At 37.8% G+C, this 57671-nt stretch carries 50 protein-coding genes and 1 riboswitch (2 of these 51 running past the window's edge); of the genes, 13 read left to right on the forward strand and 37 right to left on the reverse strand.

What is annotated here, in order from left to right; genetic code table 11:
* The 3 genes in view from prfH to OK18_RS06730 are tightly spaced (at most 27 nt apart) and all read right to left on the reverse strand, a layout consistent with a single transcriptional unit that may run on beyond the window.
* On the reverse strand, window positions 1-429 hold the 5' portion of the coding sequence (gene prfH / locus OK18_RS06720; protein ID WP_053327521.1) for a peptide chain release factor H. 270 nt of this gene lie to the left of the window's left edge; the window shows 429 of its 699 coding nt (coding positions 1-429); its start codon is at window positions 427-429; its stop codon lies beyond the left edge, outside the window.
* A gap of 2 nt (window positions 430-431) precedes the next feature.
* Window positions 432-977 carry a nucleotidyltransferase family protein gene (locus tag OK18_RS06725; RefSeq protein ID WP_050021875.1) on the reverse strand — a complete coding sequence of 182 codons (546 nt, stop codon included), beginning with the start codon at window positions 975-977 and terminating at the stop codon, window positions 432-434.
* Between the two features lie 27 nt (window positions 978-1004).
* Window positions 1005-2396 carry an RtcB family protein gene (locus tag OK18_RS06730; RefSeq protein ID WP_053329307.1) on the reverse strand — a complete coding sequence of 464 codons (1392 nt, stop codon included), beginning with the start codon at window positions 2394-2396 and terminating at the stop codon, window positions 1005-1007.
* A 671-nt stretch (window positions 2397-3067) separates the two neighbouring features.
* On the opposite strand from OK18_RS06730, the gene OK18_RS06735 reads away from it, so the two are divergent.
* On the forward strand, window positions 3068-3928 hold the full coding sequence (locus tag OK18_RS06735) for a hypothetical protein (protein ID WP_050021874.1): 861 nt from the start codon (window positions 3068-3070) through the stop codon (window positions 3926-3928).
* Window positions 3929-3977: 49 nt separating this feature from the next.
* Here OK18_RS06735 and scpA read toward each other — a convergent pair whose 3' ends face one another.
* From scpA to OK18_RS06780, 9 genes are all read right to left on the reverse strand, one after another.
* On the reverse strand, window positions 3978-6110 hold the full coding sequence (gene scpA / locus OK18_RS06740; protein ID WP_050021873.1) for a methylmalonyl-CoA mutase: 2133 nt from the start codon (window positions 6108-6110) through the stop codon (window positions 3978-3980).
* A gap of 194 nt (window positions 6111-6304) precedes the next feature.
* Window positions 6305-8407 (reverse strand): prolyl oligopeptidase family serine peptidase, encoded by a 2103-nt coding sequence (locus OK18_RS06745; RefSeq protein WP_053327522.1) that lies wholly within the window; start codon window positions 8405-8407, stop codon window positions 6305-6307.
* Window positions 8408-8485: 78 nt separating this feature from the next.
* Entirely contained in the window at window positions 8486-9163 is a 678-nt protein-coding gene (locus tag OK18_RS06750; RefSeq protein WP_053327523.1) for a hypothetical protein, read from the reverse strand.
* Window positions 9164-9246: 83 nt separating this feature from the next.
* A complete protein-coding gene (gene prfA, locus OK18_RS06755) occupies window positions 9247-10332 on the reverse strand; it encodes a peptide chain release factor 1 (protein WP_050021870.1) in 1086 nt (361 codons plus the stop codon).
* A gap of 114 nt (window positions 10333-10446) precedes the next feature.
* A complete protein-coding gene (locus tag OK18_RS06760; RefSeq protein ID WP_053327524.1) occupies window positions 10447-11775 on the reverse strand; it encodes an APC family permease in 1329 nt (442 codons plus the stop codon).
* 7 nt (window positions 11776-11782) lie between these two features.
* A complete protein-coding gene (locus OK18_RS06765) occupies window positions 11783-14206 on the reverse strand; it encodes a TonB-dependent receptor plug domain-containing protein (protein ID WP_053327525.1) in 2424 nt (807 codons plus the stop codon).
* 89 nt (window positions 14207-14295) lie between these two features.
* Window positions 14296-14400, reverse strand: a riboswitch (SAM riboswitch).
* A 94-nt stretch (window positions 14401-14494) separates the two neighbouring features.
* On the reverse strand, window positions 14495-17329 hold the full coding sequence (locus tag OK18_RS06770) for an alpha-amylase family glycosyl hydrolase (protein WP_053329308.1): 2835 nt from the start codon (window positions 17327-17329) through the stop codon (window positions 14495-14497).
* Between the two features lie 554 nt (window positions 17330-17883).
* Window positions 17884-18168, reverse strand: a complete 285-nt coding sequence (locus OK18_RS06775) for a hypothetical protein (protein ID WP_174441949.1) — start codon at window positions 18166-18168, stop codon at window positions 17884-17886.
* A 103-nt stretch (window positions 18169-18271) separates the two neighbouring features.
* Entirely contained in the window at window positions 18272-19879 is a 1608-nt protein-coding gene (locus OK18_RS06780; RefSeq protein WP_050021868.1) for a fumarate hydratase, read from the reverse strand.
* A 305-nt stretch (window positions 19880-20184) separates the two neighbouring features.
* Between OK18_RS06780 and fumC the strand changes: the two genes are divergently transcribed.
* Window positions 20185-21579 carry a class II fumarate hydratase gene (fumC, locus tag OK18_RS06785; RefSeq protein WP_053327526.1) on the forward strand — a complete coding sequence of 465 codons (1395 nt, stop codon included), beginning with the start codon at window positions 20185-20187 and terminating at the stop codon, window positions 21577-21579.
* 105 nt (window positions 21580-21684) lie between these two features.
* Here the strand turns inward: fumC and OK18_RS06790 are convergent, their stop codons facing one another.
* From OK18_RS06790 to OK18_RS06815, 6 genes are all read right to left on the reverse strand, one after another.
* A complete protein-coding gene (locus OK18_RS06790) occupies window positions 21685-22407 on the reverse strand; it encodes an ABC transporter ATP-binding protein (protein WP_053327527.1) in 723 nt (240 codons plus the stop codon).
* A 3-nt stretch (window positions 22408-22410) separates the two neighbouring features.
* On the reverse strand, window positions 22411-23877 hold the full coding sequence (locus tag OK18_RS06795) for a DUF5687 family protein (RefSeq protein WP_053327528.1): 1467 nt from the start codon (window positions 23875-23877) through the stop codon (window positions 22411-22413).
* A 191-nt stretch (window positions 23878-24068) separates the two neighbouring features.
* Entirely contained in the window at window positions 24069-24623 is a 555-nt protein-coding gene (locus tag OK18_RS06800) for a DUF6705 family protein (protein ID WP_156173235.1), read from the reverse strand.
* 58 nt (window positions 24624-24681) lie between these two features.
* Complete coding sequence (locus OK18_RS06805) at window positions 24682-25236, reverse strand: DUF6705 family protein (protein WP_156173236.1); 555 nt, start codon at window positions 25234-25236, stop codon at window positions 24682-24684.
* Between the two features lie 146 nt (window positions 25237-25382).
* Window positions 25383-25937 carry a DUF6705 family protein gene (locus tag OK18_RS06810; protein WP_053327531.1) on the reverse strand — a complete coding sequence of 185 codons (555 nt, stop codon included), beginning with the start codon at window positions 25935-25937 and terminating at the stop codon, window positions 25383-25385.
* A 15-nt stretch (window positions 25938-25952) separates the two neighbouring features.
* On the reverse strand, window positions 25953-27263 hold the full coding sequence (locus OK18_RS06815; protein WP_053327532.1) for a hypothetical protein: 1311 nt from the start codon (window positions 27261-27263) through the stop codon (window positions 25953-25955).
* Window positions 27264-27383: 120 nt separating this feature from the next.
* Here OK18_RS06815 and OK18_RS06820 point away from each other — a divergent pair, with 120 nt between their 5' ends.
* Window positions 27384-27773, forward strand: a complete 390-nt coding sequence (locus tag OK18_RS06820) for a helix-turn-helix transcriptional regulator (RefSeq protein ID WP_053327533.1) — start codon at window positions 27384-27386, stop codon at window positions 27771-27773.
* A 71-nt stretch (window positions 27774-27844) separates the two neighbouring features.
* Here OK18_RS06820 and OK18_RS06825 read toward each other — a convergent pair whose 3' ends face one another.
* The 6 genes from OK18_RS06825 to OK18_RS06850 all read right to left on the reverse strand — a co-directional run bounded on the left by OK18_RS06825 (window position 27845) and on the right by OK18_RS06850 (window position 34019).
* On the reverse strand, window positions 27845-29494 hold the full coding sequence (locus OK18_RS06825) for a DNA repair protein RecN (RefSeq protein WP_053327534.1): 1650 nt from the start codon (window positions 29492-29494) through the stop codon (window positions 27845-27847).
* A gap of 77 nt (window positions 29495-29571) precedes the next feature.
* On the reverse strand, window positions 29572-30477 hold the full coding sequence (porD, locus tag OK18_RS06830; protein WP_050021865.1) for a type IX secretion system protein PorD: 906 nt from the start codon (window positions 30475-30477) through the stop codon (window positions 29572-29574).
* Window positions 30478-30599: 122 nt separating this feature from the next.
* A complete protein-coding gene (gene coaBC / locus OK18_RS06835; protein ID WP_050021864.1) occupies window positions 30600-31805 on the reverse strand; it encodes a bifunctional phosphopantothenoylcysteine decarboxylase/phosphopantothenate--cysteine ligase CoaBC in 1206 nt (401 codons plus the stop codon).
* 120 nt (window positions 31806-31925) lie between these two features.
* Window positions 31926-32249, reverse strand: coding sequence for a DNA-directed RNA polymerase subunit omega (locus OK18_RS06840; RefSeq protein WP_053327535.1), 324 nt, complete (start codon window positions 32247-32249; stop codon window positions 31926-31928).
* Between the two features lie 41 nt (window positions 32250-32290).
* Window positions 32291-33286 (reverse strand): outer membrane protein assembly factor BamD, encoded by a 996-nt coding sequence (locus OK18_RS06845; RefSeq protein WP_053327536.1) that lies wholly within the window; start codon window positions 33284-33286, stop codon window positions 32291-32293.
* A gap of 103 nt (window positions 33287-33389) precedes the next feature.
* Window positions 33390-34019 (reverse strand): TetR/AcrR family transcriptional regulator, encoded by a 630-nt coding sequence (locus OK18_RS06850; RefSeq protein ID WP_053327537.1) that lies wholly within the window; start codon window positions 34017-34019, stop codon window positions 33390-33392.
* Between the two features lie 96 nt (window positions 34020-34115).
* On the opposite strand from OK18_RS06850, the gene OK18_RS06855 reads away from it, so the two are divergent.
* From OK18_RS06855 to OK18_RS06870, 4 genes are all read left to right on the forward strand, one after another.
* Window positions 34116-34742, forward strand: coding sequence for a TatD family hydrolase (locus OK18_RS06855; protein ID WP_053327538.1), 627 nt, complete (start codon window positions 34116-34118; stop codon window positions 34740-34742).
* A complete protein-coding gene (locus OK18_RS06860) occupies window positions 34735-35460 on the forward strand; it encodes a tRNA threonylcarbamoyladenosine dehydratase (RefSeq protein ID WP_050021863.1) in 726 nt (241 codons plus the stop codon). The genes OK18_RS06855 and OK18_RS06860 overlap by 8 nt, the downstream gene beginning before the upstream one ends.
* Complete coding sequence (gene rnpA / locus OK18_RS06865; RefSeq protein WP_053327539.1) at window positions 35460-35831, forward strand: ribonuclease P protein component; 372 nt, start codon at window positions 35460-35462, stop codon at window positions 35829-35831. Before OK18_RS06860 ends, rnpA begins: the two co-directional genes overlap by 1 nt.
* A gap of 257 nt (window positions 35832-36088) precedes the next feature.
* The gene (locus OK18_RS06870) at window positions 36089-36694 is read left to right on the forward strand and encodes a DUF4126 domain-containing protein (RefSeq protein WP_050021861.1); all 606 of its coding nucleotides are present in this window, start codon (window positions 36089-36091) and stop codon (window positions 36692-36694) included.
* 16 nt (window positions 36695-36710) lie between these two features.
* Here OK18_RS06870 and OK18_RS06875 read toward each other — a convergent pair whose 3' ends face one another.
* The 12 genes from OK18_RS06875 to OK18_RS06930 all read right to left on the reverse strand — a co-directional run bounded on the left by OK18_RS06875 (window position 36711) and on the right by OK18_RS06930 (window position 51151).
* Window positions 36711-38717, reverse strand: a complete 2007-nt coding sequence (locus OK18_RS06875) for a hypothetical protein (protein ID WP_053327540.1) — start codon at window positions 38715-38717, stop codon at window positions 36711-36713.
* A gap of 1 nt (window position 38718) precedes the next feature.
* Window positions 38719-39270, reverse strand: a complete 552-nt coding sequence (locus tag OK18_RS06880; protein ID WP_053329309.1) for an LptE family protein — start codon at window positions 39268-39270, stop codon at window positions 38719-38721.
* The gene (locus tag OK18_RS06885) at window positions 39260-39964 is read right to left on the reverse strand and encodes a DUF4013 domain-containing protein (RefSeq protein ID WP_053327541.1); all 705 of its coding nucleotides are present in this window, start codon (window positions 39962-39964) and stop codon (window positions 39260-39262) included. Before OK18_RS06885 ends, OK18_RS06880 begins: the two co-directional genes overlap by 11 nt.
* Before the next feature lie 12 nt (window positions 39965-39976).
* Entirely contained in the window at window positions 39977-41266 is a 1290-nt protein-coding gene (locus OK18_RS06890; protein WP_050021857.1) for a sigma-54 interaction domain-containing protein, read from the reverse strand.
* Between the two features lie 32 nt (window positions 41267-41298).
* The gene (locus tag OK18_RS06895) at window positions 41299-42096 is read right to left on the reverse strand and encodes a tetratricopeptide repeat protein (RefSeq protein ID WP_050021856.1); all 798 of its coding nucleotides are present in this window, start codon (window positions 42094-42096) and stop codon (window positions 41299-41301) included.
* A complete protein-coding gene (locus OK18_RS06900; protein ID WP_050021855.1) occupies window positions 42068-42583 on the reverse strand; it encodes a hypothetical protein in 516 nt (171 codons plus the stop codon). Before OK18_RS06900 ends, OK18_RS06895 begins: the two co-directional genes overlap by 29 nt.
* A gap of 9 nt (window positions 42584-42592) precedes the next feature.
* Window positions 42593-44029 carry a tRNA (N6-isopentenyl adenosine(37)-C2)-methylthiotransferase MiaB gene (gene miaB, locus OK18_RS06905; protein ID WP_053329310.1) on the reverse strand — a complete coding sequence of 479 codons (1437 nt, stop codon included), beginning with the start codon at window positions 44027-44029 and terminating at the stop codon, window positions 42593-42595.
* Between the two features lie 170 nt (window positions 44030-44199).
* Window positions 44200-44679 (reverse strand): hypothetical protein, encoded by a 480-nt coding sequence (locus OK18_RS06910; RefSeq protein WP_053327543.1) that lies wholly within the window; start codon window positions 44677-44679, stop codon window positions 44200-44202.
* 119 nt (window positions 44680-44798) lie between these two features.
* On the reverse strand, window positions 44799-46532 hold the full coding sequence (locus tag OK18_RS06915) for a thiamine pyrophosphate-dependent enzyme (protein WP_053329311.1): 1734 nt from the start codon (window positions 46530-46532) through the stop codon (window positions 44799-44801).
* Window positions 46533-46801: 269 nt separating this feature from the next.
* Window positions 46802-48001: a diaminopimelate decarboxylase gene (gene lysA, locus OK18_RS06920; RefSeq protein ID WP_174441950.1), complete on the reverse strand. Its 1200-nt coding sequence runs from the start codon at window positions 47999-48001 to the stop codon at window positions 46802-46804.
* Between the two features lie 237 nt (window positions 48002-48238).
* Complete coding sequence (locus OK18_RS06925; RefSeq protein ID WP_050021853.1) at window positions 48239-49462, reverse strand: 3'-5' exonuclease; 1224 nt, start codon at window positions 49460-49462, stop codon at window positions 48239-48241.
* A gap of 162 nt (window positions 49463-49624) precedes the next feature.
* On the reverse strand, window positions 49625-51151 hold the full coding sequence (locus tag OK18_RS06930) for a helicase HerA-like domain-containing protein (protein WP_053327544.1): 1527 nt from the start codon (window positions 51149-51151) through the stop codon (window positions 49625-49627).
* Between the two features lie 135 nt (window positions 51152-51286).
* Between OK18_RS06930 and OK18_RS06935 the strand changes: the two genes are divergently transcribed.
* The 4 genes from OK18_RS06935 to OK18_RS06950 all read left to right on the forward strand — a co-directional run bounded on the left by OK18_RS06935 (window position 51287) and on the right by OK18_RS06950 (window position 54661).
* On the forward strand, window positions 51287-52363 hold the full coding sequence (locus tag OK18_RS06935) for a hypothetical protein (protein WP_053327545.1): 1077 nt from the start codon (window positions 51287-51289) through the stop codon (window positions 52361-52363).
* A 196-nt stretch (window positions 52364-52559) separates the two neighbouring features.
* On the forward strand, window positions 52560-53969 hold the full coding sequence (locus tag OK18_RS06940) for an MBL fold metallo-hydrolase (RefSeq protein ID WP_050021851.1): 1410 nt from the start codon (window positions 52560-52562) through the stop codon (window positions 53967-53969).
* A 1-nt stretch (window position 53970) separates the two neighbouring features.
* A complete protein-coding gene (locus OK18_RS06945; RefSeq protein WP_050021850.1) occupies window positions 53971-54345 on the forward strand; it encodes a rhodanese-like domain-containing protein in 375 nt (124 codons plus the stop codon).
* 16 nt (window positions 54346-54361) lie between these two features.
* The gene (locus OK18_RS06950; protein WP_050021849.1) at window positions 54362-54661 is read left to right on the forward strand and encodes a thioredoxin family protein; all 300 of its coding nucleotides are present in this window, start codon (window positions 54362-54364) and stop codon (window positions 54659-54661) included.
* 53 nt (window positions 54662-54714) lie between these two features.
* Here the strand turns inward: OK18_RS06950 and OK18_RS06955 are convergent, their stop codons facing one another.
* On the reverse strand, window positions 54715-55467 hold the full coding sequence (locus OK18_RS06955) for a nitrilase-related carbon-nitrogen hydrolase (protein WP_050021848.1): 753 nt from the start codon (window positions 55465-55467) through the stop codon (window positions 54715-54717).
* A gap of 216 nt (window positions 55468-55683) precedes the next feature.
* Here OK18_RS06955 and OK18_RS06960 point away from each other — a divergent pair, with 216 nt between their 5' ends.
* Both OK18_RS06960 and rseP read left to right on the forward strand, forming a co-directional pair.
* A complete protein-coding gene (locus tag OK18_RS06960; protein WP_053327546.1) occupies window positions 55684-56124 on the forward strand; it encodes a DUF6646 family protein in 441 nt (146 codons plus the stop codon).
* 106 nt (window positions 56125-56230) lie between these two features.
* Window positions 56231-57671, forward strand: partial view of an RIP metalloprotease RseP gene (rseP, locus tag OK18_RS06965; RefSeq protein WP_053327547.1) — the 5' portion only. It continues 50 nt past the right edge of the window; 1441 of the gene's 1491 nt are visible here — the first part of the coding sequence; it begins with the start codon at window positions 56231-56233; its stop codon lies beyond the right edge, outside the window.

Genomic DNA, 57671 nt, shown 5'->3' on the forward strand with positions numbered 1-57671 from the left:
CAGGCCTGTAGGAAGGTGTGTGGCACGGACTGCCGTATTTACTTTGTTCACATTCTGTCCTCCACTTCCCTGACTTCTTGTTGTCTGAAACCGGATATCTTTTTCATCAAACCGAACAGCATCTTCTATTTTCAGCTCAAAAATTCCTATAAACCAGTTACTTCTCTTATGCAGCTTTCTGAACATACTTTTCCCTGTCCAGCAAATACTTCCTACCCAGCTTTTAAGAAATTCAGCTGTATCTTTTCCTTTTAAAAGCAAGGTTATGGATTTCAATGCCAGGTTTTCATCACCGTTTTCACGGTGAATGATTTCATATTCTATTTTATTTTGTTTTACTTCTTCTAAAAAGGTTTTCAAAACCTTGGCGACCACCCACTGACATTCCAGGGGGCCTCTTCCGGAAGTGATCTGTATTAATTTTTCCATTACTATTGGGGTATTTTGCTCAATAAGGGATTTCCTACCGGATCTATACCCTTTTGTAATAATTCTTTTGCAGCCATTACTGCCCAACATTTGTCGCTGGAATGAATATTTCTGTAAAATGAAAGCAGAATATCCGGCCTTACCACAGTAAACCCATTGGCTTCAATAGTCTCGAGATCATTTCTTTCAAAGAAATCAATAGTAATCCTGTGAAATTTTCCTTCTTCCAGTTCCACTGTTTTCTCATACCTCCTGAAGTTTTCGTCACCCGGAAGGTGGTCATAGCGGGTCCAGACTTTCCGGAATCCTTGCTGCTGAAGGATCATAACCGTTTCAGCTACATTTTCTTTCTTTACAAAAACATCAATATCTTTATGATCATGAGCATGTTTATACTCGGTATGTCCGGGCTCTGACATACAATGCCATGCCCAGCCTCCTGATATAATAACTTTCTCTTTTAATTGTTCTAAAATTTCAAGCCCGGACCGGATTCTGAATTCCGGCCAGACTTCTCCATATCTCTTTGTATTATGAGGTGCTCCCATTGTTTTGTTTTCTTTAATTGAGACTGACTACCTGTCCATTCTCACAATTCTTGGCTGAAATGTTCCCAATATATCCACCAATTCACTTTGGGCATTCATGACTTCGTAAATATCTTTATAAGCCATTGGTGCTTCCTCAGCGTTTCCGCCTATCAGTGTAACATTTTTCAGCTTTAATTCTTTTTTGATATCATTCTGGGTGAAAAGGCTTCTGCATTCTCCTCTTGAATGGGACCTTCCGGCACCATGTGAAGCAGATTTAAGAGAATCCGGGTTTCCTTTTCCACGGACGATAAATCCTTTAGCGGTCATAGACCCCGGGATCATTCCCAGTTCATTTTCATCAGCCGGAGTTGCTCCTTTTCTGTGAACAATCACTTCTTTTCCGTTGTGAACTTCTTTCCATGCAAAATTGTGATGATTTTCAATTCTTGCTTTCACTCTTCCTCCTACAGCTTTTATTAATCTCCTGTGAATATCATTATGGCACGCTGATGCATAATCTCCTGCGAGCGTCATTGCCGTCCAGTATTCTAACCCCATATGGGAACTTAAATCCAGCCAGGCAAACTGCTGAGCTTCTTTGGGAAGGGGACACTGATCTGCCGCTACCCTGGAATAATACTGGGCAATTTCTGCCCCTAATCCTCTTGAGCCACTATGCGACAAAATACCCAGGTACTTTCCTGCAGGCAGCCCTATCTGTTCATCGACTTCCGTGATTTCCACTTCCCCGAATTCTACAAAATGGTTTCCGCCGCCTGATGTTCCCATCTGTTTAACAGCTTTTCCTTTTAGTCTTCTTAAAATCGGGATCAGATCAAATGTATCCCTCTCAAAAATTTCATGATCTACATGAGATTTATGGGTTTCATACATCCCGAATTTGGTGTGTTCAGCAAGGGCTTTTTCATATTTATCTCTCGCTCCGTCCAGATATGAAACAGGCGTATCCAGAATACTCAGGCTCATTCTACAGCCAATATCCATTCCTACTCCGTACGGAATCACTGCATTTTCTACAGCGAGAACACCTCCAATCGGAAGACCATAGCCACTGTGGGCATCTGGCATTAAAGCTCCCTGAACTGATATTGGAAGTTTCAGTGCTGTGTACAGCTGGTTTTTTGCCTCTTCCGAAATAGTATTTCCAAAAACCTGAAAAGAAGCACGCTGTGCATTTAGCATTCTTTTTTCCGTTTTCTTCGATGAAAGCAGTGTTTCTGCAATCTGGCCAAAAGTCAGATCTTTTTCAAAGTTTTCCGGGTTCAGCAAAATTTCTTTCAAAAGCGATTTCACATACTGGATATTTTTGGTGGCAAAATTTCTCTTCATCACTTCCAAGGCGACATTGACGCTTTGGTTATTTGGATATCCGAGTTTTAATATATCTTTTCCTTTTAGTTTTAAATTTCCCATTGTTTCCTTTTTTACATTATTTGGGCTTCTACGTCCTGAAAGCTTTCTGCAATCTCTCGCAGATATGGTGCAGGTAACGCATAAATGCATGTATACCTGTACGGCAATATTCTTATTGCTTCAAGAAATATTGCTTGAAAATCCACGGAATATTTATTTTATAATCAAAATTCATTATTCCGTTGATATTTTCTTGTTTATTACATCTTTTTAATCGTTCTTTCTGCTTCTGCCTTTCATACGAAGCAGAATGATCATTTTTCAGATATAGGGTATATACAAATTCAATATTCCGGATGTATTACTTTTCATTCAACTAAAACATTAGTTGAATGAATTAATAATGATGAAATCCATGAATTTTTGAATTGTAAAATTCTATGATCTGATCCTTTATGACACTAAAGATTCGGGAAACTTAGTTTGAAATATTGCGCAATAAAAAACCCGAAATCTCTACGACTTCGGGTGTTGATATTTCATTGTACTGTTATTCTATGAGTGTACCAAACCACGAAGCCTTACCACCATAAGGGGTAATCCAACTGTAGAATTCTGTTTTGTTCTGAACATTGCTTCGTTGTTTTTAAATGGTTAAACTTTGATTTACAGGTGCAAATATAGAATTATTTTTTCAATCTCCAATTCTTTTTAAATCTTATTTTTGTACTATGAAGAGTATACATAAAATTTTATTGGGCTTACTTCCACTGATTTTTGTTGGATGTAAGAAAGAAACTCCGGCAAAAGAAGAAGAAAAAATAAAGGTAACGGAAAAGGGCTGTTTTTCACCTTATTTTATGAAAAAGATTCTTAATTTACAGGAAATGAAGAGTCAGGCCAGAGTCCTTGATTCATTGACGAAAGGAAAGGGAAGCATTGGCTTTGTGGTAGACAGCTCAAAGGCTCACAATATCTGGAACTATTCTATTTCTGCGGGCTATAACGGCCCGGATCGTTTTGAAACCTATCATGTCTTCCATGCGTCAAGTGATCAGTGTAATACCTTAAAAATCCAGGAACCTGTTTCCGGAGAATATATTTCTATAGAGGAATGGAGAAAACGTAAAAGCGAGCCTTCTAAAATGGAATCTCTTCTGAAGCCCGGAAATTATAGTTTACCTCTTAAAAGCCTGCCACAAGCAGAAGTAAAATTCCAGAAAACAGATTTTTTGATAAAGGGTTCTCAGGAATACAGCTGCGGCAATCCTATATTCCGGTATTTCCCTTTAACCCGTTATAAAAATATTGAACTAATTCTTGTACCGATGGATTGCGGAGATTTTGAATACCGGTACTATCTCCTTACGGTACATGAAAACAAAATAGCCGGAGAGGCTTATGTGGAAGGCGTGTGGTTTGATCCCGGAAAAGATGACCAACTGGAAGAAGTCAGCAGCTATGAGATCAGTAAAAACGGTAAGATCACGGTAAAAACGGACCATACTTCCGATGGAAAGACTCAAAAAACCACCTATACGAATTATCAGATCATGGATGACGGTAAAATAAAGCACCTGTCTGACATATAAAATAAAGGCTGTTTCTTTTGGGAACAGCCTTTATTTGTATTTTTAAATTTTAAAGTCCGGATGACTGGGCTAACATTTTTTCTAAAATTTCTACGGCACATTTAGGTAGATTGGTTCCTGGGCCAAAGATAAAGTCCGCCCCGTTGGCATACAGGAACTCATAATCCTGTTGCGGAATTACACCTCCCACCACAATAGCAACGTCGTCTGCACCCAGCTTTTTAAGCTCTTCCACTACTTGTGGCACCAATGTTTTATGTCCTGCTGCCAGGGAGGATACTCCCAAGATGTGAATATCGTTTTCAACGGCCTGTTTAGCCACTTCTTCAGGAGTCTGAAATAAGGGAGCCACATCAACATCGAATCCCATATCTGCAAAGGCAGTAGCAACCACTTTAGCGCCTCTGTCATGACCATCCTGCCCCATTTTCGCCACCATCAGCCTTGGGCGGCGGCCTTCTTCTTCTTCAAATTTCTGAGTAAGGTGAAGGGCTTTTTCAAAATATTCGTTTTTACCGGCATTCATAGCGTATACACCAGAAATTGTTTTAATATTGGCCTTATATCTTCCAAAAGTTTCTTCCATGGCATCACTCATTTCGCCAAGGGTTACTCTTCTTCTTGCTGCTTCGATGCATAATGCAAGAAGATTTCCTTTTCCTGTTTTAGCACTTTCACGGATCTCACCAAGGATCTGCTCAACCGCTTCTGTATTCCTTTCAGCTTTGATTTTATTAAGTCTTTCAATCTGCTTTCTGCGAACTTCTGTATTGTCGATATCCAGAATTTCTATGGCATCCTGTTGTAATGATGTTTTGAATGAATTGACTCCAATGATGAATTCTTCTCCGCTATCAATTTTAGCCTGTTTTTTCGCTGCAGCCTCTTCAATCCTCATTTTAGGAATTCCGGCTTCTATGGCTTTGGTCATACCTCCTTCCTGCTCTACCTCATCAATATACCTCATCGCCTCTTCAATCATCTGCTGGGTAAGACTTTCTACCAGATTACTTCCACCCATCGGATCTACTACATCACAGATTCCGCTTTCCTGCTGAAGAATAATCTGGGTGTTTCTGGCAATTTTTGCTGAATAATCTGTAGGAAGCGCAATTGCTTCATCCAGCGCATTGGTATGTAAAGACTGTGTTCCTCCCAATGCCGAAGATAATGCCTCGATAGCAGTTCTGGTAATATTATTGAAAGGCTCCTGTTCTGTAAGGGACCAGCCTGAAGTTTGCGAATGGGTTCTTAATGCTAATGATTTTGCATTCTGAGGGTTAAACTGCTTTAAAAGATTGGCCCAGATATATCTTGCGGCACGCATTTTTGCAATTTCCATGAAGTGGTTCATGCCGATGGCCCAGAAGAAAGACAATCTGGGTGCAAAATCATCCACATTCATTCCGGCTTTAATCCCTGTTCTCACATATTCCAGGCCATCTGCAAGGGTATATGCCATTTCCAGTACCGGAGTGGCTCCTGCTTCCTGCATATGGTATCCTGAAATGGAAATTGAGTTGAATTTCGGGATATTCTGAGAAGTATATTCAAAAATATCCGCAATGATTTTCATAGAAGGTGCAGGCGGATAGATATAAGTATTTCTTACCATAAACTCTTTCAGAATATCATTCTGAATGGTACCTGAAAGCAATTCCTGTTTTACCCCCTGTTCTTCTGCGGCTACGATATAAAAAGACAAAATCGGGAGTACGGCTCCATTCATGGTCATGGAAACAGAAATCTGGTCCAGCGGGATTTCGTTGAATAAAATCTTCATATCTTCAACGGAATCTATGGCAACTCCGGCTTTTCCTACATCTCCTACCACCCTTGCATGATCAGAGTCATATCCTCTGTGAGTGGCAAGGTCAAAGGCTACGGAAAGCCCTTTTTGCCCTGCTGCAAGGTTTCTCCTGTAGAACGCATTGGATTCTTCAGCGGTAGAAAAACCTGCATATTGACGGATTGTCCAGGGTTTTTGAACATACATTGTGGAATACGGCCCTCTCAGATAAGGTTCAATCCCCGGAGAAGTTTGTGTTAATGACTGATCTTTAACATCTTTTTTCTCATAAGAGGATTTAAGTTCCAATCCGTCTTTCTCAAAAGTATAGATTTCCCTTTCCTGAGGTAATACACTAAAATCCGGTTTTTTCACAGAAATTGTTTTTCGCATTCCAATAATTTTTGTCTCCGTAAAGTTAATTTTTTTGAACGAAACATGAAACTCCTGTTAACATCCGGAAATTCTGGCTATTAAACGAGAAAAGACCGGGCAATCTTCCGGTCTTTATGATTATATATTCTATGCCTCGTTTTTATAAACCTGGCAAGACATTCATTATATAGGATAGTATCCTGGTTTAAATATTAAAGTTTTATTCCCATTTCATACAAAGCAAATGATATAAGATCTGCATTTTCACTGATCACCTGATCTGTTGATCTTCCGGCACCATGTCCTGCATTCTTTTCAATTCTCAGCAAAACAGGGTTTTTGCAAGCCTGTTTTTCCTGAAGTTCTGCTCCAAATTTGAACGAATGGGCAGGAACTACTCTGTCATCATGATCACTGGTAATAATCATTGTAGATGGATAGCATGTTCCGGCTTTTACATTATGTACCGGAGAGTAAGATTTAAGGTATTCGAACATTTCTTTACTGTCTTCAGCTGTTCCGTAGTCATATGACCAGCCCGCTCCGGCTGTAAATTTATTGTATCTCAGCATATCCAGAACTCCTACTCTAGGGAAGGCCACTCTGGCAAGATCCGGACGCATTGTCATGGTTGCCCCTACCAATAGTCCTCCATTTGATCTTCCTGAAAGTGCCATATATTCTTTTGATGTATATCCTTTATTCTGAAGATATTCTCCGGCAGCAATGAAGTCCTCAAAAACATTTTTCTTCTGCTGCTTGGTTCCTGCATCATGCCATTTTTTACCGTATTCACCTCCACCACGGATATTCGGAACGGCATAGATTCCTCCATTTTCCATCCAAATGGCGTTGACTACAGAGAAAGAAGGCTGTAAGCTGATGTTAAAACCTCCATATGAATATAAAATAGTCGGGTTCTTACCATCCAGTTTAGTTCCTTTTTTATAATTAATCATCATAGGCACTTTCGTACCGTCTTTTGAGGTATAAAATACCTGCTCCGAAATATAATCATCAGGATTAAATTTCACTTTTGGCTTCTGGTATACTTCAGATTTACCGGAATCTACATTGAATTTATAGGTTGTTCCCGGTGTAATATAATTACTGAAAGAATAGTAAACATCCTTTTCTTTTTCTTTTCCTCCGAAACCGGAAATATTACCTTTCCCGGGAAGTGTTATTTCTCTGACCAGTTTTCCTGTTTTATCGAACTGTTTTACCTGGTCAATTGCATCAATCATATAAGTAGCAAAGAAATATCCTCCTCCGGAAGAGATTCCCAATACATTTTCTGTCTGCGGAATCACATCTTTCCAGGTTTCAGGGGCCGGATTACTTATCGTTGTTTTTACAAGACGCATATTCGGTGCATCTTTATCCGTGAAGATGAAAAGCTCATCTCCCTGTGTATCTACAATTCCTGCATTGATATCAAATCCTTTGGTAATCTGAACGAAATCTCCACCTTTTTTTAAATCTTTTATATATAATTCATTTCCATTGGTAGCATTGGCTGCGGAAATGATCAGGTATCTCTGATCTTCGGAGACCTCTGCACTCAGATATCTCCTCGGCGTTTTCTCGCCTCCGAAAATAAGTTTGTCCTCAGACTGTTTTGTTCCCAGTTTATGGAAATATACCTTATGTTTATCCGTCATTCCGGAAAGCACGGTTCCTTCTTTCGGTTTATCATAGCTTGAGTAATAAAACCCTTCGTCTCCCTGCCATGAAATTCCACTGAATTTTATATCCAATAAAGTATCGTCAATTTGTTTTCTGGTAACGGCATCAATAATGATAATTTTGTTCCAGTCGCTTCCTCCTTCAGAGATGGAATAGGCGGCAAGATTACCTTTTTTGTTGAAGGAGAGGTTGGAAAGCGATGTAGTTCCTTTTTCTGAAAATTTATTAGGATCTAAAAAAACTTCTGTAACCTTTGTTTTGTTGTGGGTTCTATACAAAACAGACTGTGCCTGAAGACCATCATTTTTATAATAGTAAGTGTAATCTCCTTCTTTGAAAGGGGCAGAAATTTTTTCGTAATTCCATATTTCTTTCAATTGGTTTTTAATTTTGTCCCTGAAGGGAATTTTCGAAAGATAATTCTGGCTGTAGGCCACTTCTTCATCTACCCATTTTTTTGTAGCTTCGGAATCGTTTTCCAAATCCCTGAACGGGTCGGATACTGTGGTCCCGAAATAAGTATCTGTCTGATTTCCTTTTAATGCTTTAGGATAATTCATTTTCTGAGAATAAAAAGATGCTGAAAAAAGAACTCCAGCCGTTAATAACATCGGTTTAAAATTCATAGTAAACGGTTTTCTCAAAAATACATAAAGTATGTGACATAAAAAAAGCCCCGGAAATCCGAAGCTTTAGTTATTGTATTATTCTTTTGATCCGAAACTGTCGAAGTAAAAATCGGTCAGGTTGGAAACAATCTCATCAGGACTTCCGTTCCAATAGTATATTTTCCCGCCTTCTTTCAGTTCATATAAACTAAACTGCTGATCGGTAGTTACTGTTTTATCTGCATTTTTAAACTCCTGGGCAGCCTGGGTAAGATACTGCTTAAGCACCTCAGGTTTTACTTTTTTGGTATCTCCTGTAGGCCCGGAAGTTAATTTTGAAGGAACTTTAAAGCTTACGGAATAAGTGACCTCAGCAATTTTCTCATTTTCAACATATTCGTTCGGAACTACTTTTACATTCTTAATCGTCAGTTTTCCCTGTTTGAAATTATTGAGCATTTCTCTGAAATAATCTTCTGCTTCCTTTTTACACGCTGAAGCTGTTGCTTTAGGAAAAGCCGCTAGGAAGTTATCCACACTGGTTTTCAGCATTTCTTCTGAAGTTTCTTTAAAATTAACCTGATAAGCATTCTGCCCTTCTACTGTAGGTCTCAGGTAGTCATTAAGTTTACCCAGCGCTGTTTCATCGTTGTTCACAAAGGTGCCAAAGAACATTTCAAATGCTTCCGCAGGTTTTTTTACCTCTGCCTGAGCCGAAAGATGTTGTCCTGCCATAGCCAACAACAGAAACAAAATAATTTTGTAGTTTTTCATAGTTTAATATTTAAGATTTTAATTAAGTAATCTAAAAAGAAAAGCCTCCGAAAATTCAGAGGCTATATTGTATTTTAAAACTTTTAGTAGTTTTCTTCTTCGCCCTTCATTTTCTCTGCATTTTCCGCCATGATTACCGCATCTATCATTTCAGAAATGTCTCCGTTCATATATGCATCCAGATTATACATGGATTTGTTGATTCTATGATCTGTTACCCTTCCTTGCGGATAATTGTACGTTTTGATTTTTGCAGAACGGTCTCCCGTAGAAACCATTGTTTTTCTTTGAGCAGCAATATCTCCCTGTACTTCCTGCAATTTGATATCATATAATTTGGCACGAAGCATTTCCATTGCCAATTCGCGGTTAGCCAGCTGGGAACGGGCCTGCTGACAAACAACTACCAGCCCTGAAGGCTTGTGTGTCAGCTGAACTTTAGTTTCAACCTTGTTTACGTTCTGACCACCGGCACCTCCTGAACGGGAAGTCTGCATTTCAATATCAGCAGGATTGATTTCTACGTCTACTTCTTCAGCTTCAGGTAAAACCGCAACCGTAATGGCAGAGGTATGTACCCTTCCCTGGGATTCAGTTTCCGGCACACGCTGTACACGGTGTACACCTGATTCAAATTTCATGATTCCGTACACCCCTTCTCCTTCTACCTTCATGATCAGTTCCTTGTAACCTTTTGCAGCTTCGTTGGAATCTGTCACTTCATGTCTCCATCCTTTTGCTTTAAAGTACATGGTATACATCCTGTAGATATCTTCTACAAAAATTGCAGCTTCATCACCTCCTGTTCCCGCACGTAATTCCACGATAACGTTTTTATCATCTGCAGGATCTTTAGGAATCAACAATACTTTAAGTTCTTCTTCCAATCCCGGAATTCTGGATTGTGCTTCTAATTTTTCTTCTTTAGCAAGATCTACCAAGTCTCTATCTGAACCATCAGCAATAATTTCATCAGATTCTGCAATAGAATCCAAAGCTCCTTTGTACTGATCGTACACCCTAACAATTTTCCCTAAGTCACTATATTCTTTGTTCAAAGAAGAATATCTTTTTTGATCTGAAATGACATCAGGCTGTATAATAAGGTCTGCAACCTCATTATATCTTTGTTTTATAGCTTCTAATTTTGGAATTAATGATTTCGACATTGTAGAAATTTTGTGGGTGCAAAGATACGGATTATTAATTCAAAATTAAAATCACAAATGAGCATAAATTTTTGAACACTAGAGGAAACGGCAAAAAGCAGATTTACCCTTTACTTAATTTTCTTCAGGGGCATTCCCTTCGTCTTTCTTGCTTCCTGAGAGTCTTTTGTCAATGACATACAGAATAATCCCCACCGCTATTATTCCTAATCCTATCATACTCTCTTTAGGGTTATGGATAAAGGTGAAATAAAGGATATAAACACTGAACAGCAAAAAAACAGTCGGAAAAATATAAAAAGCATTGGATTTGAATATTGTACGGTCTCCCTTTTTAAGGAAATATACCGTGGAAATTGCCAGGCTTGCAAATAATTGAAGAATAAAAGCGGTATACACAAAGATTTCTTTAAAGCTTCCTGTCAGAATAATAATGGCAGCAATTACAGCGTGGGCAAAGATTGCCCTCACCGGAATTCCTTTTTTATTTCCCTTAGAAAGCGGTTTCCATATGTGTGTATCTCTGGCAAAGGCCTGAGTCAGTCTCGATCCCACCCATAAATAACCGCTGATGGTGGCTATCAGCTGTAATGCAATAAAAATGTTTACTATTTTCCCAAAACTGATCCCCAGCATATTAATGGCAGCTTCTCCCATGACATCCTCTTTTCCTGCCAGCTGGGTTACCGGAGCATGTTTCAGCATAATGTAATTAACCAGCAAATAACTCAACGTTACAAAAACAGTTCCTATAATCAGTGATTTGGGAAGGTTTTTTTGAACCTCCTTTATTTCTCCGGCAATATAGGAGGCCGAGTTCCAGCCGGTATAGGAGTAAGTCACAAAAACCAGAGAGGTGGCAAAAGCAGGAAGCATAATCTCCTTCTGCCAGCTATTACTGAAATTCAGGCTGTTCCCTATTTGCGGAGATCCTGAAAGACCAACTCCTACTATAACCAGTATGATAATAAAGGCTATTTTAATAAAAGTGAAAAAGTTATGAAAACGGCTCGACGTTTTTAAGCTGAATGATAAAGTAGTGGCAACCAGAAAAATGGCCATCATTGCAAAACCGTTTCCAAAAGTATAATCAAATACAGAGAGATATTTAGACATGGCCAATGCGGCTAACGCAACAGGGGAAGAGAATCCGATAATCAAAGAAATCCAGCTTATAAGATAACCAAATAAAGGATGATATGTTTCTTTAAGGTAAATAAAGTCGCCGCCATTCCCTTTAAAATGGGATCCCAATTCTGCATAGCAAAAGGCTCCGAACAAAGCCAGAATCCCACCTATTATCCATAACAGGAATATGCTGTAGGTATTGGTGATATCGGATAGCTGAAACCCCAGCGTGGTAAAAATCCCGGTTCCGATCATATTGGAAACTACAATGGCGGCGGCTGTTTTCCAGCCGATCTGATGTGAAGCTGTGCTCATCTGATAATTAAAAATTAAAATTTAGTCTTCCAAAGAAATAGCTTCCCAGAGTCCCCATCTGAACCGGCGCATATTTGAACACTCCATAATATGAGTTTTCATATATCTGGCGATCTGAAAAGACATCAAATACATTATTAGCTCCAATGGTAAAGTTGATGTTTTTTGTAATATCATATCCCACACTAAGATCTGTCACGATTTTGGGTGAAAATTCCTGAACACCTCCAAACGGATAGCCGTCTCTTATGACTTTGCCAAAATAGGTATTTCTTACGAGAAAATTGAATTTTTCTATTCCATAGTTCAACCCTAAGGATGCTTTGGTTTTTGGTGACAAAGATTCTATAATATTGATCTGGTCCGGACCAAAGAATTCATTTTGGGAAGTTCCCAAGTTTTCCGGAAAATGGAAATCTGTAATTTTTGTCTCTGTATAGTTTCCTGCCAGATTAATGTTTAAGTTTCCACCTGCTAACTTCCAATCATAGGAGATAACCACGTCTACCCCTTTGGTTTCCGTATCAACCGCATTTGTGAAAAACCTTCCACTTTCTACGCCATAATCTGCCAGTCTGGGATCTGTAATATTACTGGTAATCACAATTCTGTCTTTGACTTTAATCCAATATCCGTCTATTGTAATGAACAGTCTGTTTAATGGTTTCAGGGTAAATCCTGCACTGGCATTGACTGATGTTTCCTGTTTTAGTTTATCAAATCCTAAAATCCTGGCTGCATCACTGTCATTCCTGAAAATTCCTTTCGTCACAATTCCTGCCCCGGAAGTCGAGATATCTGCATAAGAGTTGTTAAAATACTGCTGCTGAAGAGAAGGCGCCCTGAAGCCGGTTCCTACGGCCGCTCTTACCGCATAATCCGGAACAAATTCATATCGTACAGCCAATTTTCCGTTCAGGGTATTGCCAAAGTCGGAATAATTTTCAAATCGTGCTGCCACATCAATATTCAGCTTTTTATCCAGATCATATGATACATCAGCATATACAGCCGTGGAATGTCTGTCTTTTTTCAAGGCATTCTGAGGTGAGAATCCTATAAAAGACTGGGAGCCACCTGCTCCTATTACAGTTGATCCCTGAGTTGCAATATTTCCATTGATATCGTACTGGGTGTAAGATGCTTCGTCCCCCTCTTTGATCTGGTATTGTTCAAACCTGAATTCACCACCAAATGCAATATTAAATCTGTTCAGACTTTTAGAAACATCCAGGTTAACCGTATTTTGCAGAAAACTATGTGCTCCTGCATAAAAACGGGTTGGGGATTTTACTCCCAGTGAAGCATTATTGGTATTGCTTACGTTATAATTAAAGGTATTGCTGCCAAAGGTATTGCTAAGATCAATCAACCAATTATTGATTGTATATTTTGCACCTACTGCATAAGAAACATCATACACATGGGATCCGAGGGTTGCCTGGAAGCCGTTTGGATAGATTGAAGAAACCACATTGAATGTTTCACTGGGAAGTCTTCTGAAACCAAAACCTTTTCCTTCTTTGATACTGAACCCTCCGAAGGAATAAAGTTTAAAGTTTTCATTAAAAGGATATTCTGAATTAAAAAAAAGCTGTCCCTGCCTGATCTGGGCATCTCCGATCTGAAAATTGAAATCATCGCGGATTAACCCTCTTTTTCTTATTTCCTCATCATCTGCTGCTCTGGCTGCATCCGGATCATCTGCAAACGGGTATGCAAAATTATCTCCGAAAATATCCAGATCATGATTTTGAGTTCTTGTTGTTTTCCCTCTGTGGCTTACCTGTAATGACAGATTGATATAACCGTCTTTTTTTCCTAAAGAGGCGCCGTAATTTGCTCCTGCCTGATAGGTATCCCCATCATTTCTACCGCTGAGCCCATAAGTAATGCTCGCTGTAGCGCCTTGATTCTTTTTAAGAATAATATTGATAACCCCCGCAATAGCATCTGAACCATATTGTGCTGCGGCACCGTCTCTTAAGACTTCTATCCTGTCTATGGCGATCACCGGAACCGTGCTCAGATCTGTTCCTACGGAACCGTTCCCTACGGTATTCTGGTAATTCACTAAAGAAGTCGTATGCCTTCTTTTTCCATTAACCAGTACCAGCACCTGGTCAGGCCCCATTCCCCTTAAGGTAACAGGATCAATATGTTCCGTCCCGTCCGATGCCGACTGCCTTACAGAATTGAATGATGGAATTACATAATTCAGAAGATCCTGAACAGTAACCTGGGGAGAGGCCTTCTGTATTTTTTCAATATTGATGACATCTACCGGAACGGGTGTTTCCAATTTTGTTCTTTTGGCATTCCTGTTTCCGACAATAATAATATCCTCGATTTGTTTTCCTTTTTCCTCCTGTTCCTGGGCTGTAACGATAATGGTTCCCAACAGTAACACTGCTATACTTAATTTTTTCATTTGTTCTTGCCAATTAAAATATTCCTGCGGTTCGACCCCGCAGATATACAAGACATCAAGAAATGGAATTCACATCAGAATATTGACTTCACTTATCTTCCCCTCGGGTTGGAATTAGCACCTTTACACTTCTGGAATCATGTCGGTTGCTAAGGTTTCATTGGGCCAAATCCCTCCACCTTTCTTGATAAATCTACTGCAAAAGTAGACTATTTTTTCTAATATGCAAAAGGTAAATATGCAGGTGTGCTCATTTACCTTTTATTTTTATATAATGCTGATTTCTGTTTATCTTATGATCATTTTCTGAATGGCTATCCCTGTATCCGACTTCAGATGAATAAAATAGGTCCCGGCCGGATAATGGACTTTCAATTCGTGGGTTCCGCTTTCATTCAATAATTTAAAAGATCCGATTCTCTTTCCGTTCATATCAGAAATGGTTATTTCACCATTTCTGGCTTTGCTGTAAATGAGTTTTGCAACACCATTTTTTACCGGATTATCTGCTATTTGAAGAGATAATTTGTGGGATGCGTTTATATCATCGGTTGACAGAGCTCCTGCATAATTTCCGAAGATCCTGAATTCACCCGGAAGTAATGCTATCGGAGCGGTGGTTGAGGCAATATTCAAAACCGAATTATCCATAAGGTTCTGCCATTGACCTGTATACGGAAAATATGGAACTACATTTTGCACGGAAGTGGTAAAGTTAGCCAGAACCACTACATTTTTCATTCCATTGAGGGTATTGTCATAAAGGTATATTCTTGTAATGAGGCCATCAGGATCATTCGCCAGGTTATTTGATTCTATACTGTATGTTTTTGTTGTAAAGATCCCGTTGGTATTTCTGAGATTAATGATTTTTGCCCAGGTGTCATATACCGCCTTTCTGTTCATATCTGTATCATACCCTAAAGCAAAAGCAACAGGTTTTTCATCGGTTCTGCATCCAGTACTGATGGTACCATTGGTACATCTGTTAATACTAAACTCATACCCCAGCTCTCCGAACTGCCAGATCATTTTCGGGCCCGGAATGGTAAAAAATGCAGCTCCAAAAGTTTTCATTCTCTCAAGAGCCGTATTCAGGTTTTTAACATTATAGCTTCCATTGACAGCTCCATAGGTAAGGTTTTTAAACATCAGCCTTTCTTCATCATGGCTTTCTCCATAGCCTACAGCATGCATATTGGTAAATCCATGCAATGCATGATTCATCCTGTCATAGTTGCTGTTTTCCTTATAGCCCATCGTATTTTGATTGTAAGGCTCCGTCTGTTTATTCCAAAGGAGAACGCCCTTGCCTTCCGCCACTCTGTAATTGGCCCATTGCTGTTCTTCGGCATCCGTTCCCAGATGTTCAAATATCATGTAAGAATTAGGATCAATAGCCCATTGTTTATCTGCATAATGTTTCATAATATCCACTCTGTCCTGTTGATAGGCATTGGTACAGGCTTCATCATTCTCAGAACAGTTTTGGGTGAATCCTTTCGTCAAATCCCAACGGAAACCGTCAATATGATACTCTGTCAGCCACTGCTGAAGGCATCTTTCCACATAATACTGAGTGGAAGGGCTTGAATGATTGAAATCGTTAAATACATTATATGAATGCTTCGGAACCTGGTTAAAATAAGGATTATTCTGGGCTACATCTCCATAACCGTCTCCATCCGGATCTACATTCCAAAGCCTAACCAAAGGTGAACGGCCTGTTGCATGATTCAGCGCGATATCCAGGATTACTGCAATTCCGTTTTGATGGCACAAATCCACGAATTCTTTAAATTTCTCCGGGGTTCCATAAGCCTTATCCAGGGCATAATGAAACGATGTATTATATCCCCAGGAAAGGTTACCGTCAAACTCCATAATGGGAAGCAGTTCTATCGCATTAATATTTAGACTTTTTAAATAAGAAATTTTATTAATCAGAGATTGCCAGTTTTTTTCCTGGGTAAAGTCTCTCAACAGCAATTCATAGATTACTAAATTTTCTTTGGCAGGCCTTTGAAAATTAGTCACCTGCCAGTTATAGGGAGATTGCCCGGTTGCAAACGTAGAAACTTCAAAATCCTGTCCTGCCGGAAATGCAGGCAAATTCGGATATGTTGCGGCAGAGATCGAAGGATCATCATAAGAGGATAAAATCTGTGGTGAGTAAGGATCTGCTACTTTTCTTAAATCATTTGTTCTGTATTGAAATGAATATAATTGCTGGGGAGTGAGCCCACTAAGCTCAATCCAGTAAAGATCGGGGTTTGTGGTATCTTTCTTCATTAAATAAGCATCGTCTACAGCCCAGTTATTAAAACTTCCTATTACATGTACAAAGTTTTTGTTTGGAGCATATAAAGCCAACCCTACCTTTGTCTGATCTGTTGGATGGTAATTAATTCCCTGCCTGATCCAACCGGGAATAGATTCTGAGATTACATTTCTGGGAAGCTGTAATATAAAAGAAGCTGTTTTAGTATCAGAACCTTGTATAGCCTTAAGCTCCATATTAGCATCCTGTGTAACAGTATATTGATAAGAATATGACGATGAGGCAGCTGTAGTAGAATGTACCACTGTTCCATTGGCTTTTAGCTGGAAGGTAGCATCCACATTCGTTGTGGCTGTAATATTGATAATGCTTCCTGCCGGAACAGATGTCAGGCTATTGGCTGCAGGGTTTGTCAGATTTAAACTTAATACTCCCACATTAACAAAAATATCGGGTGATGTCTGATGGGATCCACTTTTATCTTTTAATAAGAATCCGAATCTTCCGATCCCTGTTCTGCCGAAAAAAGAAGTTGGGGTGAAGCTTAGAGAATAAGTGTCTGCAACAGCATCATAGCTGAGTTTATTCAAATCGCTGGAGCTGTTCCAGCTCCCATTGGTAGGGCAATCCTGGCTATTCTGATAATTGGTGTCAAATGACCATGACCATATATAAATGGCATTATTGGAAACTCCCCAGGCAGCTTCATCAATCTGATCTCCGGGAATAGTCAGTGTAATGGCATCCGTTTCATTGAAAGGATTAGGAGTAATGGTATAATTGATCTGCCCAAAAACAAAGACTGTAATAAGCAGGGAAACAACGGAATAAAACTTTTTCATAGTATTATTTTTACCGAATATAATATTAAATTTTCTTATTTGTATTGAATGGACTCTGAAATTGCCGATGAAGTTGTTTATACATGTAAAAGAAAGGATCAAGTGCAAAAGTTGGGGGTATATAATATTTAGATCTATTTAATTTTTAAAATTCACGCAAGGGGTTTCTTTTTGATTACCCTTTATTTTAGGTAAGCTAAGAAATGAATTGATCTTTAATCGATTCTGATGAAGCGAAGACTTTGCATGCGCTTCATCAGCAGCTATGCTGCCTTTTTTGCCTACCTGAAATAGACATTATTTTTTTTAAACTTTGCGTGAAAAACGAACTCAATAATTTTGATGCTAATCAATAATGGACAGAATTTTTTATATTCAGACCCAATGTATTATGTCCAAATTTTTGAGACTGACCCAAAAGAAATCCCGAGTCTTTCCGGAATAGCTGACACTGGGAAATAAAAAAACCGCTTAACGGATTAAGCGGTTTATATATGTTGTTTTGCTTTGATATTACTTTTTCAGAATTCAGGTGAAAAAGCAATGACAATCAATTAATGATGATGTCCGTGATCGTGGATAAAAGGCCCGTTCCCTTTAGGCTGGTTATAAATAACCTCTACCCCTTCCTGCTCATAGATGTTCTTTCTTCTGATATCTTCAGGATCGAAAGGCTTCACTTTTCCGAAGTACTCTTTCAAACCTTCTGTTAACCACATTGGGATTACTAATCCGAAGAACATGAAAATACACCAGAATCCTACTAAGAACATCGTAATGAAGAATATAGTCCATAGGAACTGGTAGAACGGCCAAAATGCTGATAAAATCGTTATCATTCTCTTAAAGATTTTAGGCAAAAATAGAACTTTTTTCTTTTTTACACAAAAGATACAGGACCTATTTTTTAATTTATTTTAATTCTATATAGGTTTAAGGCTATTAGTGAGCAAGATCAGCAAAGAAATCATTTCCTTTATCATCTGTAATAATGAATGCAGGGAAGTCTCTGACTTCAATTTTCCTTACGGCTTCCATACCTAATTCCGGAAAATCTACAACATCTACAGATACAATATTGTCTTTAGCAAGAATGGCAGCCGGGCCCCCGATGGATCCCAGATAGAAACCTCCGTATTTATTGCACGCCTCCGTAACCTCTTTGCTTCTGTTTCCTTTTGCAAGCATGATCATACTTCCGCCATGGCTCTGGAATTCATCCACATACACATCCATTCTTCCTGCCGTAGTAGGCCCGAAGCTTCCTGAAGCCATTCCTTCCGGAGTTTTTGCCGGCCCTGCATAATAAATCGGGTGATTTTTGAAATATTCAGGCATGGGTTTACCACTATCAATAATTTCTTTGATTTTTGCGTGGGCAATATCTCTGGCAACAATCAGGGTTCCGTTCAGCTTTAGCCTTGTTTTGATCGGATATTTTGAAAGTTCTGCCAGAATCTCAGGCATTGGTTTATTGAGATTAATCTCAACCGCCTCTTCCAGGTGTGGCGGAGTAGCAGGCAGGAATCTTTTTGGGTCCTGCTCCAGTTGCTCAAGGAAAATACCCTCTTTGGTAATCTTTCCTTTGATATTTCTATCTGCAGAACAGGAAACGCCCATTCCTACCGGGCAGGAAGCGGCATGTCTCGGAAGTCTGATGACCCTTACATCGTGAGTCAGGTATTTACCCCCAAACTGTGCTCCGATTGCACTTTCCTGGCAGATTTTCTGAACTCTTGCTTCCCATTCAAGGTCTCTGAACGCTTGTCCTGCCTCATTTCCTTCCGTTGGAAGATTATCATAATATTTTGCCGAAGCTTTCTTTACTGCTGCAAGATTGGCCTCTGCTGAAGTACCTCCGATAACCAGTGCAAGATGGTATGGCGGGCACGCTGCTGTTCCCAGATCCGAAATTTTTTCCCTGATAAATTCTTCTAGGGATTTTTCGTTCAATAAAGATTTTGTCTTTTGATATAAGAATGTTTTATTGGCAGAACCTCCTCCTTTCGTTAAGAATAAAAACTCATAATAATCACCTTTTTTAGCATAGATATCAATCTGTGCCGGAAGATTTGATCCTGAGTTCTTCTCATCGAACATGGTTAAAGGAACAACCTGGGAATATCTCAGATTTCTTTTTTGGTATGTATTGTAGATTCCTTTACTAAGGTATTCTCCATCATCAACTCCCGTGTAAACATCTTCTCCTTTTTTACCCATAACAATGGCAGTTCCTGTATCCTGGCAGGAAGGAAGTGCTCCTTCAGCCGCTACAGCTGCATTTTGCAACAGGTTATAGGCAACGAATCTGTCATTATCAGTAGCTTCAGGATCATCAATAATTCTTCTGAGACTTTCTAAGTGTGAAGAACGCAACATGAAAGAGACGTCAGCCATCGCTTCTTCGGCCAATAGTTCCAATCCTTTTGGATCAACCGTTAAGATTTCTCTGTCTCCCAGTTTTTCAACTTTTACATAATCTGATGTAAGCTTTTTATACACCGTATCATCTTTCTGAATTGGATACGGATCCTGATATCTAAATTCCATTCAATTTTTTGTTTGCACAAAAATACGGCTTCCATTAAAAAAATATGAGTAAAATCAGTCATTAAAATCGATATTTATAATGATTATAAATTGCAGAATTCTGAGTTTATAAGTACCTTTATTCGAGCTAAATAAATCAGGCTATAAAGTATTTACCGCTTAAGGTTTTTTTAAGATTCAGATACTAACTGCTGATAAGGATACAGGTTTTTGAAATCTTCGGTCTCTTATCCATGAGCAATTGCAGAATGATTTTAACCTCTAAGTGCCGTAAATAATAAAACAGATTATAAAATTCCATCACAATGAATTACAGAATAGAAAAAGACACCATGGGAGAAGTGCAGGTCCCTGCAGACAAACTTTGGGGTGCACAGACGGAGCGTTCCAGAAATAATTTTAAAATCGGTCCTGAAGGCTCCATGCCTCACGAGATTATTGAAGCTTTTGCCTATCTGAAAAAAGCGGCGGCTTATACCAATACGGACTTGGGTGTGCTTCCTGCTGAGAAAAGGGATATGATTGCCAAAGTTTGCGATGAAATTCTGGAAGGAAAGCTTAATGATCAGTTTCCTTTGGTCATCTGGCAGACAGGTTCCGGAACTCAATCCAACATGAATGTCAATGAAGTCATTTCAAATAAGGCTCACATCAATAATGGCGGGACTTTAGGCGAAAAATCAGAAATCCATCCGAACGATGATGTCAATAAATCCCAGTCTTCCAATGACACCTATCCTACAGCCATGCATATTGCTGCTTATAAAAAAGTGGTGGAAATAACAATTCCGGCAGTAGAAAAATTAAAAAATACCTTAGCTGAAAAATCTAAGGCATTCAAAGATGTTGTAAAAATCGGAAGAACCCACCTTATGGATGCTACTCCTCTTACGCTTGGCCAGGAATTTTCAGGCTATGTGGCACAATTGGAATTCGGTCTGAGGGCTTTAAGAAATACTTTACCTCATCTTTCTGAACTGGCATTGGGAGGAACTGCCGTAGGAACCGGTCTGAATACCCCAAACGGATATGATGTAAAAGTAGCTGAATACATTGCTAAGTTTACCAGTCACCCTTTTGTAACAGCAGAAAATAAATTTGAAGCGCTTGCTGCCCATGATGCTATTGTAGAAACCCACGGAGCCTTAAAACAGCTTGCCGTTTCTTTATATAAAATTGCACAGGATATCAGATTACTGGCTTCAGGTCCACGTTCAGGAATCGGGGAAATCTACATTCCTGAAAATGAGCCGGGATCATCCATTATGCCAGGTAAAGTGAACCCTACTCAAAACGAAGCAATGACGATGGTCTGCGCCCAGGTTCTGGGAAATGACACGACTATTTCTTTTGCGGGAACACAAGGAAATTATGAGTTGAACGTATTCAAACCTGTAATGGCTTATAATTTCCTGCAGTCTGCCCAGCTGATTGCCGATGCCTGCATTTCATTCAATGACCATTGTGCGGTAGGAATTGAACCGAATCACGAGAGGATTAAAGAACTGGTGGATAAGTCTTTAATGCTGGTAACTGCTTTAAACACTCATATCGGATATGAAAATGCAGCAAAAATTGCTAAAACGGCTCATAAAAACGGGACCACATTAAAAGAGGAAGCCATCAATCTTGGCTTTTTAACTGCTGAACAATTTGATCAGTGGGTAAAACCTGAGGATATGGTGGGCAGCTTGAAATAATACACCTAATTTTATTCATAGACTTATAGAAAAACTCCGGGAATATTCCGGAGTTTTTTACTGATCATAAATTATTTAATCACATTCATTCTGAAAGTTCGGTACTTATGAGGGTTCCGGTCCGGAGGAAACCTGCTCAGCAAAATAATGCTCCAGTTCTTTCAGGGTTTCCGGATTTGTCTGAATATCTTTTACCATCAATCCTTTATTTACCACTACAATCCTGTTGCAGACTTCTGTAGTATGGGACAAATCATGGCTGGAAATAAGAAAAGTAACGCCCTCCTGCTTAGCTAATTCCTTGATTAAATTCTTAAGCTTGATCTGTGTAGATGGGTCCAGATTGGCAAAAGGTTCATCAAGGATAATAATTTCGGGGTTCCCGATAATTGCCCCTACAATACCTACCTTTTTCTGGTTTCCTTTCGACAGGTCACGGATATATTTTCCGGATGCCAAAATCTCCCCGTTGAAGAAATCATGGAAAGGTTTCAGGAATTCATCCACAGAGGCTTTATTTTGCCCCCTCAATTCTCCGATAAAATAAAAATATTCTTCAGGAGTCAGGTATCCGATTAAGAAAGTATCATCTACAAAAGCGGAAACCTTGTTTTTCCATTCTTCGGATTCATTCACTTTAATTCCGTCAATACTTACTGAACCTGTTGTTGCCTGGATCAGATCCAGCATCAGGCTGAACAGAGTTGTCTTTCCGGCTCCGTTATTTCCTACAAGGCCAAATGTTTCCCCGCCCGGTATATCAAGGTGTTCAATATTAAGAACCGTCGCCGGTCCGTAGGTTTTGGTTAAATTATGTATACTGATCATGGCTTAACTTTTATTTTTGAACGCATCCAGCGTACTGTATTTTTCTTTTTTATAATGTTTTACAATAATGTCGAAAATCTTTTCCCTGATAATAAACCCGGCTAACCCCAGAATGGCAATACACACGACACCGGCAGTGATTCCAAAGAAATATTTGGTGACAGCAAAAGCCGCCATAGGAAGTAACATTTTAGGAATCAGCAGAAGCAGGGCGACTAAATTAAAGCTTCCTTTCTGCCCTATTCTTTTTTCTTTTGAATTAAGATCGATCTGGGTTTTATTGAAGGCGCCTGACCAAAGGGTAAACTGAGAATTGACACCAATATTATACAATCCTGCCGCCAAAAAGGTGATATATAACTCCCATCCGAAGTAAACGTAAATTAATGCAATAATAATGGAAGCCCCTGTCACAATATTCATCAGCCACCATTTTGCTTTTAGATATTCCTTATAAGGGACATTCAGGGTCATCATCAATGGGTAGTACGAACTGTCAAAGGCGGGCACCCTCTGCCCAAACAGGAACTGAAATCCTCCTGTTACAAATAACCCCATAAACATCATCATTGCCGGAGTTTTGTATAGTGGAGAAGTAAACATCAGAAGCCCGTAGAAAAGAAACATAAAACTCCCCATGAGAATTCCTTTGGTAACCTTGTTTCGTCTTAACATCTTAATATCATTATTAATAAATGTTCCTATAGCCCCATATTTGTTTAAAAAGGCAATATTTTCTGTTTTTCCCTCTGTTTTCTTTGCTTCAAGGCCCTCGTCCAGGTAAAATGACCGGCGTACATACCTGAAACACAACACCCAAAGCGCTACAAACAACGCAAGAGCGAGTAAAGAAAAGTAAGGACGCTCATAAAAACTATAGAAAACAGATTCCGAATAGGAAAGCACCGGAATAATATGATAATAACCTAATCCTCCGATAAGAGCAAAAACAATTGCAACAATGAGAGCTACGGTCTCTTTTCCGTTAAAAAAGATATTGATGAAATTATTAAGATAGAGCAGGGAAGACACTCCTACAAACCATGCCAGCACTCCGGGAATACTATATCCGTTGAATAAAGCAATTATAGAAAAGGTAATAAAGAAGAGAGAAATCAGCCAGCTGAAAGCGGAAAGGAAAGTCTTGCCCAGCATATAATTGACCAGAGTATTCTTTCTGATATTCATCGTAAGAAACGGCTTTATATTCTGCGTAGGAATCTCCTGCCAGAGATATTTAATGACTAAATCGATAATCCAGGCGATAATCAGGAATTTTGAAACGATCTTTAAGGGATCCTGATGCATTTCTTCCTGTACATAGAAAAAAGCGAGAAATGCGCCTCCTACCAGGCACCCCATAAAGTATAGAATCCCTATAAAACGGAAAATTTTCATGGCAAGATTAACTCCTAAAGAGGTTCCCCTGAAGAAGCTCCTGATCTCCAGCCTTAAAAGCTTTAGAAACATATGTTAGTTTTTTTACATTAGTAAAGATAATGTATAAAATGTTACTTAATTTACATAAAAAAAGATCTTTTTAATAAAAAAAATAAATTATTTTTAATCTTTAAATATGGAGCTTGAGACTTCTTATTCAAAACTCAAGGTTTAAATTTGCCACGATTTAAGACAGATCATAGCTTTAATGATATTTTAGATTATTGCCTCGTTAAATGAATTATTTTATTATCAGGCATTGTTGTTTTAAAATTGCTGCAATCCTGTGTAACTATATCATTATCCGGGTGAAAATTAATTCCCATTTGATTAGGTGTTTCCGGCTTTATCCACATATACGTATTTCCATAGTCTATACATCCTGATTTATCGCCTGTAAAAAACATAACATACGCTTTTAGATTCTTTTGAAAATTAAATCCTGTAAATTTAGTCTCACCGTCTGTCCGATCAAAATTATTATATTCTACAACTCCATTGGAATTAGTTATTTTGACTCTTCCTATTAACATATCCCATTTTTGGGTTTCTCCCACATTTTCTTTTTTGATAAAATTAAATTCATAATTTTTACCATCACTGTTTCCTTTCCATGTACCAACATATTTATTCAGGGAGTTATTAATATCTTTTACATAAGAGGCATTTGGACAATTTTCAAACTGATTACACTGTGCCATTGTTTCGAGAGATACTGTTTGTCCTATACAGCCTGTAAAAACAGCAAGGCATATAATACTTAAAATATTTTTCATCTTTTTTTCATTTAAGAAGAAGAAAGAAATATCCCAGATTTCACCCGGGATATTTACGTTATTGCCTTGTTAAATGGATAACTTTATTGTCTGGCAAAGTTGTCTTAAAGTTACTACAATCCTGAGTCACAATATCATTGTCCGGATGAAAATTAATACTCATTTGATTTGGAGTTTCTGGTTTTATCCGTACATATGCATATCCATAGTCTATACATCCTACCTTATCACCAGAGAAGTCCATTAAATACGCTTTTAAATCTTTCTGAAAATTGAAACCAGTAAATCTGGTTCCTGTGTCAGGTTTATTAAAATTATCGTATTCTACAACACCATTAGCGTTTGTTATTTTTACCCTTCCAATAAGCATGTCCCATTTCTGATTTTCTCCCATATTTTCTTTTTTGATAAAATTAAATTCATAATTTTTACCATCCCTGTTTCCTTTCCATGTACCAACATATTTATTCAGGGAGTTATTAATATCTTTTACATAAGAGGCATTTGGACAATTTTCAAACTGATTACACTGCGCCATTGTTTCGAGAGATACTGTTTGTCCTATACAGCCTGTAAAAACAGCAAGGCATATAATACTTAAAATATTTTTCATCTTTTTAGTTAAGGATAAGAAACGAGACCGCCTCACAACTCGTGAAAACGGCCTTTTTTGTGAAATTTTCATGTATCCCTGTATGAGAAAGGTTTTCGTTTAAACGATTCTCAACCCACATCATCTAGTTGTGATACACTTTCATATTATTGTTTTGTCAGTATTATTTCTTCAGGTAGTGCTTGAGGGAAAGGTGTAGTATTATAATACTGACAATCTGTTGTGATCATATTACGCCCTTTATTAAGTTTCCAATTAAGTCTTGTCTTAGTTGAATCTGTAAAATTAATGGCTATACCTCCAGTAATATTACAAAGGTCTGGATCAACATAAATAAGAGAATACTTATCCCCATATCTTCTAAAACTAACTCCTTTTATTTTGGCATTATCATCAGATAAATTAGAGTTATCATATAAGATGTTATTATTAGAATCCAATACTTTAAACTTTCCAACTAGATAATCTCTATATCGCTTAAAGTCTGCATCATACTTATGGGTTATTTTTTTTAAAGTTATAACAATCGACTTGTTACCCCAAGTCCCTTTCCAAGTTCCTTCGTAATTTTGAAGTTCATTATTAGTATCTTTTTCATAAGAATTTTCCGGAAGATCAACTTCTACTGGTCTAAGGGAATAGACTTGTTGTGCTTTACAAGATAATGAAGCAACCAGCATAAATAAAATAATATTTTTCATAACTATTTTTTAAAATTAAGGACATTTTATTGATTCAACAGTATTTTTATCTGATCCTAATGTTAGTTTTTCAGCGGAAGCTGCAACTGTATTTGTTTTAAATAATTCTAAACCCTCAATTTTTACTTTTTCTTCTAAAAACTGTACAAATATTTTTTCAATAAGTGAAGGTTTACTAAGATCACTCTCAGTTAATCGTTCGTATTTATCAGTATACCATTTATTCCAACTTGCTAAAGTATTAGGTCCTACACCGTAATTTCCATCTCCTGAATATTTAAGCATATAATTCCCCTGTGAAGTTATAACCATTGCGTAAGCGTCTTCCATAGTACCTTTTTGTTCAGCATTTCTCACACACCCTGTAAGAAAAGTAAAAATGTCTGCAGGCGAAAATATTTTGACAACGCCTTCTTTATTGAGATGTACATGCATATACCCAAAATATTTATTGCCAGGAGGTAATTTTAGATTATCATTATCTGTATTAGCAAGTGATTCATAGCTTGTCTTAGGTCCATAAGCTGCTGCATATCCTGTTTCTTGATTCTTATTAAAAATAGCAGGTTTGTCCAACTCAATAACTTTATCTTTAAAATCTATATTCATTGCTTGTCTTTTTAATGTTCCGCAATTGTCAAAAAACTGTTGGTCTTGACTACTTCCTGGGTAAGAATAGCCGTCACCGCCTCCGCCTCCACTATCACCACCGCTTCCACTGCCACACGAAGAATTAAGACTTAAATCTGTACAATCTAAATAAGGGCCAACTGGAGAACAGCGTGTTTCTGTAAAATGATCTATTTGCAGAACTTCACCGGTTACCGTGTCTGTCCAGGTTACCGTTTTTGTAATGGTAATACATGCTGACCTGGCCTGAGGATCCTTCGATGTTTCTTTAAGGCTTCCGGAAAGGTTTTTCCTATCTTTAAACATCAGGATTTCAAAAAATTTTTTCGATTTTTCGTTGGGATCTGTCTTAAAATAAACTCTGTTTCCCTCCCTTTTTACAACAAGAGTAAAATATATTTTCCCGTTTTTGATAACAGGTACTTCCAGAAGGCTTTCTTCACCCGTCGTTAACGCATAGTTCCAGGCTACTTCCCCATGTTTGTTTTTGAAATATTCCGGGTCTGCATTGGCCTCAAATATCTTTTTGACGTTTTTAATATATTTTTCGTCTTCTTTCCAGAGACTTTTAGAAGTGTATTCCTTTGTCAGATACGATGCTTCCGATTCAGCTGTTGTTTCATCGTGCATGCAGGAATACAAAAACAAGCTAATTACAGCCAGCAACAGCATTTTAAGCCTTAAATGTTTTTTCATACTATTGTGATTTTTTTATTATTCCAAAGTAACTATTTTTTTCCTACACCACAATAGATTTTTTTATTCGTCTTTATTCGGTTATATTCGAATAATTTCAACATTTGTAAAAAATGCGTTATGGTAAAGGAAAAGCTAATCAGAAAAAGAAACGAAAAAACATTCACCCAAAAAGACCTGGCAGAATATCTTAACATCAGCCAGACCCAATACAGCAGAAAAGAGAAAGGAGAGGTAGAAATTTCTGATGAATGGGAAAGAATTTCAAAATTATTGGAAACAAACGTTGAAGAGATAAGAGAAACTGATCCAAACAAAAATATTACTAATTATTTCGAAAATACTATTACCAGCAATAATGGAAGCATTAGCGGTAACTATTATTGTAATGTTCCCGAATTTTTGCTGGAAAGTCAAAAAGAATTCATTGAAATGCTAAAAAAGGAAATCCAGCAGAAAGATGCAGAGATAGAGATCCTGAAAAAAAGAATTAATGAATTAAAACAGTAATTCTTGAAAATTAAACTTCAGGGGGTTGGCTTCTAATCAAACGGAACTAAATCCATAGCAAATACATGTTTTCAGCCAATTAACTCTTTTGCCTGCGCTAAAGCCGCTTCTGTAATTTTACTTCCGGAAAGCAATTGGGCAATCTCATGGAGTTTTTCCTCCTCACTCAAAGGAATGATGGTAGATTGCGTTCTCCCTGAAACGTCCTGTTTTACTACTTTGTAATTATCATTTCCTTTAGCCGCCACCTGTGCGAGGTGAGAAATAACAATAAGCTGCATATCCTCAGACATTTCCCTCATCAGGATACCGATTTCTTCGGCCACCTTTCCCGAAACTCCGGTATCAATCTCATCCAGGATAAGGGTTGGCAGCTCATCACTTTCCGCAATAATTTTCTTTACGGCAAGCATTACCCTTGATCTTTCTCCTCCTGAGATCGCAGTCTGGATAGGTTTCAGGGGAAATCCGGAATTGGCCTGGAACAACAGCTGAATATTCTCTTTGCCGAATGCATTAAACTCCTGAATATCCTGTAGCTCAATATCCACCCTGGCTTTTTCAAGACCTAATTTTTTAAGCAGGTTTTCCGCTTTTTTTATAAAAACAGGAATATTCTTTTTCCTGTTCTTTGAAAGCTTCCCGGCAAGTTCCTGAAGCTCCTTTTCCTTTTTAGAAATATTGTCCTGCGTTTCAGCAATCTGTGCCTCCAGTTCGGAAGCCCCTTTCTGATCTCCTGACAGCTGGTTCCTGACCTCAATCAGTTCACCGATATCTGAAACATTGTGCTTTAAGAATAAAGCATTGATTTTATTATTAAGCTCTGTAAGAATGATCAGGTTTTCCGGATTGATTTCTACCTTTTCCGCCTCATGCTCAAGTTCGGAAATCATATCTTTCAATTCCACGAATGAAGTTTCAAATCTTTCATTAAGCTCCGCAAAACCTGTGGAAACTTCAGCTATTTTTGATAACTTACTTCTGGCCTCATTAAAAAAAGAAAGAATCCCGATTTCTTCCTGATGGAACCTTGACAGGATCTGTCCTATATTTTCCGAAATCATCCCTGCATTTTCCTGGATAGACAATTGATTCTGGACATCTTCGTAGTCCACATCATCAAGCTTCAGTTCTTCCAGTTCATTCAACAGAAATTCTTTATAGTCACTTTCTTTATTAACTTCTGAAAGCTGTGTCTGCAATTTTTTAAGAAGCACCTTCAGGTTCTGAAACTCTGAGAATTCCTGCTGGTAGTCTTCAATAGCCTTTTTATTCCCGGAAAGTCCATCTATAATTTTAAACTGGTATTCAGAAGTAAAAAGATTGGATGTTTCAAACTGGGAATGAATATCAATCAGCTGTGAAGATAGTTCTTTTAGTACGTCCAATGTTACAGGAACATCATTAATGAATGCTCTTGATTTTCCGGAAGGTAGTATTTCCCTTCGGATAATGGTCTGAAGCTCATAGTCCAGATCATTTTCAATGAAAAACTTTTTAAATTGGTTATTTAATGCAAATTCTGTTTCTACAATACTCTTTTCTTCTGCTTTTGAAATAGATTTTACATCTGCCCTTTCGCCCAAAATAAGCCTCAGGGCTCCTAAAATAATAGATTTTCCTGCTCCTGTTTCACCGGTTATAACCTGCAAACCATTTTTCAGTGATACTTCAAGGGTATCAATCAGGGCAAAATTTTTAATATAAATTCTCGAGAGCATGGATCAATAGCGGTTACTTTAAGTAATGCAAATATAAAACTTTAGGATTCAGTATTCAACAGAAGAAAGCTTACACTTTATGTTTTCCACTTATTCCACTTATTATCAATATTTTTCGGGGAAAGGATAATCATTTGCTGCTTCAGGTCATTCAGAATAATTCCTCCATTGTTTCCTGAATTGAAAATATTGAAAATTTCGTCACTTTTATTATCCATAAACAGGTTGAAGAAATAGCTTTGCTGGAATGAATTTTCATACATTTTAAGCTGCATCAGCGCGTCAAAGATAACTTTCTTTGCAGAAGTCTGGTCCTGGTTAAAAAGATTATCCAATCCTGCCCTGTGGTAGGTGTAAATGGTAGATCTCAACTGGTTCCAGTTAGGATTGATGATTTCATTAATCAATATGGTACGGCTTCTTGGCTCATTGATAGTATTCCAGCCTTCATAATTTCTATTTTGAGAGTTCTGGGCAATCTGCTGTGCCTTTGCAAACCACTGTGATCCTCCCATTGCCTGGAAGCTATCGGCATCATAGCCTAAAATCAGATAAATATAAAAACTGATGACATCTGTAAGGTTTTTCCCCGAGAATTGTCTCTCGTTAAATATAAGGTTTTCATTTTCCACATATTCAAAAGACAATCTTTGATCCTGGAGGTTTACCAAAGGAGATTCATAAGTGGTATTATATACAGGACGTACCGCCTGAACAACAATTGATCCTTTAAATCTATTTCCGTCTCTTTCAGAGATAACAAGGGCAAAACCACATTTGATTTTTTCAAAGTTCTGGAGTTTTTTCCCCGTCCAGCTTGTATTATTGATAAAATCTTTAAGACTTTTTTCCAATGCTTTAAAAGCTTGCTGGTTACTTCCTCCTAGTTGTTGGGAATTTACCTGTACAGTAGCCAGCAGCTCCTGGGAGAAGCTAAGGTTGTATATAAAAAACAGAAAAAATAAACTGATAATTTTTTTCATATGGAGATACTTATTGTTTTTTAAAGGTCAAATGTAATCGCTTCACCTTCATAGATATTGGCTTTTGTGAATCATAACGACTTCATTGTCTATTAAAAATTGAGAACGGAAATTTATTAAAATTATTTCAAAAGTTGAGCTTCAACAAAATCGAGAATATCTTTGGCTACTTCGTCTTTAGACTTCAGATCAAATTCTTTCTCATCCGTCCTGGTAAATATTTTGATTTTATTGGTATCATTTTTAAATCCTGCGCCTTCGTCACGCAAAGAATTTAAAACAATCATATCCAGATTTTTCTTTTCAAGTTTTCCTTTGGCATTTTCTTCTTCATTTTGAGTTTCCAGTGCAAATCCCACTAAAAACTGATGGGTTTTCTTATCTCCCATCGTTTTAAGAATATCCGGGTTTTTAACCAGTTCAATGGTTAGATGTTCATCATTTTTCTTAATTTTTTCCTTCGCAATCTCTTTCGGAGCATAATCTGCAACGGCCGCACTGGCAATTCCTATATCTATTCTGTCATAAAATTCAAATACTTTAGCCAACATCTCTTTGGCGGAAGTCACTTTATGTACTGCTATACTTTTATCATGAACGGTCTGAGAACCAGGCCCTGAAATCAGGATTACCTTTGCCCCTCTTTTTGAAGCTTCTTCTGCTAATGAATAGCCCATTTTTCCTGAAGAATGATTCCCGATAAACCTTACCGGATCAATTGCTTCATAAGTAGGCCCCGCAGTAATTAAAACCGTTTTTCCTTCAAGGCTTTTTAAAGGAATTCCAGATGCAAAATAGTTCTCAACCGCAGCTAAGATCGTTGCCGGCTCTGCCATTCTTCCCTGTCCCACCAAACCACTTGCCAGTTCACCCTTTTCTGCCGGAATAACCCTGTGCCCGAAATGCTCCGCAAGTTCCAGGTTTTTCTTCGTTGAAGGATGTACATACATATCCAGGTCCATAGCAGGAGCGATAAATACCGGGCACTTTGCAGACATATAGGTTGCAATAACCAGATTATCACACATTCCGTTCACCATTTTAGACAATGTATTGGCAGTACAGGGAGCCACAATCATCACATCAGCCCATAAAGCGAGCTCCACATGGCTGTTCCAGCTACCATTATCACCATAAAAATCTGAATAAACAGGTTTCTTGGATAAGGTAGACAGGCTTAATTTCGTTACAAAATGTTCTGCATCGGAAGTCATGATTACCTGTACTTCGGCACCTTTCTTTACAAAATCCCTGATCAGAAAGTGAATTTTGTACGCTGCAATTCCTCCGGAAACTGCGATAAGTATCTTTTTACCGGAAACACTCATTTAGTTTTAATTTTTGAAATACTAAAATACTTATTTTTTCCCACAATCAGGCTTTAAACAACAAAGGTCATAAAAGAGCTTTATTCTTTTATGACCTTGATTTATTAAAGATACAGATGATTATTTTCTATCTTCTGTTTTTCTGAAATAGATATCGTCGTTTAACCATTCTTCAATTGCAATAGAAGTTGGCTTCGGAAGTTTTTCGTAATGTTTAGAGATCTCAATCTGTTCTCTGTTTTCGAAAACCTCTTCTAATGTAGAATTATGAACGGCAAATTCATCCAGCTTGTTGTGAAGTTCCGTACGGATCTCCGCATTGATCTGCTCTGCTCTCTTTCCCATGATAACAATAGCTTCATAGATTGAACCTACTTTATCTTCAATCTTATCTTTATCGTAAGTGATAGTGTTCACTTCTGCTTTTGTATCTTTTACACTCATTTTGAGAAAATTATTTTATTTTAAGATGGCAAATTTACGAATTATCTTTGAATTTTGAAAGTCGCCGCAGGAGGTGGGGTCTTAAGTACTGCACTATCCCTCTGCATCTGCATTGCACGCTTTTCATTATTAATCTGATCTTTCATTTGCTGGTCTGATTTATTTTGCTGAGCAAGTTTTTCAGCTTCTTTTTTCTGTTTTGCATTTAAAGCTGCAATTCTTGCTTCAGTTTGCTTTTTAACAACCGCAAAATTCTGTTTTTCTTTTTCCAGTTTTGCACGCATTTCAAGGGCTGACTTAGCGTAATCTGTATTAGGCAATTCTTTTTCGATCAGCCTGGTATACGTTAAAGCACTTTCAATACGCTCATCTTTAAGGTCATAGACAGATTTTATAGCCAGCTCATAACGGGATTTCATGATATAGTCATAAATCTTTGCGCGCAGTTTTGTGCCTGGAAAATCTTCCAACACGTTTTCCAACGCAACGTTTGCCGCTTTATAATCACCCATTTTGAAATACTGTCTTGCATTCTCATAGGCTTTGAATTCCAATTTATAGGATAGCTCATCAATAAGCTGGGTAATATTCTTTGATCTTTCAGAATTGGGGTAATTGGTCAGGAAATCCTGAAGCTCATTAATGGCTAATTCTGTACTGGACTGATCAAGGTTATAGTCCATAGATCCTTCATAATAACATAGTGCAGACATATAAGCTGCTTCTTCTGCTCTCGGATCTTTAGGGAAATTGACTGCAAAATTCTTAAACTGATGCCCTGCCAGCTTATAGCTTTTGTCATAGTAGTTTGCATAAGCCGTGTTGAAGCCTACATTAGGGAAGTCATCTGTTCCTGCTACCAGGTTGGCAAGCCTATCGTAAAGCGCCAATGCATTCTTCCACTTTTTCTTAGCAAAATTTTCATTAGCTACCTTCAAGATATAATCTTTATCAGCACTCTTCATTGCTCTTTCCTGCTGGCTTACGCATGATGTCACCACCGCTACCGCAAAAAGACCTAAAATATATTTTTTCATATAAAAAATTCAACAGTTTTCGGATTATACAGCCGATTTACTAATTTGCAAAAATATAACTTTTTTGCCAATAGATTTTTTTTTATGAATATTTAACGTAATTTTAGTCTGCAGCGTATCCCAAAATTGCAAAAACACTCAATAAAAGATTCATTCTCACTTTTTTCTCAGCTTCTTTTGCATAAGTTTCTTCATTTTTGCTCGGTACATAAAGCTCATAGAAGTTTTTGTTCCGGATAACAAACAAAGTAGAGCCGATAATCATGGTCAGAATATCTTCAGGCTTTGGAGTAAAAGTGAAAACTCCCGAAGCAACTCCTTTTTTAATCACTTCATCCAGTTTTTTAACAAACAACTGATAGAAATCCAGAAGCTCATCTTTCAGGTTTTCCGTATGACGAAGCTCCTGGGTAACAAACCCATGAAAGTAATTATATTTGAATAGCTGGGAAACAATATATTTAATCATCTCTCTCATCTGCATTTCCGGCTTGCCCTCTTTAATGGTATCTGCAAATTCCGAAAAATTTTCCCTCGTCTTCAATACCCTATACTGGTAGAGATAAGACATCATTTTTTCTTTGGAGCCAAAATAGTAGGATATCATTGCGACGTTGATATTTGCTTTGGAGCAGATATCCCTGACAGAAGTACCTTCATACCCTTTTTTTGCGATCAGTTCCTCCGCAATATCCAGGATGTGGATCTGTTTTTCCGTAAATTTTTTTTTCATAAAGTGCAGTTTGAGTAAAGTTAAGAAATTTTTAACACATTTATAAACGTTTGTTTAATAATTTTATATTAATTCCAAATAATCTTATTTTTGAAAATGGAATTTTTTGATTTTCACCATCATAAAAAATATATCCGGAACGGAATCTATAATCTTGGTTTTGGACAAAGCCCGCCTGATTTCCCTTATTCTATCGGCATTCATCCTCAGGATATTGACATTCATAATGTAGAAAAACAACTGTATTGGATGAAAGACACAATACTTCACAACTGCTTTGCCATTGGAGAGTGCGGCCTGGATTCTCTGGTGCCTGTTGATCAAAAAGTCCAGGAAGAAGTTTTTTTAAGACAGATTGAAATCGCCAACGAGATCAAAAAACCTGTTATTATTCATTGTGTAAGAAAATTCTACGAAGTAATTTCTTTTAAAAAAAAGGCCGAACAGCCTATGATCATTCATGGTTTTAATAAAAAAAGACAAATTGCAGAAGATCTCATTGCCAACAATTTTTACCTGAGTTTTGGAAAAGCTGTTTTGTATCATTTATCTTTGCAGGATATTTTAAAAAGCACTCCCTTAAATAAAATCTTTCTTGAAACTGATAATGAAGACTTTAACATCGGCGAATTGTATCAAAAGGTTTCGGAAATAAAAGGGATTTCTTTGGACAAACTCAATGAACAGATTTTAGAAAATTTACACACTATAAAAAATGGATAAATACTGGCTGGAAAGAACTGAACTTTTGATTAAGGAAGAAGGATTAGAAAAGCTGATCAAAGCAAATGTACTGGTTGTAGGATTAGGCGGGGTAGGTTCTTTTGCAGCAGAGTTCCTCGCAAGGGCCGGAATTGGAAATATGACCATTGTAGATGGTGATACGGTAGATATTACCAATATCAACAGACAGCTTCCTGCTTTGCACTCCACCGTAGGTAAACATAAGGTAGAAGTTGTTGCCGAAAGACTTCTTGATATTAATCCTGATCTTCATTTGGTAAGAATCAATGAATTTCTGAATCCGGAAAGGATGGATGAGATTCTTGATGGGGATAAATTTGATTATGTTCTTGACTGTATCGACAGTGTTACACCCAAAATCTGCCTTATAAAAGCTGCCAGAAAAAGAAAGATCAAAATCGTAAGCTCTATGGGAGCTGGCGGAAAAACTGATCCGAGTATGGTAATGGTTCGCGATATCAGCAAAACCCACAACTGCTTTCTGGCAAAGCAGGTAAGAAAAAGATTAAAAAAGGAAAAAATCAATAAAGGGTTCAGATGTGTATTTTCCAATGAAATTCAAAAGGAAGAAAGTCTGAAAATGACTGACGGAAGTAACTTCAAAAAATCATTTTATGGCACGATCAGTTTTATCCCTGCTATTTTCGGGTTGTATGCCGCTGCTGAAGTGATCAATTATTTAGTGAAAAAAGATTAATGCAGAACTTCAAATACACCAAGGCAGAAAAACTCAAAAAAAATAATGAGATCAGTTTACTTTTCGAAAAAGGTAAATGGAAAACTTCTGGAAATCTAAGAATAATCATTTTAAAAGATAAGCCTGCTCTTCCTGTAGAAAGCAGCAAGTTCGGGGTTTCTGTTTCTAAAAGATATTTTAAAAAAGCGGTTCACAGGAATCGGCTGAAAAGACTTCTGAGAGAATGCTATCGTCTGAATAAAGATCTTTTCAGAACTGCTTTTGGAGAAAAAACGGTTGCCATGTTATTTTGGGTTTCCCCTATAATGCCTCAAAAGTATCAGGATGTGGAAGCACAGTTTATTAAGCTCTGTGAAACACAGAAGAAATAGAGTTCATAGCAACCGATATTCACCCGTAACCTGGGACATTTTTCTCGCCGATTTGCTGATTATGCAGACCTCTAAATCACGCATTACAGCCAGTTTCTCAAGAACTCAAAGCATAAACATCTGTGTAAATCAGTGCCTATCTGTGGTTATTTTCTTGTGATTTATCAAAGATGCACTCATAACTAATTTAATCCATTTTATTCTTATCTCGCCTGTTTTTTGTATTTTTAAGGAAAACAATAAATCTGAAAATTAATATGTTAGATCATGTTCCCTACCTTTCCTATGTACTCAGTGCATTTATCGGAATCGGATTGGCTGCAGCCACCGGATTCAGAGTCTTTCTGCCAATGTTCATTGTGAGCCTTGCTTCTTATTTTCATTGGATTCCTATGAATGATCATTTTGAATGGCTTGCAGGGCTGCCCACCCTTATCACAACAGGAATTGCCACTATTGCAGAAATATTAGCGTATTATATTCCATTTATAGATCACCTGCTGGATACGATTTCTATTCCTATGGCTACTGTTGCAGGATCCGTGTTATTCGCCAGCCAGTTTGCCGATCTGGGAACCTTTCCACAGTGGGCATTGGCGCTGATTGCAGGCGGAGGAACTGCTGCTACAATCAGTTCGGGCTTTGCAGGGATACGTGCGGCGTCTACGGCTACTACCGGTGGGTTGGGGAATTCAGTGGTAGGTACTACGGAAACAGCAGGAGCAGGAATTATGTCTGTGCTGGCAATAGCAATGCCGGTTATTGCAGCAATTTTAACAATCGTTTTACTGGTCCTTGTTATTGTTTTCGGGCGGAAAGTTTGGAACAAATTGCGGGACAATAAAAAAGGCACTGTGTCCTGACAGTACCTTTTTTATCTTAATTTTTACTTCTAAACTCTTTAATCTCCTGAATTCTGGATTTGAAGTGTTCTTTCTTTTCCGGATTTTTGTTGATGAGGATTTCGTATGCTTTTATCGCTTTTGTATACAACTTTTGTTCAAAATAAAGATTAGCCAGTGTTTCTGTCATCAAATGTGAAATATCAGCATTCTTTTCTTTTACAACATAGGTACTTTCCTCTTTAAGCTGGCTTATCCGGGGGTTATTTTCAATAAAGGTTTCAATAGCCTTCTCTTTAATTTCAGCTTTTTCTTTTTCAATTTCTTCCTTTCTGTCAATTTTCAGCCAGTTCTGCCAGGTATTAATAAATCCCGGAACGTTACTGTCTGCTGAAGATTGAGTAACAGTTGTTGCCACAGCTCCTTGCATAGTTTCTTCTTTTTTAGGCACTTCTTTATTTTCTTTTTGCCTTTCTTCAACATTCAGGCTGGATATATCTGTACTAAAGAATGAAACGTTTATGACCGGAGCTTCTTCTTTTGGAGCTTCACCAACGCTTTTCTTTCCAGTATCGTTAATTTCTTCATCTCCTTGATTTCCTTCCATCACGGAGGTTTCTTCAGCTATAGGTAAGGCCTCTTCAACAGGTTCTTCATCATCTGAAGACTGGTTATCCGCATGACTGATTTCTGTTTCCGCAACAGGAGAAATCTGTTCTTCTGAAGTAGCCTGTTTTTCAGTATCAGAAGTCTTTGCTGGCTTATTGAGTAAAGAGTCCGGCACATTGGATTCAAAACTCATTGGTTTCCATCCGGATGGTATCTCCTGTGTATCTGCTTTTTCCTCTTCAGTTGCTGCTGCTTCCCTTTCTACCGGATTTTTATCTCCCTCCCGAATCTCGTCCAATACTTCTTCTTTAATTTCTTCGGTTTTTGGAAATTCTTCTTTTTCAGTTGACCAAAAATGGAAATTCTGAGTTTCGGCAAAGCTGATTTCATGATCAGAAACTACTTCCGGTTCTTCAGTTTTTGCAGAAACTTCGGACCTGGACTCTTTCATTTTTTTCTCAACTTCTTCAATCAGGCGTCTCATCTCTTCCTCGTGTTTGTTTACACTGGATTGAGAAGCAGGGGTTTCTTCAGGGGTTTCTTCATTGTTGGCCTGGATCTTGACATCCGGCATGAAGGCTTCTGTTCCATGGAAACTGAGTTCTGCGTCCGGAGCAACCTCTTGCTGATCTGGACCGGAAATTTCTGCATGCTCATCAGCTAGTTTCTGATCCTGCTGTTTTCCTGTTTCTTCCTCAATATTGATTTCAGGCAACAAGGCTTCTGTTTCATGGAAACTTACCTCATGTTCGTTATTAACTTCTTCAGCTACAGCTTCTGATGATATTTTATCCTCATTAATTATTTTCTCAGGAGTAAAATTCTCGCCTGTATTTTCTTCTGTTTGAGTTTCCCGAATTTCTTCTTCCTTAGTAAAAGATTCTGGTGTATGTACTTTTTGGGTAACTAAAGTCCCGGACTCCAATGTAGATTCTAAATCTATTTTTTCGGAGTTGGTGTCATCCAGGAAATTTTCCTCTCCTTCGAACAATATCCTGTTCCGTTCGCCATTGACATAAATAGATTTCACTTCATGCGAAGCAGGTAAGATACAAAATGCTGTACTGTCTTTTTGTTCTCCTTTATTGAAATCCGGCTCTCTTCTGATAGGAAAACCTTTATCTTTATAGGCGTGCCGGACAGCTGTATCATCTCCTTTGGAAATTTGCTTTTCTTCGGCAGTTTCAGGTTCGGATCTTCGTTGAATGACCCCGTTAATCAGCTGATAAAGGATTTTTTTATCCGTAGTGTAGGCTGCAGTTGTAGACAGTTCTTTCTGATAGTTATCTTTATCATACAAATGCACTCCATACAGATGAAGCGCCCTAATATTCTGAATATAAGGAAAAGTGTGAATCTCTTCTTTCAAAAGATGGAGGTCTTCTGACTGAATATTTTTCGGATTTTTTAATAATTCTAAAACTCTTGGATTCATCTTACCAATTCGCTACAATATCGTTAAATATTTTATTAATAATTCTTTCTGTTACCAATTTCACCTGGGAAGACTCTATATCAGCTTGTGACAAATTACTATTGAATGTTGCCTCATCTGTATACGTCCTGTCAAAGCTGGAATCCGGATGTATTTTATTTTCATAATGCACCTTTACCGTGATGGTCAGCTTATTCTGCGCCTGCTGGATTACTCCTCCCGAAGGGTTGGTCTGGGTATTGGAGCTGATCGTGGTAGGGGAAATGGTATAATCTGAAATTTCTCCTTCAATGAGAATATCAGGATTTTCTTTCGTTCCTTTCAAAGTGGTTCTTTGCAGGAACCTGTTCTGGATATCGGTAGAAAACTGCTGTGATAATGCCGGATTTACAAGGGGTGCATTATTAGGGAATTCATTAATCTGAACCGTTTTCTCATCCGTAAGGGAAGATCCGGTAAAGCTGTAACATGAATGTAAGACACCCAACAAAGCAAAAAGCACCATCATTATAAATGGCTGTTTAAGACTGATATTTTTAATTTTAAAATTCATTTTTAGATCCAATTTCAGTAATTTCATCGTACTCAATTTGTTGAATAGCATCTTCGTAAGCAAAATAATTGGCAGTATATAAAAATGGGATGGTAAGAAAAATACCAATTCCACAAGCGAAAATTCCTACCTGAGATAAAATACCTACAATGAATGAAAAAAGAAAAATCGACAACAGATTTCCTTTGGTCATCACTTTTGAAATATTCCATGCTTCTTTTATATCCTTAATTCCTTTAAGACTGATTAAAGGAACCATGTAAAATGCTTTCAATACAAAATAATAAATAGCCACCACCATTAAAAACAGGTATGGAATAAGAAAAACCATTGCCAGTGGATTATATTCATTATTCTCTGACATAGCTCCCGTTAAAGCCAACACAATAATCAATGGAATGTAAAGTATAAAAACACCGCCCAAAATAATCAACTGTATAATAAAATAAGGCATAAAATCTTTAAAGTCAAAAATCTCCCCTGCACCGGGCTGCTGATTCCTATTAAGCTTATACAGGTATTTATATAAATTTCCCATTGCCAATAACCCGCAAAAAGGAATAATAGACATGATAAGGCATACTAAAAATGCTACAAAAACATTTCCGAAGTCTTTCTTTAAAAGATCAAATCCTTTGTTGATGTATTCTCCAAGCTTAAAATTGATGGGCTTAGGCGCTAAATTTACTTTCATTATTGATGTTGTCTAGTCTTCCAGGTTATACTGTTTTATTTTCCTATATAAAGTTCTCTGTGAAATTCCCAATTCATCTGCCGCCCTGTTCCTGCGGCCCTTATGCTTCTCTAAAGCTTTAATTATCAGATCTTTTTCGTTATTCTGAAGAGATAGAGACTCAGGTCTGTTTTCTTCAACTTCTATATCTTCAACATCTTCATAGCTGTCGTCCTGATTAGAAATAATTGTTGGTGTCTGAACAACCGGCGCATCGTTATTTTTTTCAAAATACAGCAAAGATCCTTGATTCACCTGCGACTGATTCTCAGAAGTATAAATCCTGTTGATAAGGTTTTTCTCATGATTGCTCAGGTCAGCTGTTCCTCTGTTCTTTATCAATTCCGAAGTTAAGGATTTTAAATCATTAATATCATTCCTCATATCAAAGAGAATCTTATACATGATTTCTCTCTCACTTCCAAAATCACTCTGCTTCGCGTTAGCCTGGGAATTCACCACCATAGGAAGATGAGTTTCCATAGGGATATATTCAGCCAGTTTCTCTGCCGTTATATTTCTGTTTCTTTCCACAACGGTCATCTGCTCTACAAGATTTCTCAACTGGCGGACGTTACCCGGAAAAGAATAATTTTCAATATAATGCACTGCACCGGGCTCAAGCTCAAGCTCAGGCATTCTGTATTTTTCTGCAAAATCTATTGCAAATTTCCTGAATAATAAATGAATATCCCCTTTTCTTTCTCTTAAAGGAGGCATATCTATCTGAACAGTATTCAAACGGTAATAGAGATCTTCACGGAATCTCCCATCGTGAATCGCTTTCATCATATTTACATTGGTGGCTGCTACAATTCTCACATTCGTCTTCTGGACTTGTGATGACCCCACTTTCATAAATTCTCCGCTCTCCAATACTCTTAAAAGACGGACCTGCGTCTGTAAGGGCAATTCTCCAACCTCATCCAGAAAGATGGTACCGCCATCAGCTACTTCAAAATATCCTTTTCGGGTTGCTGTAGCTCCTGTAAAAGCTCCTTTTTCATGACCGAATAATTCGGAATCTATGGTACCTTCCGGAATTGCCCCACAGTTAACCACAATATAAGGCTGATGTTTTCTTCTGGATTCGGAATGAATAATCTTTGGAATAAATTCTTTTCCAACTCCACTTTCTCCAATAACTAAGACGGAAATATCTGTAGGAGCTACCTGGATGGATTTTTCCAGAGCTCTGTTAAGTGCCGGAAAGTTTCCGATAATGCCGAAGCGGTTCTTTATGTTTTGTAACTCGTTGCTCATAAGTAAATTTTTGATTATTGATTTAAGTTTGTCTACAGCTCTTCAATCTGCTTTCTGTAGACTTTGTTAAAATGATGGGTGTAGACATCTTTCATAGTCTTTCCCTCATCATAGGTCTGTAATGCCAGCCTTTTTAAATCTAAATAATCCTTGTTTCTGATTTTAGAAACTTTACTTTTAAAGTATATATTTTCTGCAAAGTCGTATTCTTTGCTTTGTTTTTCAAAATTTTCCAGGGCTTTGTCATATCTTCCCAACTCGAAATAAGTGACTCCTAATTGGTAGTGATCGAACATTCCTTTCACATATCCTCTTGTGGCCAACAACCTTTCGATAATTCCGGCAGCCTTTTCCTTCTGTCCTAAAGCACTGTAGGACATAGCTTTCACCACATCCAGATGATAATCTCCATTCAAAGATCTGCCAGGGTCTTCAGGATAATATCTGCGAAACTCTTCCAGATCCTGAATTGCGCCTTTATAATCTCCTAAAAATTGAAATTTGCACCATCCTCTATACCCCAAATGTTTTTGGGGTTCTAAGGCTACTGCTTTATCAATCAGTATTTTCCAGGTTGCAAAATCACCGTTTTTGAGATAGGGTACCGCTTTCTCCATATAAGCATTGGAGAAACCGGGACAAAGCTCGATTGCTTTATCAAAGTCTTCCTGGGATTCCCGGAAACCCTGTAAATCTGAAGCTTTGTTGTAAAGTTCACAGGCTTTTTTACAGTCCTCACCCTCTATTGCATTACAGTTTACCTGTGCAATAGTATTGGTGTATACTATAAGGAACAAAAAGCTAAGGTAATACCTCTGAAACTTTTCCATTTTCAATTTTATAGGTTAAATATTGATAGTAATCTACTTTTAAACCTTCTATCTCTTTCGGCATCCAGCCGTTTAATGATTGCGTGAATTTCAACAGCTTATTTTCCAGATCTTCGTCCAAAGAAATATTTTTCAAATCTGAATCCATATGCCTGAGCCTGAACAATCCTGTTTTTCCTTCACAATTTACCAAAAATCTAACGGTAATATAACCATTGACCTTCTTTTCTGAAAATATATTTTCTTTTTTAAGTTTTTCAATAATAGCGATTTTTTCACCCTTATACCCGAACGTCTTTGGCCCGTGATAATATTGAAAGCTGAAAGGCTTATCCTTTCGGGCTCCACACTTCTTAAAACCTGGTTCATCAAGCTTTTCATCAAAGACTATATCTCCTACAATATCCGGATATTTGCTTACGGTTTTCTCAGCCTGACAAGACATCTGGATAAAAGTAAACAATGCAAAGAGATACAGGCTTTTCATAGCTCTGAATTATTCAACTATCTTTCCCAAAAGTGTGCCTTGGGTATTGTCATAGACAAAAACGTCCACAATGTCACCTATTTTCTGTCCTTCAAGCTTATCAAAAACACAAACTGCATTCTGGGAATTTCTTCCTTTCCATTGGTTTTCGTTCTTTTTAGAGGTGCCTTCGATCAAAATCTGATGGGTTCTTCCCACATAAGATTTCATTCTTTTTCTGGAAAGTTCTCCCTGTAATGCAATAACTTCTGCCAAGCGTCTTTGTTTTACGTCGGCAGGAATGTTATCTTCCATTTTTTTGTGCGCAGGCGTTCCCGGTCTTTCTGAATAAGCGAACATGTATCCGTAGTCATACTCCACTTCTTTCATTAAACTTAATGTATCCTGATGATCTTCTTCAGATTCATTACAGAATCCAACGATCATATCCTGTGAAAAGGCAACATCAGGAACAATTTCCTTCGCCTTTTTAATTAAATCAAGGTATTCTTCACGGGTATGCTGCCTGTTCATGGCTACCAGCATATTATTGCTTCCGCTCTGTACCGGGAGGTGTACGTATTTACAGATATTGTCGTGTTTTGCCATCATCCTGAATACATCCAGGCTCATATCCTGAGGATTGGAAGTTGAGAATCTGATTCTCATTTCCGGTACTGCTTTAGCCACCTGATCAAGCAGCTGCGCAAAGTTTACCGCTGTTGCTTTCTGCATTTCAGAGGCCTTGGCAAAGTCTTTTTTAGGACCACCTCCATACCATAAGTACGAGTCTACATTTTGTCCCAACAAGGTAATTTCTTTATACCCGCTGTTCCAAAGAGCCTTACATTCATCAATAATTGAATGTGGATCACGGCTTCTTTCTCTTCCTCTCGTAAATGGAACCACACAGAAGGTACACATATTATCACAGCCTCTGGTAATGGTAACAAAGGCTGTTACTCCGTTTCCTCCTAAACGGACCGGATTGATATCGGCATAGGTTTCTTCTTTGGAAAGAATAACGTTGATAGCGTCTCTTCCATCTTCGGTTTCTTTCAATAAGTTAGGCAAGTCCCTATATGCATCAGGTCCTACAACAAGATCCACCAGTTGCTCTTCTTCCAGAAATTTTGTTTTTAACCTCTCCGCCATACACCCTAGAACACCGACCGTCATATTCGGTTTTTCTTTCTTCAGATTCTTAAATTGGGAAAGACGCATCCTTACAGTCTGTTCTGCTTTTTCACGGATGGAACATGTATTTAACAGAATAAGGTCTGCTTCCTCCACCTTCATGGTGGTATTATACCCTTGTTCATTAAGTATGGATGCAACAATTTCGGAGTCAGAAAAATTCATCTGGCAACCATAGCTTTCCAAAAACAGTTTTTTAGAATTCTCAGGTCTTTCTGCAATTGCAAAAGCTTCTCCCTGTTTTGTTTCGTCTATATATTTTTCCTGCACAGCAATCAATTTAAGGTTCGTATTTTAAAATACGAACGGATGAGTCTGCAAAGATACAAAATATTGTGACAGAATGGCAGGGGTTTATGCTGCTTATATCAATTAAAAAAATCAGGGATATTCTGAATCAGTTTGTATGAGAACTCCTTTATTTGGTCTTTCAATGCAAATTACATATCAATAGATAAAGAAGAAAAGTTCATTTTCAACTTCATCTCGGATTTTACAGGCTGCCGACCACAGGTTGCAGGAGCCCAGTTTTTCTTTATCCTTCTTACCACATACTGCATATCATCAAAAAAAACCTCACTGTTCAGGACCTTTGGAAAGCCTGTTACATCCACTACCTTTCCCGTTGCATCAATCGTTAAGGTAAAAGTAAAGTCTCCGCTTAACGTATAAAAGTCTGCGTTCAGATAGGTGTACATATATTTGCTTAATATATCCTTGTATGCGGACGCTCCTCCTTCAAAAGAAGCCGGGTTAAAATCATTGCATTTCACCGCTACCTGCAGGAAAGGTTCTTTAATATCTATTTTAAAAAGATTTTTATTATTCTCTATGATAAAGGAATCATCCCTGTCTTCAAGATCCTGTGCCCAGGAAAAACCAGCTATACAAAAGGCAAAAAATAAAAGTATAGTTCTCATAACTTTATTTTATTCATTAATTATTGGGCAAAGGTAAATATTTAACTTTCTTATAAAAAAGAAAACTTCGCACGGTGTACGAAGTCTTTGGTGGTTATTGTAGTAAATTTTAAGAGATACTACAACAATCCTTTAATATGTTTATAGTTTGTCTTTACTGTTTCCAGGACCTCATCCATTTTACCGCCAAGCATCAGTTGCGCCATCGATTTTGTCATTCCTATCACCTGATCTAATTCAATTTTTGGAGGAAGAGCCAATGCATTGGGGTTAGTAAAGATATTCAAAAGATAAGGTCCGTTATAATGCAGACATTCATTAATAGCACTTTCGACATCCTCAGGCTTATGAACATTTTTTCCGGGATATCCCATTGCCTGCGCTATCAACGCAAAATCAGGGTTTATCATATCTGTTTCGTTATCCGGCATTCCTCCTACTTCCATTTCAAGCTTTACCATTCCTAAGGCTCTGTTATTGAAAACAATAAGTTTTATAGGCAATTTATATTGAAAAATAGTTGCCATATCTCCCAATAGCATAGACAATCCTCCATCTCCACACATTGCAATCACCTGCTTTCCGGGATGAGCTAAAGCTGCTCCGATGGCCATGGGCATTGCATTAGCCATTGAGCCATGATTAAATGAGCCCAGCATCTTTCTTTCTCCTGTCCCTGTAATAAATCTGGCGCCCCATACACAGCACATTCCCGTGTCTACAGTAAAAATCGCATCTTTCTCAGCCAGCCGGTCCAAAGTATGGGCCACATATTCCGGCTGGATGGCATCTTCTTTACCATAGTCTTTTACATAAGTCATCAAATTTTCTTTCACTTTATCATAAAAGGCCAGTTGCTCATTCAGAAAATGAACATCCGTTTTCTCTTTCAAAAGGGGAAACAAGGCGTTGATGGTTTCTTTAACGTCACCGGTAAGCCCCAGCTCGAGTTTTGCCCTTCTTCCTAACCTCTCAGGACTCTCCTCTATCTGTACGATTTTATTTTTCACGGGCATGAATTTCTGGTAAGGAAAGTCTGTTCCCAAAAGAAGGACTAAATCTGCTTCATGCATGGCGTGGTAGGCGGATGGGAGCCCCAACAATCCGGTGAGGCCTACTTCATTAGGATTATTAGGCTGGATGGCCATTTTTCCTCTGAAAGAATATCCTACAGGGGCTTTTAGCCATTGGGAAAGCTGTACCACTTCAGCATTGGCATGTCCAGCGCCAATTCCGCAGTAAATGGTTACTTTTTCACTTTCATTAATGAGGGCGGCAAGATGCTTTAGCTCATCATCAGAAGGCCTGATTACCGGATTTGTTTTAAAAACCCGGTTAGAAGTAGTAGCTTCTTCGGCATCTAATTCAGAAACATCCCCCGGAAGCCCGATAACGGCAACACCTTTTTTGGAAATGGCATGCTGTATGGCGGTTTGCACTATCCTTTGCACCTGCTCCGGCCTTGTAATCATCTGGTTATAATAACTACAGTCATCGAACAATTTTATTGTATTGGTCTCCTGGAAGTAATCCATTCCCATTTCATCACTGGGAATCGTTGAAGCGATAACCAACATCGGAACGTGCGATTTGTGCGCTTCGTACACCCCATTGATAAGATGCACATGGCCGGGGCCACAGCTTCCTGCACATACGGCAAAACCATCCAATTCTGCTTCAGCCGCCGCAGCATAGGCGCCCACTTCCTCATGCCGCACATGAATCCACTCTATACTGCTTTTTTTGACTGCAACATTCAGATGGTTGAGACTATCTCCCGTTACTGCATAAATTCTTTTCACATTAGCGTTTTCGAGCATTTCAACAATCTGCTCTGCTATATTCTTAGCCATATTAATAGATTTGGTGGTTATTTTTTGGATGAAATACAGCATTAAAACCCTGTATTTCTATCAAATTTAACCAATTAAATTGAACCATCCGTAGAATTTCAATGTTAAAAATTTGTAATTTTATTATCATTAAACTTAACAGGTTTTGAAAAACCTGTTAGGTTTACCAACGAAATTCTTTGTTATCAAAACCCAAAATTCATAATATTTTTAAGTTGGGAACAAAAACGGCTGCCCAAAGGACAGCCGCTCATTTTATATGTTTTGATTTAAATAACTTCGATCTGATTTCTCAATAAATCCTCAAACTCATCTCTTTTACGGATCAGATGAGCTTTTCCGTCTAAGAATAAAACTTCTGCCGGTTTTAATCTTGAATTGAAATTTGAGCTCATCTCGAAGCCATAAGCTCCTGCATTATGGAATGCAAGAATGTCTCCTTCACGTACTTCATTCAGTTTTCTATCCCAGGCGAAAGTATCCGTTTCACAGATATTGCCGACTACTGTATAAATTCTTTCAGCTCCTTTCGGATTTGATAAATTTTCAATTACATGGTAAGAATCATAGAACATCGGACGGATCAGGTGATTGAAACCGGAATTGACTCCTACAAACACCGTAGCTGTCGTTTGCTTAATCACATTCGCTTTCACTAAAAGATATCCGCTTTTTCCCACTAAAAATTTCCCCGGTTCAAACCATAATTCGAATTTTCTTCCGGTTGATTTTGAAAACTCCCCAAGTACTCTTTCTACTTTTTTACCAAGTGTTTTAACGTCTGTTTCTTCTTCACTATCCTGGTAGGGAATTTTAAAACCGCTTCCCATATCCAGATATTTCAGGTTAGGGAAATGTTCAGAAAGCTCCAGCATAATATCCAAAGCCTGGAGAAATACTTCAGGATCTTTAATTTCACTCCCTGTGTGCATGTGAAGCCCTTCAACATTCACATTGGTGCTCTTCATCACTCTTTCAATGTGACGAAGCTGGTGGATGGAAATCCCGAATTTACTATCGATATGCCCTGTTGAAATTTTATAGTTTCCTCCTGCAAAAATATGCGGATTGATTCTTACAAAAATTGGATAAGAGTTTCCGTATTTATTCCCGAATTGTTCGAGTATAGAAATGTTATCAATGTTAATATGAACTCCGAAGGTCATAGCCTCTTCTATTTCAGCCAGGTCAACACAGTTTGGGGTAAACAATATTTTTTCCTTCGGAAATCCTGCTTTTAATCCAAGTTTAACCTCATTAATAGATACACAATCCAAAGAAGCACCCAGGTTCTTGACATACTTAAGGATATTGATGTTTGTCAACGCTTTTGCTGCGTAGAAGAACTTTGTGTGTTTTAAAAAAGAAGATGTAAGTTTCTCGTATTGAATTTTGATGGACTCCGCATCATACACATACACCGGGGTGCCAAACTCATTGGCAATCTTTAATAATTCTTTTGAATTCATAATTTCATTTTAACATAAAAAAAGGCAGATTCTTCGAAAAAGAGCCTGCCACATTAATTATTTTTTATGCAAGACAAGTCTTTTAAATATTCCAAACCTTAGAGAACTTTACAGCTCCCTTTTTTCCAGTTTTAATTTGTTTAAAAATTTGCATTGCTTCTTTTATTTTTTGCAAAAATACTATTTATTTTTTTATTCTGAGGAAATTGGTTGGAAAAGCACCCTGTTCTTTGTTGATCATTTTGGTAATGGTAATGTCTCAAAATCACCACGAAGCAGTGCCAGCTGCAATTCGTTGTTCAGATCTGCTGAGGATAACGGAAGGTCAATTTTCAATTTAGCCAGCTTACTGAGGGTTTGTATCTGGGTGAAAAGTTCATAAAAGCCAAAGGATATTACTTTGCCGTTTTCTATAATTAAAAACAACTTCTCTCCTAATTTCCTTCCCGCGCCCAGCCAGAGTTCATTTCTTTTTTTGAATTCTATCTTCTGTTTCAGTACGGCAGCATCTCCGAATTCTGCCATAGCTTCAATAAACTGGCTGGCTTTTGTTCCCTGGGTGAAAGACCTGAATTTCAGGATTGGCTTCTCTGTTTTGTTGAGTTTATTTTTTTCGACAACATATTTATTGTTCCTAAAATAAAGCCCGAAAGGCAGTACCTCTTTCTTTTTGATATTTTTAGAATTAAGGATCAGCTTGGCAATAATATCCGTTCCTGTAAGTTCAAAATTGATCTGTTCAACATCCTTCTGAATCTGTTCCCATTTTTTAGATTTGGAATTGAAAACCTTTTTCGAAAACTTATTAATATCCTGAACATAATCGGAAAAGATAATACGGCCGGCTTCATCCTGGAAATAGACAAATCCTTTATCATTAGGAAGATCCTGGGTTAGCTCTTTTATCTTATTGATGTAGGTTTTCGCATTGGTTTCTTCATGCTGCTTCTGAATGATCTCATTTTCCGTATCTTTTGAAATCAGCAGCTTGAACAGTTCCAGCGTTGCCCTTGCATCTCCTTCCGCTCTATGATGGTTCGTGAGTGGGATTCCCAATGACTTGACAAGTTTCCCCAATGAGTAACTTACCTCTTCGGGAATCAGTTTCTTAGCCAATGGAATGGTATCCAGCGTATTGGTTTTAAAATCATACCCCAGCCTTTTAAAAGACTGGCGCAGCATTCTGTAGTCAAACTCAATATTATGACCTACCAATGTAGTATTTTCCGTAATCTCAATCACCCGGCGGGCAATTTCATGAAATTTCGGGGCCGTTTTTACCATTTTGGGAGTAATTCCGGTCAGCTTCTGTACGAAAGGAGTGATGTCGCTTTCAGGATTTACAAGAGAGATAAACTGGTCAGTAATTTTCTGCCCATCGTATTTGTAAATGGCAATATCTATAATGCATTCATGCCTATAACCTGCACCATTACTTTCTATATCTATAATTGAATACATTTAATTCCCGTTAACTGCTTTTAAATTTATAGTAAGCTTTTGTCCTCATTAAGTAAGCCGGCCTTTAGGGAATATTCCTCCATACATTGGCTCATTCTTAAAGACAACCTGCTAAAATAACAAAAAAATATATCAAAACATGGCAGACAGCCATATATTGCATTATCTCTTCCGTCCTCCCAGTCCAAACATACCAAGAATAGCTTTAGCCCCTTCTCTCATTAAAGTATTGGTAAAGGTTCTTCCTGCCTGGCTTTGTAATACCTGTTCAAACATCCCCGGCTCTTCTTTCACCTGCTTTGTTTTCTGGGTTGGGGCAGGATTTTGGGCTGCCTGCTCCATTCTGCTGGTTAGTATTTCATAAGCAGACTCCTTATCCAATGCTTCTTCGTATTTGGCTACTAAAGCAGATTTTCCGGTAAGTTCCGAAACTTCAGCTTCGTTCAGAACATCCATCCTCGATTCCGGAGAAATAAGATAGGTATGCACCAGTGGAGTAGGGATTCCTTTTTCATCTAAAGCCGTAACAAACGCCTCTCCAATTCCTAAACTCTGTATAAGACTTGAAGCATTATAATATTCTGTTGTAGGATAATTTTCCACGGCTTTGGAAATTTCTTTTTTATCTTTCGCTGTAAAGCCTCTTAACGCATGTTGTATTTTCAGTCCCAGCTGAGACAACACATTCTCAGGGACATCACCAGGGATCTGGGTAATAAAATAAATTCCAACTCCTTTGGACCGGATCAGCTTCACCATTGTTTCAATTTGCGAAAGAAGTGCTTTTGACGCTTCATCAAAAATCAGGTGGGCTTCATCAATGAATAATACCAGTTTTGGTTTTCCACTATCCCCTTCTTCAGGAAATGTCATATAAATCTCCGCAAAAAGCGAAAGCATAAAGGTAGAAAAGAGCTGCGGCTTATTTTGAATATCGGATACCCTTAAAATATTCACCACTCCCTTTCCATCTCTTGTGGCAAGCAAATCCTGTACATCAAAACTTAGTTCACCAAAGAAATCTGCTGCTCCCTGTTGTTCCAATGCGACGATTGATCGTAAAATTGCCCCTAAAGAAGCCGGCGCTATGGATCCGTAGTTGGCTGCCAGCTCAGCTTTTCCCTGAGCATTGTCTGTGACGTACTGCAGAACTTTCTTAAGGTCTTTAAGGTCGATCAAAGGCAGTCCTTTATCATCACAATATTTAAAAACAATTGACATAATACTCTGCTGGGTATCATTCAATTCTAATATTTTACTTAATAAAACCGGCCCGAATTCTGTAACGGTAGCTCTCAGCTTTACCCCTTTTCCTCCTGAAATGCTCATCAGTTCTACCGGAAAACCTTGTGGGTTATAAGGAAGTTGCGTTTTGGCATATCTTTCTTCAATGATGGTATTCATCACCCCTGGTTCTGCTATTCCTGAAAAATCCCCTTTGATATCTAAAACAAGTGACGGAATTCCCGCATGGGAAAGCTGTTCTGCAAAAACCTGCAACGTTTTGGTTTTCCCGGTCCCCGTTGCTCCTGCAATAAGACCATGCCGGTTAATAGTTTTTAATGGAATGGTAACATTCACTTCGGGAACAACTTCTCCGTTCAACATCCCTTTCCCTAATATAATATGTTCTCCTTTTGGAGTATATCTAGCATTTAATTCTTCAATAAATTGTGCTTTGTCTGCCATTTGCTCTCTTTTTTTTAACTTATAAATATAAAAGTTTTTATAAAATATTTGATAATATAAACCATATTATATCATTAAGGTTTGTTTTCAGATTCACCAGATTTATATGTAACTTCGCGATAAAAAGCACAATACATGTATTCACAGATGGTCTTGTTTAAAAAAAATTTATCTCTTATTTTCTTTTTTCTATTTACTATTCTTTTTTCTCAGCAACGTAAGTTGCCGGTCAATTTATCTGTAAAAGGAGATTTCACCCATCAGTCTACCTCTACTATTTTTCCGGAGCTATGGTCTGGCTTTCAGAGAGAAGCAATATTCTCTTATGACCAGGAAAATCAGCATGTAGCAGTAAGCTATGTACAGCAAAAAGATAAGAAATCCAAAACCGTAATTACACTTTATCTCTATCCCCAGATGGCAATTGACAATCAAATGCTCAGGGACTCCTTTTCATATTATGAGGAAGCTCTTAATCAAAATTCTAATAAAGGAACTGATTTGCGTCCCTCCTTTGGAAGTTTGTCTAATAATCAGATTAAAGTAAATTACATCTATTCAATATTTGATCACTCTATGGGAGAATCTGACTTTTTCAAAGGAGTAAAATATAGAGATAAAAAATCTCTTCTTTCTATCTATGAATGCGGTGGTTGGAACTTTAAAGTCAGGGTGTCTAGTGATCAGATGACTGAAGATCAGCTAGCAGAATTAAAAAACAAAACAGAAGTCTACTTTGACCTATTAAATATTGCATCTAAAAAAACATTGCCCATCGATAAAACACCAAGTATTATTCTGTCTCCTGTAGTTAAAAGAGACTCCATGATGCTTCATGCAACTATTGCAGCAGCAGAAGCGAAAATAGAGTGGTTAGGAAAAAATTTGGAAAAAAAAGAACTTTTAACAGGGTTCAATGATATGAACATCGACTCTGAAGTGTATTCTATTGAGAAAATGCTGGATTTCTATAAGGCCCATGAAAAGAATTGGCCTATGCATGATGATACAAAAAAATATTTCAGCGAAATGCTCAGAATAGCAGATAATGGAAGAATTAAAGATCATATTTATTATAAATATAATGGGCTCATCAACTATAAAGAAGGAACGGATAATAAAGATGATTATATTCAATTTAGAATAGATAAGGACATTTCAGAAAACGTTAGCGAAACCTTTTATAAAATTTACTATAAATTGAATGAATAAATGGGTCATATTCCGATAACATGATAAAAAACAGCATTTACAAATTAACATAATCTAAGGCATTCTTTTTGCTGAAATTAAAGGGCTCAGGAAGCTACTGAGAATGTAATATTGAAAGAAACTATCGATTGGATTTAACATTTCATTTACATTTCATCTAATACTTTGTATCTTTAACTAATAAAAAAAAGACCCAATGAAAATTGAACAAATATATACGGGCTGTCTGGCTCAGGGTGCCTATTATATTGTTTCAGAAAATGAAGCAGCCATTATTGATCCTCTAAGAGAAGTAAAGCCTTATCTGGATCGTCTGGAAAAAGATAATGTCACTTTAAAGTATATTTTTGAAACACACTTCCATGCTGATTTCGTATCAGGACATTTGGATCTAAGCAAGAAAACAGGTGCCCCTATTGTTTACGGGCCTACAGCTGCTCCTGAATTTGAGGCTATCATTGCGGAAGATTCCCAGATTTTTGAAATCGGGAAAATAAAAATAAAAGTTCTGCATACTCCGGGACACACTATGGAAAGCAGCACTTATCTTTTAATTGATGAAAATGGTACCGAGACCGCTATCTTCACAGGTGATACACTCTTCTTAGGAGATGTGGGAAGACCCGATCTTGCTCAGAAGGCAACCAACCTTACCCAGGAGGACCTTGCCGGGATCCTGTATGACAGCCTCCAGGATAAGATAATGCCTTTGAGTGATAGCATCACCGTTTATCCTGCACATGGTGCCGGCTCTGCTTGCGGAAAAAATATGCAGAAAGAGACCGTGGATACTCTGGGCAACCAAAAAAGAACCAATTACGCACTTAACCAGCCTGATAAGGCTTCTTTCATTAAGGAAGTACTTGATGGCCTTACCGCGCCTCCTAAATATTTCGGGATGAATGTCGCTATGAACAAAAGTGGCTATGAAAGTCTGGATGTAGTAATGGACAAAGGCCTTCATCCTGTTGATGCTGAGGATTTCGAAGCTTTGGCAGAAGAAACGGGAGCTTTAATATTGGATACAAGAGGAGCCGCTGATTTCCACAAAGGATTTATCCCGAACTCCATCAATATAGGACTGAAAGGAGATTTTGCCCCATGGGTAGGAACTTTGATAGTAGACGTAAAACATCCTTTACTACTGGTAACGGATGAGGGAACAGAGGAAGAAGTTATTACCCGGCTTAGCAGAGTAGGATTTGATAATGTAGCAGGATATTTAAAAGGCGGATTTGAGGCCTGGAAGAATGCCGGTAAAGAAACTGATGAAATCAAAAGGATTACCCCCGCTGAATTTGCTGAACAATTTACAGAAAATGCCAGGATTATTGATGTCAGAAAACTGACAGAATATTCTGCAGAACATATTGAAAATGCATACAACAGACCTTTAGACACTATCAGTGACTGGGCCCGTAGTATAGATGATTCCGAACACTTCTTCCTTCATTGTGCCGGCGGATACAGAAGTATGATCGCTGCAAGCATCTTAAACTCTCATGGTATCAGAAATTTCACAGAGGTTGAAGGTGGTTTTAATGGAATTAAAAAAACAGGAAAACTTCCAACCACAGATTTTGTATGTCAATCCAAAACCTCATAAAATGAGAAAGACCGGATTAAAAGGAGCGGCTCTGATTTCAGCCTTTTTGTTAAGCGCTTGCCAGACAACCCATGTAGCAGAAACGTCCAAAGCAGATATTAAAGAGGTAATAAACAGTTCAGAAACCACTTTGGTAGACGTAAGAATACCTGAACAATATGCTGAAGGAACGGCAAAAAATGCCATTAATATTCCTTTATCTACAATTCAGAATAATCTGGAAAGTTTAAAAGGTAAAAAAGTGGTTGTTTTTTGCAATAAAGGTGTACAGGCAGATCAGGCTGTGGAAATTTTAAAGAAAAACGGAGTGGAAGTCTATGACGGAACAAGCTGGAAAAACGTAAAAGCCATCCAGGACGAAGCCAGCAATAAATAAACTAATACGACCAATTATGTCACAAAAATTCCAGGAAATTATTAATTCTGAAAGGCCCGTACTTATCGATTTTTTTGCAACATGGTGCCAGCCATGTAAAGTACAGTCATCAGTTTTAAACAGTGTAAAAGAAAATATCGGCGAAGGAGCCAGGATTATAAAAGTAGATGTAGATCAATATCCGGCTTTAGCGTCACAATACGGAGTTCGTGGTGTTCCTACACTGGCCATTTTTAAAAACGGGGAACTCTTATGGAAAGAAAGCGGAGTACATGATGTGAATACATTGACCCAGCTTTTGCAGCAATATGCTTAATTAAATACTTATAAAAGGGCTAAGACGGTAAATCCGATCTCAGCCCTTTTATCTTATAACTGGATTGAGAAGCTATCCCGATCATTTAAAAACTGAAAATGATTTCTGAAATCATCCAGCTCTTCCCTATTCAATTCCGCAGATACAAGATTTCCGGTCTTTTGTGAAATTTCTTTCCCGTCTGCAAAGAAACAATGAGAACTTTCCTGATAAAACAGTTTATTCCCATCTGTTCCTATTCTGTTTAATCCAAAAACAAAAGATAGATTTTCAATTGCCCTTGCTTTTAGAAGGTGCTCCCAGGCCTCTACTCTTTTCTCAGGCCAGTTGGCAACATATAATATAGCGTCATAATCATCATTATTTCTTGCAAAAACAGGAAAGCGAAGGTCATAGCATACCTGGAGCAGAAACCGTATGCCTTTATATTCTACAATGATCCTGTTTTTTCCCGGAGTGTACACCTTATCTTCTCCGGAAAAGGAAAATAAATGGCGCTTGTTGTAGAATGATATTTCTCCTCCGGGCTGTACAAAATACATTCTGTTATAAAATTTCCCGTATTGCTCAACCGGAGCGCTGCCACAAAATGCAGCATTTTTTTCTTTTGAAATTTTTTTCAAAAACCCGAGGGATTCTTCATGCCTGTCTGAAACTTCTGAAGCATCCATACAGAAGCCTGTGGAAAACATTTCAGGAAGAATAAATAAATCTGCTTCCTGATTCTGAAGCTCACGTTCTATTGTTTCAAAATTTTCAGTCTTATTTTTCCAGATGATATCCAAATTGAGTCCTACAACTTTCATTACTTTACTTTTAATTATTATAATGATGTATAAAAATACATCTTTTATATTACAAAATAATATCCGAAGGAATAGATCATCCCCAGATATGCTATTTTATGGTTGAAATTTCTTAATAATTTATTAAAGTCTCTCAATTTTATTGTATTAAATATCTTTCGGTTTTATTTTTGATGCAGATATTTTTTATTACAATCATTAAAAAAATAGAAATTTATGAAGAAATTGGTTTTTATGGTGATGATTTTCTTTTGTGGAGCAATGGCTAATGCCCAGGCCTATACCGGAAAAGGAGATCAAAAAATTCAACTGGGTCTGAATGCCTGGGGGTATGGAACCGGAATTACAGGAACCTATGATTATGGTCTTAACAAACTGATCTCAGTAGGAGGTGGTCTGAATGCTTATTTCAGCAATTATAAAGACAATGATAAAGACAATCGTGTTTTTGTTTTTGGAAGGCTGAATTTTCATTTGAATGATGCCCTGAATCTTCCCGCAAAATGGGATATTTATCCGGGAGTGGATGTAGGAGTACTCGGGAAAGATTTTGGAATCGGAGCACATATCGGGGCTCGTTACTTTTTCACTGAAAAAATCGGCGTATTTGCTGAGGTGGGAAACAACGGAAGTCTTGGAGTTTCTTTCAATTTATAATTAAAACGTCTTTAAATATGACAAAGCTTCTCGTTTCGGGAAGCTTTTTTATTTGGCATAGTTTTGATAATTGTTACCTTTGCAAATTAAAATCTAAAACTTATTAATGGAAATAGCAATCAAACTCTTCCAGTTCATTCTGAGTATTTCTATATTAGTGCTTCTTCATGAGCTTGGGCATTTTTTACCCGCAATATGGTTCAAAACCAGGGCAGAGAAATTTTTCCTGTTCTTTGACCCTTATTTCTCGATATTCTCAATGAAGAAAATCAACGGAAAATGGCAGTATAAATTTTTATCCAAGAATTTGCCTGATTCTGAAGTAATAGAAGTAAACGGAAAGAAGGAAGAAGTTCCTATCGATATATCAAAACTTCCGGACAACGACTGGAGAAAGCATCCTGAACAAACCAAGTACGGGATCGGGTGGCTTCCTTTCGGTGGGTATGTGAAAATTGCCGGAATGGTAGATGAAAGCATGGATACAGCTCAGATGAAAAAACCGGCTGAACCATGGGAATTCAGGTCTAAACCGGCATGGCAGAGACTTATTATTATGCTGGGGGGAGTTACTGTCAATTTTTTCCTGGCATGGCTTATCTATAGCTGTCTTTCGTTCTTCAATGGAGAAACCTATACAGATATAACAAAATTCAGTAATGGAATTGAAGCCACTGCTGCCGGAAAGAAAATGGGCTTTCAAAACGGAGATAAAATCATCAGTGTGGATGGAAAGCCTGCTGAGAGACTGGAGAACACATCAATCAACATCCTTTTAGGAGATCAGGTTACTGTGTTAAGAAACGGTCAGGAAGTAACTTTTCCTGTAAATGCAGATGGTGTTGCAGATGTTCTTAAGCAAAAAGAAGCTAAATTATACATTACCCCAAGGGTTCCAATGGTGATTGATTCCCTGGCAACTCCTTCTTCGCAGGCTTCAGGTCTGGCAAAAGGAGATAAAGTTGTAGGAATTAATGGTAAAAAAGTAACTTTCTTTGATGAAGTATCTTCGCTATTGGCAGAAAATAAAGGAAAGACCATAAGCATAGAGGTAGAAAGAAACGGGGCTGTACAAACATTACCTGCGGTTTCAGTTGATAAAAACGGAAAGCTGGGTGTGGCGCTGGATACTAAAGGAATTGCAAAATCTATTGTAACCAATAAAAAATATTCTTTCGGGGAAGCTATTCCAAGAGGATTCACAAGAACTATTGAAGCTTTAACTACTCAGGTAAAGCAATTCAAGATTATGTTCAATTCTAAAGTTCAGGGATATAAAAATGTAGGAGGTCCTATTGCAATTGTAAAAAATATGCCGGTAGACAAGGATGCCAACGGAAGTTTCACAATTAACTGGGCTGCTTTCTGGAGCTTTACCGCTATGTTCTCTGTATGGCTGGCATTCCTGAATCTTATTCCTATTCCGGGGCTTGATGGTGGGCACGTTTTATTTACTCTTTATGAAATTATTGTAGGTAAACCTGTTCCTCAGAAAGTATTGGAAAACGCTCAGATGATTGGCGTTATCTTCCTGTTAGGCTTGATGT

This window comes from Chryseobacterium gallinarum (genome assembly GCF_001021975.1).
GTDB classification, from domain to species: domain Bacteria; phylum Bacteroidota; class Bacteroidia; order Flavobacteriales; family Weeksellaceae; genus Chryseobacterium; species Chryseobacterium gallinarum.

Excerpts from the sequence above, each read along its gene's own strand:
- OK18_RS06950 (WP_050021849.1), top strand. The coding sequence starts at position 54,362 with ATGTCACAAAAATTCCAGGAAATTATTAATTCTGAAAGGCCCGTACTT.
- fumC (WP_053327526.1), top strand. The coding sequence starts at position 20,185 with ATGAATTACAGAATAGAAAAAGACACCATGGGAGAAGTGCAGGTCCCT.
- OK18_RS06820 (WP_053327533.1), top strand. The coding sequence starts at position 27,384 with ATGGTAAAGGAAAAGCTAATCAGAAAAAGAAACGAAAAAACATTCACC.
- OK18_RS06930 (WP_053327544.1), bottom strand. The coding sequence starts at position 51,151 with ATGGCAGACAAAGCACAATTTATTGAAGAATTAAATGCTAGATATACT.
- OK18_RS06805 (WP_156173236.1), bottom strand. The coding sequence starts at position 25,236 with ATGAAAAATATTTTAAGTATTATATGCCTTGCTGTTTTTACAGGCTGT.
- OK18_RS06910 (WP_053327543.1), bottom strand. The coding sequence starts at position 44,679 with ATGAGAACTATACTTTTATTTTTTGCCTTTTGTATAGCTGGTTTTTCC.
- rnpA (WP_053327539.1), top strand. The coding sequence starts at position 35,460 with ATGCAGAACTTCAAATACACCAAGGCAGAAAAACTCAAAAAAAATAAT.
- OK18_RS06735 (WP_050021874.1), top strand. The coding sequence starts at position 3,068 with ATGAAGAGTATACATAAAATTTTATTGGGCTTACTTCCACTGATTTTT.
- OK18_RS06960 (WP_053327546.1), top strand. The coding sequence starts at position 55,684 with ATGAAGAAATTGGTTTTTATGGTGATGATTTTCTTTTGTGGAGCAATG.
- OK18_RS06810 (WP_053327531.1), bottom strand. The coding sequence starts at position 25,937 with ATGAAAAATATTATTTTATTTATGCTGGTTGCTTCATTATCTTGTAAA.
- OK18_RS06790 (WP_053327527.1), bottom strand. The coding sequence starts at position 22,407 with ATGATCAGTATACATAATTTAACCAAAACCTACGGACCGGCGACGGTT.
- OK18_RS06925 (WP_050021853.1), bottom strand. The coding sequence starts at position 49,462 with ATGTATTCAATTATAGATATAGAAAGTAATGGTGCAGGTTATAGGCAT.
- OK18_RS06795 (WP_053327528.1), bottom strand. The coding sequence starts at position 23,877 with ATGTTTCTAAAGCTTTTAAGGCTGGAGATCAGGAGCTTCTTCAGGGGA.
- OK18_RS06745 (WP_053327522.1), bottom strand. The coding sequence starts at position 8,407 with ATGAATTTTAAACCGATGTTATTAACGGCTGGAGTTCTTTTTTCAGCA.
- OK18_RS06845 (WP_053327536.1), bottom strand. The coding sequence starts at position 33,286 with ATGAAAAAATATATTTTAGGTCTTTTTGCGGTAGCGGTGGTGACATCA.
- OK18_RS06760 (WP_053327524.1), bottom strand. The coding sequence starts at position 11,775 with ATGAGCACAGCTTCACATCAGATCGGCTGGAAAACAGCCGCCGCCATT.
- scpA (WP_050021873.1), bottom strand. The coding sequence starts at position 6,110 with ATGCGAAAAACAATTTCTGTGAAAAAACCGGATTTTAGTGTATTACCT.
- OK18_RS06765 (WP_053327525.1), bottom strand. The coding sequence starts at position 14,206 with ATGAAAAAATTAAGTATAGCAGTGTTACTGTTGGGAACCATTATCGTT.
- OK18_RS06775 (WP_174441949.1), bottom strand. The coding sequence starts at position 18,168 with ATGATAACGATTTTATCAGCATTTTGGCCGTTCTACCAGTTCCTATGG.
- lysA (WP_174441950.1), bottom strand. The coding sequence starts at position 48,001 with ATGAATTCAAAAGAATTATTAAAGATTGCCAATGAGTTTGGCACCCCG.
- OK18_RS06770 (WP_053329308.1), bottom strand. The coding sequence starts at position 17,329 with ATGAAAAAGTTTTATTCCGTTGTTTCCCTGCTTATTACAGTCTTTGTT.
- OK18_RS06730 (WP_053329307.1), bottom strand. The coding sequence starts at position 2,396 with ATGGGAAATTTAAAACTAAAAGGAAAAGATATATTAAAACTCGGATAT.
- OK18_RS06840 (WP_053327535.1), bottom strand. The coding sequence starts at position 32,249 with ATGAGTGTAAAAGATACAAAAGCAGAAGTGAACACTATCACTTACGAT.
- OK18_RS06915 (WP_053329311.1), bottom strand. The coding sequence starts at position 46,532 with ATGGCTAAGAATATAGCAGAGCAGATTGTTGAAATGCTCGAAAACGCT.
- OK18_RS06825 (WP_053327534.1), bottom strand. The coding sequence starts at position 29,494 with ATGCTCTCGAGAATTTATATTAAAAATTTTGCCCTGATTGATACCCTT.
- OK18_RS06935 (WP_053327545.1), top strand. The coding sequence starts at position 51,287 with ATGTATTCACAGATGGTCTTGTTTAAAAAAAATTTATCTCTTATTTTC.
- OK18_RS06850 (WP_053327537.1), bottom strand. The coding sequence starts at position 34,019 with ATGAAAAAAAAATTTACGGAAAAACAGATCCACATCCTGGATATTGCG.
- OK18_RS06815 (WP_053327532.1), bottom strand. The coding sequence starts at position 27,263 with ATGAAAAAACATTTAAGGCTTAAAATGCTGTTGCTGGCTGTAATTAGC.
- OK18_RS06780 (WP_050021868.1), bottom strand. The coding sequence starts at position 19,879 with ATGGAATTTAGATATCAGGATCCGTATCCAATTCAGAAAGATGATACG.
- OK18_RS06940 (WP_050021851.1), top strand. The coding sequence starts at position 52,560 with ATGAAAATTGAACAAATATATACGGGCTGTCTGGCTCAGGGTGCCTAT.
- OK18_RS06890 (WP_050021857.1), bottom strand. The coding sequence starts at position 41,266 with ATGAGCAACGAGTTACAAAACATAAAGAACCGCTTCGGCATTATCGGA.
- OK18_RS06900 (WP_050021855.1), bottom strand. The coding sequence starts at position 42,583 with ATGAAAAGCCTGTATCTCTTTGCATTGTTTACTTTTATCCAGATGTCT.
- OK18_RS06885 (WP_053327541.1), bottom strand. The coding sequence starts at position 39,964 with ATGAAAGTAAATTTAGCGCCTAAGCCCATCAATTTTAAGCTTGGAGAA.
- OK18_RS06855 (WP_053327538.1), top strand. The coding sequence starts at position 34,116 with ATGGAATTTTTTGATTTTCACCATCATAAAAAATATATCCGGAACGGA.
- OK18_RS06800 (WP_156173235.1), bottom strand. The coding sequence starts at position 24,623 with ATGAAAAATATTTTAAGTATTATATGCCTTGCTGTTTTTACAGGCTGT.
- OK18_RS06945 (WP_050021850.1), top strand. The coding sequence starts at position 53,971 with ATGAGAAAGACCGGATTAAAAGGAGCGGCTCTGATTTCAGCCTTTTTG.
- OK18_RS06860 (WP_050021863.1), top strand. The coding sequence starts at position 34,735 with ATGGATAAATACTGGCTGGAAAGAACTGAACTTTTGATTAAGGAAGAA.
- coaBC (WP_050021864.1), bottom strand. The coding sequence starts at position 31,805 with ATGAGTGTTTCCGGTAAAAAGATACTTATCGCAGTTTCCGGAGGAATT.
- OK18_RS06895 (WP_050021856.1), bottom strand. The coding sequence starts at position 42,096 with ATGGAAAAGTTTCAGAGGTATTACCTTAGCTTTTTGTTCCTTATAGTA.
- OK18_RS06875 (WP_053327540.1), bottom strand. The coding sequence starts at position 38,717 with ATGAATCCAAGAGTTTTAGAATTATTAAAAAATCCGAAAAATATTCAG.
- prfA (WP_050021870.1), bottom strand. The coding sequence starts at position 10,332 with ATGTCGAAATCATTAATTCCAAAATTAGAAGCTATAAAACAAAGATAT.
- porD (WP_050021865.1), bottom strand. The coding sequence starts at position 30,477 with ATGAAAAAAATTATCAGTTTATTTTTTCTGTTTTTTATATACAACCTT.
- OK18_RS06955 (WP_050021848.1), bottom strand. The coding sequence starts at position 55,467 with ATGAAAGTTGTAGGACTCAATTTGGATATCATCTGGAAAAATAAGACT.
- OK18_RS06870 (WP_050021861.1), top strand. The coding sequence starts at position 36,089 with ATGTTAGATCATGTTCCCTACCTTTCCTATGTACTCAGTGCATTTATC.
- OK18_RS06725 (WP_050021875.1), bottom strand. The coding sequence starts at position 977 with ATGGGAGCACCTCATAATACAAAGAGATATGGAGAAGTCTGGCCGGAA.
- OK18_RS06880 (WP_053329309.1), bottom strand. The coding sequence starts at position 39,270 with ATGAATTTTAAAATTAAAAATATCAGTCTTAAACAGCCATTTATAATG.
- OK18_RS06750 (WP_053327523.1), bottom strand. The coding sequence starts at position 9,163 with ATGAAAAACTACAAAATTATTTTGTTTCTGTTGTTGGCTATGGCAGGA.